Here is a 56498-nt window from a genome sequence, read left to right on the forward strand (position 1 = left end):
GGAAATCTTCGGCCCGGTGGTGGGCGTGACCACCTTCAAGGACGAAGCCGAAGCCCTGGCCATCGCCAACGACACCGAGTTCGGCCTGGGCGCCGGCGTGTGGACGCGCGACATCAACCGCGCCTACCGCATGGGCCGCGGCATCAAGGCCGGGCGCGTGTGGACCAACTGCTACCACCTGTACCCGGCGCACGCTGCCTTCGGCGGCTATAAAAAGTCCGGGGTCGGGCGCGAAACCCACAAGATGATGCTCGACCACTATCAGCAGACCAAAAACCTGCTGATCAGTTACGACATCAATCCGCTGGGCTTCTTCTGAAACTGCCAATTTGCCAATTGAACGCAGCCAACTAAAACGACGCCCCGCCGCCTGCGGCGGGGCGTGAAGGAGTCCCAACATGTCCAAAGAGACAATCGCCACACCCTCGCAAGGCGGTGTGGAAACCGAAGCGGTCAGCGCCGACTACTTCGCCAACCGGCAACTGAAACAAGGCGCCGCTGGCTGGATCCTGTTGATCGGCCTGGGCGTGGCGTACGTGATTTCCGGCGACTATGCCGGCTGGAACTTCGGCCTGGCCCAGGGTGGCTGGGGCGGCATGTTCATCGCCACGCTGCTGATGGCGACCATGTACCTGTGCATGTGCTTCTCGCTGGCCGAACTGTCGTCGATGATCCCCACCGCCGGCGGCGGCTACGGTTTCACCCGCACCGCCTTCGGGCCCTGGGGCGGCTTCCTGACCGGCACGGCGATCCTCATCGAATACGCCATCGCGCCGGCAGCCATCGCCTGCTTTATCGGTGCCTACTGCGAGTCGCTGTTCGGCGTCGGCGGCTGGATCATCTACCTGGTGTTCTACGTGGTGTTCATCGGCATCCACATCCTCGGTGCCGGGGAGGCGCTGAAGCTGATGTTCGCCATCACCGCCGTCGCCGCCATCGCCCTGGGCGTGTACATCGTCGCCATGGCGCCGCACTTCCAGGTCGCCAACCTGTTCGATATTCCCGCCACCGACGCCAATGGCGCCAGCAGCTTCCTGCCCTTCGGCTACCTGGGCATCTGGGCTGCCCTGCCCTATGGCATCTGGTTCTTCCTGGCAGTGGAAGGCGTACCGCTGGCTGCCGAGGAAACCAAGGATCCCAAGCGCGACCTGCCACGCGGCCTGATCGGCGCGGTGCTGGTACTGCTGGTGTTCGCCGGGCTGATTCTGCTGGTCGGCCCAGGCGCCGCCGGTGCCCAGTCGCTGGTGGCCTCGGGTAACCCGCTGGTCGAATCGCTGGTCAAGGTCTACGGCGGCTCTACCTGGATGAGCCAGTTCGTCAACCTGGTCGGCCTGGCCGGTCTGATCGCCAGTTTCTTCTCGATCATCTACGCCTACTCGCGGCAGATCTTCGCTCTGTCGCGCGCCGGCTACCTGCCACGTAGCCTGTCGCTGACCAACCGCAACAAGGCGCCGGTCATGGCCCTGATCGTCCCGGGCATCATCGGCTTCGGCCTGTCGCTGACCGGCCAGGGTGACCTGCTGATTCTGGTCGCGGTATTCGGCGCCACGCTGTCCTACGTATTGATGATGGCGGCGCACATCACCCTGCGCAGCCGTCGTCCCGACATGCCGCGCCCCTATCGCACTCCCGGTGGCGTACTGACCTCGTCGGTGGCTCTGGTGCTGGCAGCGGTAGCGCTGGTGGCCTGCTTCCTGGTCGACCTGCGGGTCGTGATCGGCGCGGCAGTCATCTACGCTCTGTTCATTGCCTACTTCGCGCTGTACAGCCGTCACCACCTGGTGTCGGGCACGCCGGAGGAAGAGTTCGCGGCGATTCAGGCTGCCGAGCAGTCACTGCGTTAACCCCTTGCAGCGGTCGCTGAAATGCGGCCGCGACAGGAGACATGATTCATGGCTGGATTCACTCACACCATCGCCCACATGACCTGGCGCTTCGACAGCCTGCGCGAGCTGATGGCCAAGGCCAGCCCGGCCCGTTCCGGTGATTATCTGGCCGAGGTCGCCGCGCAGAGCGACGCCGAGCGCGCCGCGGCGCAGATGGCCCTGGCCGACGTGCCGCTCAAACACTTCTTGCAGGAAGCGGTGATTCCCTATGAACAGGACGAAGTCACCCGGCTGATCGTCGACACCCATGATGCCGACGCCTTCGCCCCGGTCAGTCACCTGACGGTGGGCGGGCTGCGCGACTGGCTGCTCAGCGATACCGCCGACGAAACCAGCCTGACCGCCCTGGCACCGGGGCTGACCCCGGAAATGGCCGCGGCCGTATCGAAGATCATGCGCGTGCAGGATCTGGTGCTGGTTGCCCAGAAGACCCGCGTGGTCACCCAATTCCGCAACACCATGGGCCTGCGCGGGCGGATGTCCACGCGCCTGCAGCCCAACCACCCGACCGACGATCCGGCGGGCATCGCCGCCAGCATCCTCGACGGCCTGCTCTACGGTAACGGCGATGCGATGATCGGCATCAACCCGGCCACCGACAGCGCCAGCTCGATCCGCGCCCTGGTGGACATGCTCGACGCGATCATCCAGCGCTACGAGATCCCCACCCAATCCTGCGTGCTGACCCACGTCACCAGCTCCATCGCCGCCATCGAGCGCGGTGCTCCGCTGGACCTGGTGTTCCAGTCCATCGCCGGCACCGAGGCGGCCAACGCCAGCTTCGGCGTGACCCTCAAGGTGCTGCAGGAAGGCTACGAAGCCGGCCTGAGCCTCAAGCGTGGCACCCTGGGCAACAACCTGATGTACTTCGAGACTGGCCAGGGCAGCGCGCTGTCGGCCAACGCCAACCATGGCGTCGACCAGCAGACCTGCGAAACCCGCGCCTACGCCGTGGCCCGGCACTTCAACCCGTTTCTGGTCAACACCGTGGTCGGCTTCATCGGCCCGGAATACCTGTACAACGGCAAGCAGATCATCCGCGCCGGCCTGGAAGATCACTTCTGCGGCAAGCTGCTCGGCGTGCCCATGGGCTGCGACATCTGTTACACCAACCACGCCGAAGCCGACCAGGACGACATGGACACCCTGCTGACCCTGCTCGGCACGGCGGGCATCAACTTCATCATGGGCATCCCCGGCTCCGACGACGTGATGCTCAACTACCAGACCACTTCGTTTCACGATGCCCTGTACGCGCGCAAGGTGCTCGGCCTGCATGCGGCGCCGGAGTTCGAAGCCTGGCTGGCGCGCATGGGCATCTTCCAGCAACAGGGCGGCCGCCTGCATATGGGTAACGAGCTGCCGCCGGCATTTCGCCAGGCCCTGGCGCAACTGGCTTGAGAGGTCGCCATGCCCGATAAATCCCCTGCTACGCCCAACCCCTGGCAGCATCTGCGTCAGCTGACCCCGGCGCGTATCGCCTTGGGCCGCGCCGGCACCAGCCTGCCTACCGCCGCGCAGCTGGATTTCCAGTTCGCCCACGCCCAGGCCCGCGATGCCGTGCACCTGCCCTTCGACCATGAAGGCCTGTGCGAAGAACTGCAGGGCCGAGGCCTGGACACTCTGCTGCTGCACAGCGCTGCGGCGGATCGGCACACCTACCTGCAGCGCCCGGACCTTGGCAGGCGCCTGGACGAAGAATCCGCCAACGCCCTGGACGACTACGCCAAGGAAAACGGCCGCGGCTACGACCTGGCCATCGTCATCGCCGATGGCCTGTCTTCCCTGGCCGTGCGCCGTCACAGCCTGCCATTTCTGGAAAAGCTGCTGGAGCAGATCACCGAGGAAGGCTGGAAACTGGCGCCCATCAGCCTGGTACAACAGGGCCGAGTCGCCGTCGCCGACGAGGTGGGCGAACGGCTGGGTGCCAAGATGACGGTGATCCTGATCGGCGAACGCCCAGGGCTCAGCTCACCGGACAGCCTGGGGCTGTACTTCACCTACGCACCGCGGGTCGGCCTCAATGACGCCTACCGCAACTGCATCTCCAACGTGCGGCTGGAGGGCCTGAGCTACGGCATGGCGACCTTCCGGTTGCTGTACCTGATGCGCGAAGCCTGCCGCCGCCAGCTGTCGGGCGTGGATCTGAAAGACGAGGCCGAAGTGCCGACCCTGGAAGACGCAGGGCCGGGGAATTTCCTGCTGCCGGATAAGCGTTAGACCATCGCGCAGCATCTGTGGGAACGGGCGGGGACGCCCGTTCCCACAACCGCGTAGGATGGGTGAACCCCATCGGCCATTGATGGGTTTCGCCTGCGCGGCCCGCCCCATCCTACGGCCTCGCGGCTAAAGCCGCTCCCACGGTTGGTGCCTTTGTGGGAGCGGCTTTAGCCGCGATCTTTATCGAGCTCAACGCGCTTCGATGCGGAACCCCAGACGAGGAAAGTGCACATGCACGACGCCGGCGCGGTCATCTTCACGACGCAGGATCAGTTCCTCGGCGCCAGCGAACAACAGCTCCCCCTCCACTGCCTCCACGCCATAGTCGACAGCCGAAATCGCCACGCGCTGTCCGGCCGTGAAACCGTTCGGATCGCTGAACGCCTCCTCGGGCAGCGCCGCAGGCGTGGCCGCGCGCGCCACCTCAATGGCCACCTCACCACTGATTTCTTCGGACTTGCCGTGCCCGAGCGCCAGCACGCGATCCAGCCAGGCTGCTACGCTCGGGTAGCCATCGACCAGCGGCGAAGTCACCGGGGTGGCGCGCAGGAACCACAGTGGATGCGCCATGGCGATATCGGCAAGGCTCGCCTCGCCAAACAGAAAATCGCCATCGCTGGTATCCAGCTGCGCCTGCAGGCGGGTCATGAAGCCCGGCCACTGGTGCTTGGCTTGCTCGGCCGACATACGCGAGGCCTGGCCACCCGAAAACAGTTTGCTGCGGTCGGCGATGAAGGTCTGCACGAACTCCGGCGGCGCCTTGGCAAAACGCAGGGCCATGGATTCAGGCTGGAACACCAGGCTCACCGCATGCTGGAACACCACCGAGTCGGCCCACTGGGCGAAGGCGGCGATGGCGAAGGCCTGCTTGCCAGGCAGCAACGCCGGCTGCGGCTGGTGCGCCTCAAGGCGGCGGGCGATCAGGGCGGTGTCGCAGTAGATATCGGCGCCGATCTGCAGCACCGGCGTCTTGCGGTAGCCGCCAGTGAGGGCGGTGAGGTCCGGCTTGGGCATCACCGGTGGAATCTGCACCGAGCGCCAGGCCAGGTTCTTGAAGCCCATCAGCAGACGCGCCTTCTCGGCGAAGGGCGACGCGGGATAATGGTGCAGGATGAGCTCAGACATGGAAGCCTCCGAAAGCGGATAAGGCTTGCAGCTTAACTCAGCTGGCCGCTGATGCTAGGGTCTGTTGCCGTTTCAGCGCGAGCCGCGTTGTCGCGAGAAATCTCGCCAGGCCGGGCGGCGATCCGCTAGGCGGAGGACGCAGGGAATGGACTAGCCGTCCGCGTTTTCCCTTGCCAAGTCCTCCAACGACGCATGGCGAGATTTCCCGCACAACCCGAAGGGCCGGGCCCCTTTTGTCGCGATGCGGCGTTTCTCGCCGACTCATTTAGCTAGCTAAACTTCGCGGCTCGTGCCTTGCCTCGCGACAAAAGGGGCTCCGGCGCGGCCGTGCGTGAAACGGCAACAGACCCTAGGCAGACCCCAGTGGGACTGATGGCAGCTCATCAAGCACATGCATCAGGCTGCCGGTGGCCACCAGGGCTTCCTTGGCGCCCTTGCCGAGGCGCTTGATCGCCCGTTCGCGGCGCAGGGCGTCGCCCTTGCCCGGGCAGCTTTCACTGTAGACCAGGGCTACCGCCGGGCTGGAGAAGAAGAACCGAGCACCCTTGCCGCTCTGGTGCTGGGCGAAGCGCCGCTGCGGATCATCGCTGATGCCGCAGTAAAGCGCGCCGTTGGCGGCGCGCACGAGGTAGACGAACCAGGGTTTAGCCGCTGTGACGCTCATCGCTGGCGATCAGGCGAACCACTCGCGGGCCGAACGCCACACGCACATGCCCACGAAGTAGGCCGAGGACAGCCCCCACAACACCAGCAGCCACACCGGCTGGGCCGGGAACTGCAGGATCAGGCCGGCGCAGGCGAACATCCAGACCATGGTCACGGCGATATTGATCGGCATGAACTGCTTGACCCGGAACGGGTGCAGGAACTTCATGCGGGTCAGGGTCAGGCCGGCCAGCACCATGATCACCGCAAAGGTGACCCAGGGCTCGAAGTCCAGCAGATAGAGGTAAACCACCACCACGTTCCAGGCGGCAGGGAAGCCGACGAAGTAGTTGTCCTTGCTCTTCATGTTGACGTTGCAGAAGCAGAACAACGAGGAAAGCAGAATCACGCCCACCGACAGCAGCAGCGTGTACTCGGGCAGCGGGATGAAGCGGTAGACGAAGATCGCCGGGATGAAAACGTAGGTGAGGTAGTCGATCACCAGGTCGAGGGTGGAACCATCGAAATGCGGCAGCACCACCTTCACGTCGTACTTGCGCGCCAGGGTGCCGTCCAGGCCGTCGACCAGCAGCGCCAACCCCAGCCACATCAGGCAGCTTTCCGCCCGCCCCTCGATCAGTGCAAGCAACGCCAGCATACCGAGGATGACTCCGCTCGCGGTTACCGCGTGCACGCTCCAGGCCTTGGCTTTACGGGGGGATAGGGACATAACACTCATGATCGAAATACTCTGGCGGACGGGCTTTCACACGATAAAGGGGGCCTTTACATGCACCCGGCCATTCATCGTTGAAGTTCTGACCGGAGAGCGTACCACTCCGTTCAGCCGCGCGCTTCTCCACCGTGCAGCCCGTCGGACGCACGGGCGGCCTGGAACTGCCGCAGACCGTTACGCGCTTGCTTGCGCACGGTGTTCTTGAGCAGCGGCGTCCAGCCGATCAGCATGCCCTGAAAGCCCAGCGCCTGAGCGGCCCAGCGCCACATGTCGAAGCGGTCGCGGTGCTCGACGATCAACCCATCGCGAATCACGAACGATGCGTCGATGCGATTGACCACGGTGCGCCCGGTCTGGGTGAACAGGTAGGTGGCCACCCATTTGGCGCTGCCACCGGTGGCATCGGCCTGCACGTCGGAAAAGGTCAGCGAGAATTTCTTGGCGCGGGAGGTCAGCATGCGCCACATGTCGCGGGCATCGTCGCCGTTCAACTCGCCAAAGGCAGGGTCGCTGAAACACACGTCCGGCGCGTAGCAACGCGCCATCTCTTCAGCGTCGAGACGCTGGAAAGCCTGGTAGAAACGGGTGATCAGTTGGGCATTTTCTGTAGACATGGCATGGCCTCCTGGCAATGGGCCGCAGTATCGCCTGAGCCGCGCGTGACCGCCATGGGCAAATCAGTCACGCAAATGCCATTTCGGCCGTTTCACCGAGCAAAAAAGCACGGTTGCGCTCGGCGCAGGCACGCAGGTAATCGGCCACCAGGGTGATGCGTTTGAGCTTGCGCAGGTCTTCGCGGTAATACAGCCAGAACTGGCGAATCACCTTCACCTCCCCCGGCAGCACCTCGACCAGCCGGGTATCCGGGCCTGCCAGGAAGCACGGCAGGATCGCCAGCGCCCGCCCCTGCAAGGTGGCCTGGTACTGGGCCACCACGCTGGTACTGCGCAGCGTGCTGCTGGCATTGGGCACGATGCCTTCCAGGTAGAGCAGCTCCGGGCTGAATGCCAGGTCATCGACGTAGGTGATGAACGAGTGCTGGCCCAGATCCTCCACCTGGCGGATCGGCGGGTGACGCTGCAGGTATTCGGGCGTCGCGTAGAGCTTCAGGGCGTAGTCGCACAACCGAGAGCAGACGTAAGGCCCGCGTTCAGGGCGCTCCAGGGTGATGGCGATGTCCGCCTCACGGCGCGACAGGCTGATGAAGTGCGGTACCGGCAACAGGTCGATGGCGATGTTCGGGTAGATGTCCTGAAAGCCGCCAAGCTGCGGCGCCACGAAATAGCTGCCGAAACCTTCGGTCGAGCCGATGCGCACATGGCCCGAGAGCGCCAGGCTGGCGCCCGACACCTGTTCGCAGGCCGTCTGCAGAGTGCTTTCCAAAGCCTCGGCATACCCCAGCAAGTGCTGCCCCTCCGTAGTCAGCACGAAGCCGCTGGCCCGCGAGCGCTCGAACAACAGGGTGCCGAGGGCCTTTTCCAGCGCGCCGATTCGCCGCGACACCGTGGTGTAGTCCACGCCCAGGCGACGGGCAGCGCTGCTGGCGGTTCGGGTTCGGGCGACTTCGAGAAAGAACTTGAGGTCGTCCCAGTTCATCTGGCCGGCCGACATCATGCTTTTTTGCATAACGAACCTGTCTTTTTAGGTACTGGAACAGAAAGTTTGCATACCTATACTCCAGACACGCAGCGCCTACCAGCTGCTCACAGTTCCAAGTTCCTACGACAAAAACAAAAGCAGGCAACTCATGAACGACTCACACGCTCAAGGGCCGGCTGCCGGCCGCAAGCACTACCGTATCGCTGGCCTGGCCAGCATGGCGGGTACCACCATCGAGTGGTACGACTTCTTCCTCTACGGCACCGCCGCAGCGCTGGTCTTCAACAAGCTGTTCTTCCCCACCCTCGACCCGATCACTGGCGTACTGGCGGCCTTCGCCACCTATGCCGTCGGTTTCATCGGTCGGCCCCTGGGCGGCATTCTGTTCGGCCACTTCGGTGACCGCATCGGCCGCAAGTCGATGCTCATGCTCACCCTGATGATGATGGGCATCCCGACCATCGCCATTGGCCTCTTGCCCACTTACGAGCAGATCGGCTACTGGGCCGCGGCGCTACTGGTGGTCATGCGCTTTCTGCAGGGCATGGCCGTGGGTGGCGAATGGGGCGGCGCGGTGCTGATGGCCGTCGAGCATGCGCCGGAAGGCAAGAAGGGCTTCTACGGCAGCCTACCGCAGACCGGCGTGGGCGCGGGCCTGGTGCTGTCCACCCTGGCCATGGGCGCGGTCGCCACGCTGCCCGAGGAGCAGATGCTCGCCTGGGGCTGGCGCCTGCCGTTCCTGGCCAGCGTGGTGCTGCTGGCGGTGGGCTGGCTGATTCGCGTCAAGGTCGCCGAGTCGCCGGACTTCGAAAAGCTCAAACAGCAGAACCGCCGCGTACGTCTGCCGCTGATGGAGGTGCTGCGCAACCACCCGCGCGCCACCCTGACCATCATCGGCGCGCGCACGGCCGAGAACGCCTGGTTCTACATGGCAGTCACCTTCGCCCTCGCCTACGCCGCCAACCAGTTGCAGATTCCAAGGGCCGACGTGCTGCACGCCATCACCGCCGGCGCCGCGCTTTCACTGGCGACCATGCCGTTCTGCGGCTGGCTGTCCGATCGCGTTGGCCAGAAGCGCCTGTACTTCACCGGGCTCTTGTTGCTGTGCGCCTTCGTCTACCCGTTCTTCGCCATGCTCGGTACCCGTGAGCCGGTGCTGGTGTGGTGGGCGATGGTGCTGGCGGTGGGCGTGGTGTTCCCGATCCTCTACGCGCCGGAATCCCTGCTGTTCGCTCGCCAGTTCCCGGCGGAAATCCGTTACAGCGGCATCTCGCTGTCGGTTCAGTTGGCCGGGGTGCTCGGCGGCGGCTTCGCACCGATGATCGCCACCAGCCTGCTGGCCGCTGCCGATGGCAGCCCGCGCTACGTGATCGCCTACCTGATCGGCATGGGCCTGGTCGCGCTGGGCTGTACCGCACTGATGCGCAGCGACCCGCCCCGCCAGCCTAGCGCCAGCGCCGCAATGGACAGTTCACGGTCCGCAACCCTGCGCGCCCGTTGACTCCTGCCAGTCGATTCACAAAGGACCGAACCATGACCGCTACAGTGAAACTGCTCATCAACGGCGAATTCGTCGAGTCACGCACCCAGCAATGGCGCGACGTCGTCAACCCGGCCACCCAGGAAGTGCTGGCTCGGGTGCCCCTGGCCACCGCCGAGGAGATCGACGCCGCGGTGGCCAGCGCCAGCCAGGCCTTCAAGACCTGGCGCAAGACGCCGGTCGGCGCCCGCGCGCGGATCTTCCTCAAGTACCAACAGTTGATCCGCGAAAACATGAAAGAGCTGGCGGCCATTCTCACCGCCGAACAGGGCAAGACCCTCGCCGACGCCGAAGGCGACGTGTTCCGCGGCCTGGAGGTGGTCGAGCACGCCGCCGGCATCGGCAACCTGCAACTCGGCGAGCTGGCCAACAACGTGGCCGGTGGCGTCGATACCTACACCCTGCTGCAGCCGTTGGGCGTGTGCGCCGGCATCACCCCGTTCAACTTTCCGGCAATGATTCCGCTGTGGATGTTCCCGATGGCCATCGCCACCGGTAACACCTTCGTGCTCAAGCCCTCCGAGCAGGACCCGATGGTGACCATGCGCCTGTGCGAACTGGCTCTGGAAGCCGGCGTGCCGCCGGGCGTACTCAACGTGGTGCACGGCGCCGAGGACGTGGTGAACGCCATCTGCGATCACCCGGACATCAAGGCGGTGTCCTTCGTCGGCTCGACCCGCGTCGGCACCCACGTCTACAACCGCGCCAGCCAAGCCGGCAAGCGCGTGCAGTGCATGATGGGCGCCAAGAACCACGCCATCGTGCTGCCCGATGCGCACAAGGACCAAACCCTCAACAACCTCGCCGGCGCCGCGTTCGGCGCCGCCGGGCAACGCTGCATGGCCCTGTCGGTGGTGATTCTGGTCGGTGAAGCGCAGGGCTGGTTGCCGGACCTGGTGGCCAAGGCCGAAACACTCAAGGTCGGCAGCGGTGTGGAAAACGGCACCGATGTCGGCCCGCTGATCTCCTGCACCGCGCTGGACCGGGTCAGCAGCCTGATCGAACGCGGCGCCAGCGAAGGCGCGCGCCTGGTGCTCGATGGCCGCAACCCGGCGGTGACGGGCTTCGAGCGCGGCAACTTCGTCGGCCCGACCGTCTTCGACGCGGTGACCCCGCAGATGAGCATCTACCGCGAGGAAATCTTCGGCCCGGTGCTGTGCGTGATGCACGCCGCGACCCTGGATGAGGCCATCGCGCTGATCAACGCCAACCCCAATGGCAACGGCACGGCGATCTTCACCCGCTCCGGCGCCGCCGCCCGGCACTTCCAGGAGGAGATCGACGTTGGCCAGGTGGGCATCAACGTGCCGATTCCGGTACCGGTGCCGATGTTCTCGTTCACCGGTTCGCGGGCTTCCAAGCTCGGCGACCTCGGCCCGTACGGCAAGCAGGTGGTGCAGTTCTACACCCAGACCAAGACCGTGACCCAGCGCTGGTTCGACGAGAGCGACGTCGGCGGCGCGGTGAACACCACCATCACCCTGAAGTGAGGCGACGACCATGAATATCGGATTCATCGGCCTGGGCAACATGGGCGCGCCCATGGCCCACAACCTGCTCAAGGCAGGCCACGCGCTGCGCGTCTTCGACCTGTCCACCGGCGCCGTCGCGGCCCTGGTGGACGCAGGTGCCAAGGGTGCCGACAGCGCCTGCGGCGTGCTGCAGGATGCCGAGATCGTCATCACCATGTTGCCGGCCTCGGCTCATGTGAAAGCGGTCTACCTCGGCGATGACGGCCTGCTGGCCAAGGTGAAGCCCGGGGTGCTGCTGATCGACTCCTCGACCATCGACCCGCTGTCTGCACGGGAGGTCGCCAAAGCGGCGGTCGCCCACGGCAATCCGATGCTCGATGCGCCGGTGTCTGGCGGCACCGGTGGCGCGGCTGCCGGCACCCTGACCTTCATGGTCGGCGGCGCCGAGGCAGACTTCGCCAAGGCCCAGCCGATTCTCGCAGCCATGGGCCGCAACATCGTGCATTGCGGCGGCAGCGGTAACGGTCAGGTGGCGAAGGTGGCCAACAACATGCTGCTCGGCATTTCCATGATCGGCGTCGCCGAAGCCATGGCGCTGGGGGTGTCACTGGGCATCGACGCCAAAGTACTGGCGAACATCATCAACACCTCCAGCGGGCGCTGCTGGAGCTCGGACACCAACAACCCCTACCCCGGCGTGCTCGACAACGTGCCGGCCTCGCGCGGCTACAGCGGCGGGTTCGGTACCGACCTGATGCTCAAGGACCTGGGCCTGGCCACCGAGGCAGCGCGGCAGATCAAACAACCAGTGATACTCGGCGCCCTCGCTCAACAGCTCTATCAACGCTTCAGTTGCGACGGGCACGGCGGGCTGGATTTCTCGGCGATCATCACCAGCTATCTGAAGCCCCGGGACAAATCGTGAGGCTCAGGGGCCAATGAGCAAAATCTGCTTCTCACCCATAAAAAAAAGCCGGGGCTGATGCCCCGGCGTTTTTTCATCGGCGTTTTCGGTCATTGAGCAGACGGATGCCCGCGCCCTGCCCGCCCGTCCTCAGTGCAGAATCTGCCCCAGGAACAGCTTGGTACGCTCGTTCTGCGGGTTGTCGAAGAAGGCGTTCGGCTCGGCCTGTTCGACGATCTCACCCTTGTCCATGAAGATCACGCGGTCGGCCACCGTGCGCGCGAAGCCCATTTCGTGGGTCACGCAGAGCATGGTCATACCGTCTTCGGCCAGGCCGATCATGGTATCGAGTACTTCCTTGACCATTTCCGGGTCGAGTGCCGAGGTCGGCTCGTCGAACAGCATGATCTTGGGCTTCATGCACAGGGCCCGGGCGATGGCCACACGCTGCTGCTGGCCACCGGACAACTGCCCCGGGTACTTGTGCGCCTGCTCTGGAATGCGTACGCGCTCCAGGTAGTGCATGGCGATTTCCTCGGCCTTGCGCTTGGGCATCTTGCGTACCCACATCGGCGCCAGGATGCAGTTCTGCAGCACGGTCAGGTGCGGGAACAGGTTGAAGTGCTGGAACACCATGCCCACTTCGCGGCGCACGGTCTCGATGTCCTTGAGGTCACGGGTCAGCTCGGTGCCATCGACCACGATGCGACCGGCTTGGTGTTCTTCCAGGCGGTTGATGCAGCGGATGGTGGTCGACTTGCCCGAACCCGACGGGCCGCACAGCACGATACGCTCGCCCTGACGCACGTCCAGGTTGATGTCCTTGAGAACGTGGAACTGGCCGTACCACTTGTTCACGCCCTGTAGCTGAATGATCGGCTCGGCGCTGGGTTGCTTGTTTGCTTCGCTCATCTAAGTGACTCCTAACGCTTGTGGCCAGTGTCGAGCTTCCTCTCCAGATGCATGGAGTAGCGCGACATACCGAAACAGAAAATCCAGAAAATCAGGGCAGCGAACACGTAGCCCTCGGTCGCCATGCCCAGCCACGCCGGGTCGGCAGCCGCCTGCTTGACGCTGTTGAGCAGGTCGAACAGGCCGATGATGATCACCAGACTGGTGTCTTTGAACAGGGCGATGAAGGTATTGACGATGCCCGGGATCACCAGCTTGAGCGCTTGCGGCAGGATCACCAGCCCCATCATCCGCCAGTAGCCCAGGCCCATGGCGCCGGCCGCTTCGTATTGCCCCTTGGGAATCGCCTGCAGGCCACCGCGTACCACTTCGGCGATGTAGGCCGACTGGAACAGGATGACGCCGATCAGGGCACGCATCAGCTTGTCGAAGCTCATGCCTTCGGGCAGGAACAGCGGCAGCATCACCGAGGACATGAACAGTACGGTGATCAGCGGTACACCACGCCAGAACTCGATGAAGGTCACGCAGACCACCTTCACCGCCGGCAGGTTGGAGCGACGCCCCAGCGCCAGCAGGATGCCCAGCGGCAACGCACCGGCGATACCGACGGCAGCGATCACCAGGGTCAGCATCAGGCCGCCCCAACGGCTGGTCGACACGGTTTCCAGGCCGAACACGCCGCCGTGCAGCAGGCACCAGGCCACGACCGGGTAGATCACCAGGAACGCGATACCGTAGATGGCCTTGCGCGGGAACTTGGAGATGAACAGCGGCGCGGCACCAACGATGGCCAGCACGGCGGTCAGGTCCACGCGCCAGCGCAGCTCGCTGGGGTAGAAGCCGTACATGAACTGACTGAAACGCGACTGGATGAACACCCAGCAGGCGCCCTCCTTGGTGCAGTCCGCGCGAGTGCTGCCCACCCAGTTGGCATCGAAGATCGCCCACTTGAGCAGCGGCGGCACCATCAGCCAGATGAGGTAAATGGCGAACAGCGTCAGCAGCGTGTTGAGCCAGCTGGAGAACAGATTGCTGCGCATCCAGGCGACCACGCCAACGCTGGCGCTGGGTGGCGGCAGATCCGGTTTGAAAGTATGAGTGCTCATGCGCTAGGTCCTCACCGCTCGATCAGCGCGATGCGCTTGTTGTACCAGTTCATCAGCAGGGAAATGCTGATACTGATCGCCAGGTAGACGCTCATGGTGATGGCGATCACCTCGATGGCCTGCCCTGTCTGGTTGAGTACGGTACCGGCGAATAGCGAGACCATGTCCGGATAGCCGATACCGGCAGCCAAGGACGAGTTCTTCGCCAGATTCAGGTACTGGCTGGTCAGCGGCGGAATGATCACGCGCATGGCTTGCGGGATGATCACCTTGCGCAGCGTCGGGCCGGGGCGCAGACCCAGGGAGCGGGCGGCCTCGGTCTGGCCATGGCTGACCGAGTTGATCCCGGAGCGCACGTTCTCGGCGATGAACGCCGCGGTGTAGACGGTCAGTGCAACGGTCAGCGCCAGCAGTTCGGGGATCATCACCCAGCCGCCGACGAAGTTGAAGCCCTTGAGCTCGGGTACCGACCAGTGCAGCGGGCTGCCGAAGATCAGCGCGACCAGGGTGGGGATGACGATGGCCATGCCCAGGCCGACCCAGAACTTGTGGAACGGCTGACCGGTGGCTTCGAAGCGCTTGTTCGCCCAGCGGGTCATCATCACGATGGCGACGATGGTCACTAGAACACCGATCGCGAACGGCCAGAATGCACCGGTCGCCTCGGCAGCCGGCATATTCAGGCCGCGGTTGCTGAGGAAGAAGCTGTCGCCCAAGCTGATGCTGGCACGCGGGCCGGGCAGCGGCAGCAGCACGGCGAAGTACCAGAAGAGAATCTGCAGCAACGGTGGAATGTTGCGGAAGACTTCGATGTAGACGGTCGCCAGCTTGCTGATCATCCAGTTCGGCGACAGGCGCGCGACACCGATGACGAAGCCGAGGATAGTGGCCAGCACGATGCCGATGAAAGAAACCAGCAGGGTGTTGAGCAGGCCGATGACGAAGACGCGGGCATAGCTGTCCGCTTCGGTGTAGCTGATCAGGTGTTGGGCGATGCCGAAACCGGCACTGCGCTCGAGGAAGTCGAAGCCCGAGGTGATGCCCCGGTGTTGCAGGTTGGTCTGTGTATTGCTGAACAGGAACCAGCCCATTGCGACCACGGCCACAACGGTAATGATTTGGAATAGCCAGGCGCGCACACGTGGATCGCTAAGGGAAAACCCCTGCGGTGCGCCAATGTTTTTCTGCATGGGAATGCCCCAGGTATAACGGAACGAAAATCGCCCGGCAGTGCACTGCCGGGCGACAGGTCAATCAACGCACTGGAGGAGCGTAGTGCAGACCGCCTTTGTTCCACAGAGCGTTGAGGCCACGCTCGATCTTCAGCTCGCTGCCCTTGCCAATGTTGCGCTCGAACACTTCGCCGTAGTTACCGACCTGCTTGACGATCTGGACGACCCAGTCCTTCGGCAGCTTCAGATCTTTACCGTACTCGCCGTCGGCACCCAGCATACGGGCGACGTCAGGGTTCTTGGTTTCCTTGGCCAGAGCTTCGACGTTCTTGGAGTCGACGCCCAGCTCTTCGGCGTTGAGCATGGCGAACAGGGTCCACTTGACGATAGCCATCCAGTCTTCGTCGCCACGACGAACCAGCGGGCCCAGCGGCTCCTTGGAGATCACTTCCGGCAGGACAACCCAGTCATCCGGCGCGCCCAGCTTGATGCGCTGTGCGTACAGCTGCGACTGGTCGGAGGTCAGCACGTCGCAACGGCCGGCTTCCAGCGACTTGGCGCTCTCGTCGGAGGTGTCGAAGGTGATCGGGGTGTATTTCAGGCCGTTCGAGCGGAAGTAGTCGGAGACGTTCAGCTCGGTGGTGGTGCCCGCCTGGATACAGATGGTCGCACCATCGAGTTCCTTGGCGCTGGCAACGCCCAGCTTCTTGTTGACCAGGAAGCCGATGCCGTCGTAGTAGGTCACGCCGGTGAACACCAGGCCCATGCCGCCGTCGCGGGAGCTGGTCCAGGTGGTGTTGCGCGACAGTACGTCGACTTCACCGGACTGAATGGCAGTGAAACGCTCTTTGGCGGTCAGCGGGCTGTACTTGACCTTGGTCGCGTCGCCCAGCACTGCGGCGGCCACACCGCGGCAGATGTCGACGTCGATGCCCTGGTAGTTGCCCTTCTCATCCGGCACCGAGAAACCCGGCAAGCCGTCACTGACGCCACACTGTACAAAGCCTTTCTTCTTTACGGCGTCCAGGGTTGCACCGGCGTGAGCCATGCCAGCGGCGCCCAGAACGGCGGCGGCGGTCAACATCGCCAGGGTCGTTTTAACCATCTTCATTGAACATTCTCCGGTTGCTTTTGTTGTGTTGGAGTCTCAGCCCGATCGCCGTACCCTTTTGGGGCATGTCGTCACTATTGGCAGCAACAGTGTAGACCGGTGACCAGACCTCGGTACGTGCGCCGTGACCCATTCGAGAGCAGGTCATCGACATTCGTACCAGCCCGTTGGTGAACAGGCCCGAGACGGATCGCGAATTTGTATATCGACGGGCATGCAGCGCCCGGCGAACCTTTTGGAAACCCCATCAAATCGGCTTTCCCGTCTGCTCCGCGGCCCGGCGTGGTGTTACCACGCTGGCCCGACGACATCAGTCACGAGGTTTATAGCAAAGGCCATACCACACTCTGTTTTTACCCGTGAGTTAGAGCGGTCAAGGGGGCAAACTTGTAATCTTGCGACATCTAGTTCATGGATCAGTACAGTGACGGAAAACAGTCGCGCACCAAAGTAACGCATCAGCCCCAAATTGGAGCAACACATGGATACCACATTGCTACTGCAGCCCCCACTTCCCGCCGACTCGTGCGTGATCTGGCTGCACGGTCTGGGTGCAGACCGTTTCGATTTCCAGCCGGTCGCCGAGGCGCTGCAGCAATCATTGCGCAGCACCCGCTTCGTGTTGCCCCAGGCGCCCACTCGCCCGGTGACCATCAACGGCGGCTGGGAAATGCCCAGCTGGTACGACATTCTGGCCATGAGCCCAGCCCGCGCCATCGACCGTGCACAACTCGAACAGTCGGCCCAGCAGGTCATCGACCTAATCGAGGCGCAGCGCGATGACGGCATCGACCCGGCGCGCATCTTCCTGGCCGGTTTTTCTCAGGGCGGCGCCGTGGTGCTGCACGCCGCGTTCCTGCGCTGGCAAGGCCCGTTGGGCGGCGTGCTGGCGCTGTCGACCTACGCACCGAGCTTTGCGGACGAGCTACAGTTGAGCGATGCCCAGCGCGCGGTTCCGGTCTACTGCCTGCATGGCAATCAGGATGGTGTGGTGCTGCCGAGCATGGGCCGCACCGCCCACGACTGGCTGCAAAGCCGTGGTGTCGCCGTGGCCTGGCAGGAGTACCCGATGGCTCACGAAGTGTTACCGCAAGAAATCGCCGATATCGGCGCCTGGCTCGCAAGCCGTCTGTAATGCGGCTTTCGGCGGCGCGCCTGTGACGGCCTTCACAGTCCCCGCGCCGCCGGTCGTCGGCATGACGCAAGACGATTGTCAGCCTGCCTGACGGCGGATACTGTCACGGCAATGAGGCTCGTTCGTCGATCACGAACGCGGTCATCGATCCATGGGAGCGTTGGCGATGCCGATCGTTGAGCGTTTTCAAGCAAGGATGCACATGCCATGAAGGCGGCCCACTGGCAAACCGACCTGCAGCAGCTTCGCCAGCTGCGCCTGTTCGACAACGTCGCGCTCGGAAGCCTCAACCGATTGCTCGACGCCTTTCGCCCCTGCGAACTGGAGGCAGCCGAAGTGCTGCTCTCGCCGTTCGATCGTAATCAGTACCTTTATATAGTCGTCACCGGCAGCCTCAAGGTGTACCTGGGCTCGCTCGACAACCAGCCGGTCACCACCCTGGGGCCGGGCGATTGCGCCGGCGAGATCAGTTTCCTCGACAACGAGCACCCCAGCGCCTACGTGGTGGCCACCGAGCCCAGCAGCGTGCTGCGCCTGCACCGCGACGCGGTCACTTCACTGTTCCAGCAATCCCCGCAGATGATGCACAACCTGCTAAAGGTGCTCTGTGATCGGGTGCGCCAGGGCAACCGGCAGTTGATCAACAGCGAGCAGAACGCCAACGTCGACAAGCTCACCGGCGCCTTCAACCGCCGCTGGCTGGAGCACGTATTCGAGCGTGAACGTGCGCGCTGCCTGATCGACAAGCAGCCGCTGTGCCTGCTGATGCTCGATGTCGACCACTTCAAGGACTACAACGACCAGCACGGTCACCTCGCCGGTGACTACGCGCTGTGCCTGGTCGCCCACACCCTGCGTCGTCAGCTCAGGGCACGGGACAGCCTGGTGCGCTTTGGCGGCGAGGAATTCGTGGTGCTGTTGCCCGAACTGGCACTGCAGCAGGCCGCCGATGTGGCCGAGCGTCTGCGCGAGAGCCTGGAAGGGATCGGCTCCTTCTATTCGCCGCTGGGCGCCCAGCCGGGCGTGACCATTTCCCTGGGCCTGGCGCAGATGGCCGCCCGTGATGGCCTGGCCGGCTTGATCGCCCGGGCCGACAAGGCTCTGTACAAGGCCAAGAACAGCGGCCGTAACCGACTCTGTCATTGAATTGCCGTGAGCACGTGACAAGCTGACGGCCACTTTTCTTGGAAAGCCACCATGCGCAAGCGCCTGCTAATCGTCCCGATTGTTCTGGGCCTTGCCGCCGCGGTGTTCTTCACCCTGCCCAGCGTGCTCGACCGGCGCATGAACAGCGTCGAATCCCCCGCCCCCTATCCGGCAGGCCAGGCCGCCACGCGCTTGCACGACACGCTGTTCATCGCCGACCTGCACGATGACGCCCTGCTCTGGGAACGCCACCTGCTCAAGCGCTACAGCTACGGCCACTCGGACCTGCCGCGCATGCTCGACGGCCGCGTCGGTTTGCAGGTGTTATCCACCGTCACCAAATCGCCCCGCGGGCTGAACTACGAAAGCAACAGCGCCAACAGCGACACCATCACCCTGCTCGCCATGGCCCAGCGCTGGCCACGGGCGACCTGGACCAGCCTGCTCGAGCGCGCGCTGTATCAGGCCGAGAAGCTGCGCAACGCCGCAGCCGGCAGTGGAGGTCAGATGGTGCTGATCACGACCCGAGCCGACCTGAGCACCTTTCTCGAGGCCTGGAATCAGGATCCGCGTCGCGTCGCCACGATATTGGCCACCGAAGGCCTGCACCCGCTTGAAGGTAAGCTGGAGAACCTCGACCGCCTCTACGACGCCGGTTTCCGCATGGCCGGCCTGACCCACTTCTTCGATAACGAAATCGGCGGCTCGGCCCACGGCCTGAACAAGGGTGGCCTGACGTCCCTGGGCCGCGAGGTCGTCGCGCGCCTGGAAGAGAAATCCATGCTCATCGACCTGGCCCACGCCTCGCGCCCGCTCATGGACGACGTGCTGGCCATGGCCACGCGCCCAGTGCTGGTGTCCCACGGCGGCGTCGAGGGCACCTGCCCCGGCACCCGCAACCTCAGCGACCGGCATATTCGCGCCATCGCCGCGACCGGTGGGGTGATCGGCGTCGGCTACTGGGACACGGCGGTGTGCGCCACTTCGGTGGCGGCCATCGTCAAGGCGATTCGCTACACGGCCGACCTGGTGGGCATCGAGCACGTGGCCCTGGGGTCGGACTTCAACGGCACCATTCATGCGCCCTTCGACGTCACCGGCCTGGCCCAGCTGACCGAAGGCCTGCTCGGCGCCGGTTTCAGCCATGCCGACATCGCGGCGATCATGGGCGGTAACGTCCAGCGCCTGCTGCTCGCCAGCCTGCCAGGGAACTGATCGACAGGCGCGCATGACGCCGGTGGCAGAGTACTTCGCCCTGCCCGCGTCTTGCTTTACACTGGCTGGCGTTCATTCCTTAATCAATCGACGAGATGACCGTGCTCAAAGCACTCAAAAAAATATTCGGCAAAGCCGAAAATGAGCCACACAGCTCAGTCTCCCCGACCCTCGAAGCCACTTCGCCTCCCGCCGCAGCTCCCCGCGAGGAGCGCCAGCCGCGCCCGCCGAAAGAAGCCGCCAGCGCCGAACAGAAGCCCCAGAGCAAACCCGCCAAGCCGCGCCGCGAACGTGCGCCCAAGCCGGTCGACACCTGGAAGCTCGAGGATTTCAAGGTCGAACCCGCCCCTGGCAAGACGCGCTTCCACGACTTCAAGCTGTCGCCGGAACTGATGCACGCCATTCACGACCTGGGCTTTCCGTACTGCACGCCGATCCAGGCCGGCGTACTGGGCTACACGCTCAAGGGCCAGGACGCCATCGGCCGCGCCCAGACCGGCACCGGCAAGACCGCCGCCTTCCTGATCTCGATCATCACCCAATTGCAGCAGACGCCGCCGCCCAAGGATCGCTACATGGGCGAGCCGCGCGCGCTGATCATCGCGCCGACCCGCGAACTCGTGGTGCAGATCGCCAACGACGCCAAGGAACTGACCAAGTACAGCGGCCTCAACGTGATGAGCTTCGTCGGCGGCATGGACTTCGACAAGCAGCTCAAGCAGCTGGAATCACGCTTCTGCGACATTCTGGTAGCCACCCCGGGCCGTCTGCTGGACTTCAATCAGCGCGGTGAAGTGCACTTGGACATGGTCGAGGTGATGGTGCTCGACGAAGCCGACCGTATGCTCGACATGGGCTTCATCCCCCAGGTTCGTCAGATCATCCGCCAGACTCCGATGAAGGGCGAACGCCAGACCCTGCTGTTCTCCGCCACCTTCACCGAAGACGTGATGAACCTGGCCAAGCAGTGGACCACCGACCCGGCCATCGTCGAGATCGAGCCGGAGAACGTCGCCAGCGACACCGTCGAACAGCACGTCTACGCCGTCGCCTCGGCGGACAAGTACAAGCTGCTCTACAACCTGGTGACCCAGAACGACTGGACTCGCGTGATGGTGTTCGCCAACCGCAAGGACGAAGTGCGCCGTATCGAAGAACGCCTGACCCGGGACGGCATCAGTGCGGTGCAGATGTCCGGCGACATTCCCCAGCACAAGCGCATTCGTGCCCTGGAAGGTTTCCGCGAAGGCAAGATCCGCGTCATGGTCGCCACCGACGTGGCCGGCCGCGGCATCCATGTCGATGGCATCAGCCACGTGATCAACTTCACCCTGCCGGAAGACCCGGACGACTACGTGCACCGCATTGGCCGTACCGGCCGCGCCGGCACCAGCGGCACCTCGATCAGCTTTGCCGGCGAGGACGATGCCTTCGCCCTGCCACCGATCGAAGAGCTGATCGGCCGCAAGATCCAGTGCGAGATGCCACCGGACGAACTGCTCAAGGCCGTACCGCGCAAGCATTGATCGACTACGCCCAGGCGCAACGCCTGGGCACGCCCTGCGACTTCAAGCAGCGGCACCAAGACAGGACGTCCACGCCCATGAAGCTGACCATAGATTCCAGTGAACTCAGCCGCGCCGTGCAGGCCGGCGTACTGCAGCCTGGCCAGGATCGGGCCCTGCTGGCCTTTCTGCAGCAAACGCCCACTGAGCGGCCCAGCTTCCAGCTCTCCCATATTGCCTATTACTTCGGCGCCCTGCTGATCATGGGCGCCATGGGCTGGCTGCTCACCGAAGCCTGGATGAACATCGGCGACCTGGCGCTGCTGGTGATCAGCACGGCTTACCTGCTGCTGTTCCTGCTCTGCGGGCGCAGCCTGTGGCGCCGCGGCCAGCCGATTCCCGGCGGCCTGCTCGGCGCTGTGGCGGTGAGCCTGACGCCGCTGGTGGTGTTCGCCGCACAAAGACTGCTGGGCCTGTGGCCCCTGGATGACGCGCAGGCGGACTACGTCGACTACTACCGCTATGTGCAGGGTGGCTGGCTGGTCATGGAGGTGGCGACGGTGCTGGTCGGCCTGCTGGTGCTGCGCCTGCTGCCCTTCCCGTTCATCGTCATGCCGATTGCCGTGGCGCTGTGGTTCATGTCCATGGACCTCAGCGAGCTGCTGCATGGCGAGTACTTCAGCTGGGAACAGCGCCGCGAGGTGTCGCTGTGGTTCGGCCTGGTAATTCTGCTCGCCAGCCTGCTGGTGGACGGCCGCAGCAGGCGCGATTACGCCTTCTGGGGTTACCTGGCCGGGTTGACGGCGTTCTGGGGCGGCCTGAGCCTGATGGACAGCGGCAGCGAACTGGGCAAGGCGCTGTACTGCCTGATCAACCTGGGCCTGATCGGTCTGTCGATATTGCTGCGCCGCCCGCTGTTCATGGTCTTCGGCGCCCTGGGCGTGGCCGGCTATCTGGGCTACCTGGCCCACGACGTGTTCGAGGATTCGCTGCTGTTCCCGGTGGTGGTCAGCCTGATCGGCCTTGGCGTAATGGGCCTCGGCCTGCTCTACCAGAAGCGCCGCGACGCGATGAGCGACGCCCTGCGCCGGCAACTACCAGCGAGTCTCCTGGCATTTCTGCCGGCACTGCGTCGCTAGGGTCTGTTCCCGTTTCAGCGCGAGCCGCGTTGCCGCGAGAAATGGCCTCCGGTTAGGCGCAGGACGCAGGGAATGGACTAGCCGTCCGCGTTTTCCCTTGCCAAGTCCTGCAACGACAGCGGAGGCCATTTCCCGCGCAACCTAGGCGGCCCCACCCGAAGGGCCGGGCCAGTTTTTGTGCGATGCGGCGTTACTCGATGGCTCATTTGGCCCGCCAAACTTCGCATCTGTGTGACCCACATGGATGTGGGAAATGCCGCAAGCCCGCCGGGAGCGGGCGCGGCCCTTGCCTCGCACAAAAACTGGCTCCGGCGCGGCCGTGCGTGAAACGGGAACAGACCCTAGGCCGTCAATTCGGTCGGTAGCGCGCCCAAAGCATCTCGAACTCGCGGCGGTACTCGGCGACCAGATGCGGATCGTCGGTCACCAACAGGTTCTCCTCGTTGCTGGTACTGGCGCTGCGCGTCCAGTTGAAGCTGCCGTTGAGCAGCAGGCGACCGTCGAATAAAGCGAACTTGTGGTGCATGTGAAACGGGCTGTTGTCGATGCGCAGCGGCACGCCGGCATCGATCAGTTGCTGGATGTCGCTACCGACGTCGAAGCGCTTTTCGCTGTCGCTGATGATGCGCACGGCCAGCCCGCGGCGGTGCACGGCGATCAGCTCGTCGCTGAGCTGGTCGTCGGAGATGGTGAATACGCAGACATCCACCGACTCCCGGGCGTTGCGGCACAGGTCGCGGATGCGCTGGCGGCAGCTTTCGCCGGGGCTGAAATGCGCACTGCTCTGGCCACGTATCGGTGAGCAGCGCACCTCCAACGTCTTGATCACCTGCTCCAGCCATTTCAGGGCCGACACGGCGTTGGCCGGGTCGGTGATCAGTTCGCGCACCAAGTCGAAGGCCCGGTTGCGCATGTAGCGCACCTGGTCGGGCGTCAGGTCGTTGCCCAGTTCGCGCAGCTCGTCGCGCTCCTCGTTGCTGAGCCTGAGGTCGACGAGGCTGTCACGCAGGTGTTGGTCGAGGCGATTGAAATCCATTTTTAACCTTGTCGAGGCCGTTTTCGAGTGCGACGTTTCTGGCCGCCGCGTTGCCATGAGGCGTACAGGCCGCCGCACAGTGCGCCAGCCAGGTGGTATTCGAACGAAACGCCCTGCTGGGGCAGCAGGCCGTAGAAAAACCCGCCGTACAGCACCAGAGCCAGGGCCGCCAGCAGCAGGTCGGCGAGGCTGCGGCGAAACCAGGCGCGGCCCAACAACAGCCCCCACAAACCGAACAGCCAGCCGCTGGAGCCGACATGGATGCCGGTGCGCCCGAACAGCCAGACCAGCACGCCACTGAAGACGATGATGAACAGGCTGGCGCGGATGAACTCGGCCCGCGACTCCAGCAGCGCCAAGGCGCCCAGCACCATGAAACCGCTGAGGTTGCCGAACAGGTGAAGCCAGCTGCCGTGCAACCAGGGCGCCAGGGCGATGCCCGGCAGCGCCTGCACCTCGCGCGGGATCAGCCCGAAACGGTTGAGGCTGTAGCCGTCCAGGCTGTTGATCAGTTGCAGCACGACCATCACTGCAGCGATACCGAACAGCAGCTTCAGGCGCGGCAACAGCCAGAGCGTCACGGCGCCTCGCCGCCCTGCCCCATCATCCGGGCGATCTCACGCAGTTGCTGGGCCATGTCGCCCATGCGCTTGTGAGTCCCCAGGTCGATGTCGATCTTCTTGTCCATGGCGTTGATCAGCGGCAGCACGCCGTCCTGCAGGCTATCGGCCAGGCGCTCGAGCAGCGCCTGGATGCCAGGCTGCGGCGCAGCCTGCACGGCCACCTCGACCCTGGGCGGCACTTCGCGCAGCCGTTCCAGGCCGGCCAGCAACTCCTGCCAGGGCACGGCGGCAGCCGCCGGCGCCGTCGGCTCGCTGCGGGCCAGGCCGCGTACACCCTCGACCAGGTCGTTGAGCTGCGCCACCACTCGGGCGCCGACGTCCGAGTCGCTACCGCCCATAGCCTTGTTGCGCATGAAGTCGCGCTTGATCTGCGTCCACCGCTCCAACTGCTCGGGCGTCTGGTTACCGCGCAGTTCGGCGAGCTTGAGCAGATTTTCCTCGGCACCGGTGGTGAGCAGCTGCGACTCGCCCTGGTAGTGGTCGGCGATCAATTGCAGCAACTCGGCGTCGTTCATCACCGCACTGATCTTCTCGGCCATCTTGTTCATGTTGCGGTAACTGCCCTGCAGCTTGAACGGCGGCTCGGTGCGGTACTGGTCAGCCTGGGCGGCGCTGACGATGTACTGCTGGTTGACCCGGCCGACCACGTCACGCACCTGCATCAGGCGCTGCAGGGTGGCGACGATCTCATTGATCTCGGCACCGCTGTAGCTGTGCGACAGCTCGTTGGCGGAGAACGGCTTGCCCTCGGCCTTGGCGACGAAGCGGTAGACGTCGGCCATGTCGCGGGTGGCCAGGGGCGCCAGCACCGGGTTGGAGGTCAGGCCGTTCTCGATGTAGGAGAGCGCGAAGGCTTCCTGCATGCCGCCCAGGGTGTCGCCCAGGTTGTAGATGTCGGCGCGGTTGGCGAGCATGTCGGGGATCTTGAACACGTCGCCGGACTCGGTGTACGGGTTGCCGCTCATCACCACGCAGAACTTCTTGCCACGCATGTCGTAGGTCTTGGTCTTGCCCTTCCACACGCCTTCGATGCGCCGCGTGCCGTCGCACAGGGAGATGAATTTCTGCAGGAATTCGGGGTGGGTGTGCTGGATGTCATCGACATAGAGCATCACGTTGTTACCCATTTCCAACGCCAGGTTGAGCTTTTCCAGCTCCTGGCGCGAGGTGGCGTCCGGCGCCTGGGCCGGGTCGATGGAGCGCACCTCGTGGCCGAGAGCCGGCCCGTTGATCTTCATGAAGATCAGCCCGAGGCGGTGGGCCACGTATTCCATCAGCGTGGTCTTGCCGTAGCCGGGCGGCGAGATGAGCATCAGCAGGCCCATCAGGTCGGTGCGCTTGTTCTCCCCGGCGGTGCCCATCTGCTTGGCCAGGTTGTCGCCGATGAAGCCCAGGTACACGTCGTTGATCAGCTTGTTACGCACGAACGAGGACAGCGGCCGCGGCTTGAACTCGCTCAGGCGCAGCGCCTTGCGCTCACGGTTGACCACCTCCTGGCGCAAGTTCTGATAACGCTGCAACTCGGGCTGGAAGGTCTCGCGATGATGGCGCAGGCGCTGGAAGAAGTCGTGCAGGGCGAAACTCAGGGTGCCGTCCTGGATGCGTGGGTGGTCGCCCAGCAGCCCCTCGACGCGCACTTGCAGATCGGCCTCGGTGACGCGCTGCGGCAGGTCGCTGTCGATCAAGCCAAGGGCCACGGCTTCCGCCACATAGGCCTGCAGATGCGTCTGGCCCTGCTGCGCGCAGTAGGCCTGCAGCCAGTTCTCGGCGAGCGCCCAGCGCTGATCCGGGCGCCCACGCAGGCGCTCCTGGGCCTGCACGTAGCCCTCCCACACATGGGCGGCCTGCAGGTGCTGGCGCAGGCCATCGAACAGGTCGCGGGCGTACTTGCTGACCACGAATTCGATGCGTGGGGCGGCCAGCTCCTCGACCAGGTATTCGGCCGCCTCGCGCTGCAGCGCGGCGTCGAACGGCATCGGGTGGCGGACGAGAAAACCGTGCAGCGCCTTGAGCACTTCCTCGCGTAGCTGGCGGATGCCGTCGTCGCGGCCGAACAGCTGGCGGATGTTGGCGCAGGTGCGCGCCCGCTCCGGCCAGTGGGCGGCCTCCACGTCTTCGCGCCAGCGGTTCCAGAAGAACAGTGCCAAGCCGCGGGCCCGTGGCGAATAGGTCAACAGGCCAGCCGCCTCGCGCAGCGCCAGCAGACGCAGCAGGATGGCCATGGCGTCCTGGTCGTGGATGCCCTTCTGGTAACCCTCCTTGTAACGCGGCGCGGCGAACTCGCGGATGCGCTTGAGCAACTCGTCGGGCTGGCTCATGTGCGCCTTGAGCTGATCCAGGCTCAGGCCATCGGTATGGCGCACCGCAGCGTCGAGCACCAGGCCGGCCAGGTACTCGCCGCGGTACAGCGCCGCCGATTCGGACTCCAGGCTGACCTGCCAGTAATCGCGCAGGCCATCGAGTTCGGCATCGTGCAACGGCTCGAGAAAGTCGGTGCCGGTCAGGTGCAGGAACAGCCCGTCGCCACGCGGCAGCAGGGTCAGGTCGAGCTCCTGGGTATTGACCGCGAAACGGTGGCGTGGCCCCAGCTTGATGACGTCGCCGCCGGCCTCGAACAGTTCGCTCTTGTCGCGCAGCGCGCGCACGGCCTGGTCGCGAGCGGCCTTGAGGCGCGCCTCGACGTCATCGGCCTTGACGCTGTCCTTGAGCTCACGCAGACGCTCGGCCAGTTCGCGCAGCTTGAGGATCAGCGGGTCGGCGGCAAAGAAGGCGTTGAGTTCCTGGGCCTCGGTGAACTTGGCGGTACGCCGGCCGAGGCTGTCGAGAATCCGCCGCGCAGCGTCGAGCAGGCCCTGGGCCTTGCGTTGACGCTCGTCGAGCAGGCTCTGCTTGTGCGCCTCGAAGGTTTCCAGCAGCTCCTCGCGCTTGGCGAGGATGTCACCGAGAAACTGTTCGTGATCGCCGAACTGGCTTTCCAGCTCCTCGAGCTGCACCAACAGGCGCGACAACTGTTCATCGCACTTCTCCGGGTCCTGGGCCAGCGCCAGGGCGTTGGTGATGCTCTGGCTGAACAGTTTGAACTGCGCACCGAACTGCGCCACGGTCTCGGCCGACCCCAGGCCCTTGCGGCGCTGCTCGGCGCGCGCCTTGGCCTGGTTGAGCTTGGCGTATACCTCGGAAATGGCATCGACGATGCGCGTGCGCTCGGTGGCGTCGTCGATCTGCAACGAGGCCATCAGCCCGGACAGCATGTCCAGGTTGCCGGCCATCTCGTTGAGGCCGGCCAGCGGCTCGGCAAGCTGGGCGACGCTCTCGGCTTTCTGCGCCTGCTCGTCGAACACCTGCAGGTCGTGGTGATAGGGCTGCAGTGCGGCGTCACCGGCCAGGAAGCGCGAGGTCGCCGCGGCGGTCTGGTCACGGGCTTCGAGCAGGGCGGTTTCCATGGCGTCGATACGCGCCACGTCGATGTAGCGGTAGTCACGAATGGTCAGCAGTTGGCCACGCTGGGCGGTGATCGCATTGAGCGCGTCGACGTATTGCTCGACCTTTTCCCAGGTATCCGAACGCACGCTTTCCAGCAGCGCCTTCTGGCGGCTTTCGGCGTCGGCCATGGCCGCGGCGGACTGCTGGCGAATGCTCTCGACTTTCTCGAACTCGTCGAGCACCAGCTCGCCGGTGGCGGCGATCTCGCGCAGCAGCGGCGCCAACTCGGCGCACTGCGGGTCGCTCAGCCAGTGATAGATATCGAACAGCCGGCGGGTGTTCTGGCACAGCAGGCTGTAGCGCGCCACCGACACTTCACGGCTGTCGATTTCGCGGCTGAGGTTGAACAGATCGGACACCCCGCGCACCAGTTCGGCATTGCCGATGCGCCCGAAGAAACCGCTGCGCGCCGGCTGGCGGGCGGCGAACTCCTCGCTCTCGAAGGGCGTCTGCCAGACCTGCATGGGGTGAATGCGCGTGGGCTCGTCACCCTCGGCGGAGAAGATCACCATGCGCCCATCTTCCAGGCGTGCGTAGCCGTGGCCGAAGATCGGGTTCTGCAACTGGCGGGTGACCATGTTGTAGGTCAGCAGCACCGCGCGGCCTTCACCGGGGTGGTAGAAGATGTATTGCACGTCCTCGCCGTTGGGCGAGCGCACCGAGCGCTTGAAGCGCATGCCGGCCATCGATTGCTCGAAGGTCTTGTGCTCGCCATTTTGCAGGTAATACCCGCCGGGAAAGATGATGCCGTGGTCTTCGGGCAGCTGCACGCAGGCCAGGCCGATGGCGTCGATGCGTTCGACCTTGCGGGTCAGGCGGTTGAACACCAGGTAGCGCCACTGCTCCTCGCGGTACGGCAGCACCTTGAGCAGGATCAGGCTGCCCAGGGCAGCGTATTCGATCTGTGCATCGTCCAGCGACTGGGTCTTGTCCATCACCTCTTCGCGGTAGATGCCCTGGCCGCTTTCGGTGTTGTTCTCGACCTTGATGGTCAGGTCGCCGCCGACCGTCTCGACGAATACCGTGTCGAGGATGTTCAGGTGCGGATGGCGGCCGTTGACCGTCATCTCGCGGGTGGTTTTCTGCCACTCGAAATCGAACGGCGCCGGCAGCGCGATATCGCGCTCGCCGCGGTTGTCGATATAGCGCACGTCCTTGCCGTCGAGCGACAGCGACCAGCGGAACACGCGGATGTCGGTGATCCGCTCGCCGATCTGGAAACTGGCCAGCAGCTTGCCGTCGCGAATCGCCAATTGCAGCAGCCGGGTGTTCTTGTAATAGGTGTACAGCTCGTTGAAGTCGTTGACGAAGCCGCTCTGGCTCAGGAAAGTGCCGTCCAGGGCGACCGCTTCGGCTTCATAACCCTCGCTGCCCTCTACCAGGCGATAGAGGGAGAACACGTCGGCGACCGCGGTTTCCTTCTTCAGGCCCATGAACACGTTGTAGCCGAACAGCAGCCAGTCGCCGACCTGCACGATATCGCGGGCGATGCAGTTGTTCTCGGTACGGATACGCACCCGCCCGATCACTTCCATCTGGCTGCTGCCGAACTCCTGCAGGCGCTGCTCGTTGAGCGCTTCGGTGCGCTGGCGCAGGCGCAGCCCCTGTTCCTGCAGGCGCTTGTGCAGCACCTCGTAGGCACCGCCTTCGGCCACGGCCTTGTCGAGAATGTCCTGCTGGGTGTTTTCGGCTTGGGCGTCCGACATCATGGTCTTCCTGAATCTGCGCGGTCTGCAAGCAAGGCCCCGTCATGGCCGGGGCTAAACGGATGAGGCGGTGCTCAGGCACCGATCTTGCGGGCGATCTCGGCGAGCTTTTCGCGCATCGCGGGGTCGAGCTCTTCGGGTTTGATGCGGGCGATGATGCGCGTCAGCACGCGGATCTCATCATCATCGATCACGCCGTCGCGCTCGGCGATGGCCAACAACGAGCCCAGTTCGGCGGCGTCCAGGCGGCCGTCATCGGCAAAGCACTGGATGCTGCGAAAGGTCATTTCCAGGTGATCTCTTGATTGCGACATGCCACTTTCCTTGTCATTGAGGCAGGCCTGGCCCGCACTGAATCGCATCACAGGCTCCAGCCAGTAACGGCTGGAGCCTGGCACCGCCGCTTACACCGCGTCGCTGTCGCTCACTACAGGCGGCTTGGCGTCGGCGGCGCGGCCCTGCAGCAAACGCGCGAGCACGTCCTGCACCACCGGGCTCTTGCCGACCACGCCTTCGATGGCCTTGCCCACCGACAGGGACTTGGCGAACGAGTTGAAGAAGTCGCCTTCGCCGCCGACGATCTCGATCTTCGCCTTGGCCAGCGCGGTGGCCAGTACCTCGGCCTGATCCTTGGCGATGTCCTTGTTGGCGGCGATGGCGGCCATGGCTTCCTCGAAGCTCTTCTCCAGCTGCATGCGGAACTCTTCGTGCTGGCGGGCGTTGTCGCTGAGCGCATCCAGGGCACCGAACTTCTTGCCCAGACCTTCGGCTTCGGCGTTCAGGCGCTCCAGCAATACCTGAGCTTCGGCCATGCCCAGATCCTGGGTCGCCTTGGCCTTGGCCACACCGAGCTGCTCCTCGCCGCGCGCCTGGGCGCCGAGCTTCTCTTCCAGCACCTTGGCGTCGGCCAGGCCGTCTTTTTCCTTGGCGGCGGCCTGCGCTTCGGTCACGCGCGCCTGAGCCAGACCTTTCTCCTGCTCGCCCTTGGCTTCGGCGATCAGACGCTCGGCCTGCACGCGGGCTTCGGCCAGGCCTTCCTTCTCCTTGGCCGCGGCGGTGACTTCACGCACCCGCGCATCGGCCAAGCCAGGCGCGGCGCGCTCGGCTTCGATGCCTTCGGCCAGTTTCTTCTTGGCCTCGGCACTCTTGGCTGCGGCTTCCAGTTCGGCCTGGGCAAGGTTGTTGATTTCCACGGCCTTATGCTTGGAGCGGGTTTCGTCGGCTTCAGCCTGCTTGACCTGGCGCACCAGCTCCTGCTCGGCTTCGGCCTGGGCATTGAGTACGGTGACCTGCTTGAGGCGCTCGGCTTCGGATACTTCGCGTACTTCCTTGATGCGCTCTTCTTCCTGGGCGACGGTCTTTTCCACCGCCACGCGCTCGCGCACCACGCTGGCGATGTTCTTGCGCTCTTCTTCCAGCGCCTTTTCCTTCTCGATGCGCTGCAGCTCGACCTCGCGCTCGCGGGCCACCACTTCCAGATCCTTGGCGCGGGTGACCTTCTCGACCTCGATGACCACGGCGCGCTGGCGATTCTGCTGGGCCACTTCCACTTCGCGCTGGTGGTTCTCGGCGCGGATGTCCAGCTCCTGCTGGGTCTGGATGCGCGCCTGCTCGGCCTTCAAGCGCTCTTCTTCGCGCACCTTTAGGGTTTCCGCTTCCTCACGGGCACGGATGGTTTCCACCTCGCGTTTCTGGCGCGCCTCGGCATCGGCCTGCTGACGCTCGAGGGCCAGGGTCGCCTCACGGGTTTCGACGTTCTTCTTCTTGATCGCCAGCTCTTCGTTGCGCTCAAGGTCATTGGTGATGACGTTCTGCGCAGCGGTCAACTCGGTGATCTTGCGGATGCCTTCGGCATCGAGAATGTTGCTCGGGTCCAGGGAGCTCTTGGCGGTCTGCTCCAGGTAGTCGATGGCCACGTCCTCGAGCACGTAGCCGTTGAGGTCGTTGCCGATCACCTCGACGATGCGGTCGCGAAACTCCTGACGGTTCTCGAACAGCTGGACGAAGTCGAACTGCTTGCCGACGGTCTTCAGGGCTTCGGAGAACTTGGCGTTGAACAACTCGTTGACCGCCGCACGATCGGAGGCACGCTCCACACCGATGGCCTTGGCCACCTTGAGCACGTCTTCCTGGGTCTCGTTGACGCGCAGGTAGAAGGCCACGGTGATGTCGGCGCGCATGTTGTCGCGGCAGATCAGCCCGTCCTTGGCGCGGCGGTCGACTTCCAGGGTGATCAGGGAGATCTTCATGAACTCCTTGAGGTGGATGACCGGGTACACCAGCGCACCGGTGAAATGCACCTTGGGCGTCGACGACATGTCGTTGACGATCAGCGCGGTGCCCTGGGGAACCTTGATGTAGAAGGCCTTGAACAGGGCCAGCAGGCCGATGATCAGCAGGGCGACCAGGCCGACCCCGACCAACACGGGGATCAGCGACGGGGGAAGGTTGTACATTGCACTCAATCTCCTTTGAGACAAACGGAACCGACGGTTCAGACGCCGCGGAACTCATCCTCGGTTATCACCCGGTAGGCGTGCTGCGCCTCCAGATACTCCAGTAAAACCACGCGGTCACCGCGCTTGAAACCCAGTTGCTCGTCAGCGCGCACGCGCAGGATCAACCCCGCCCCGCCATCCTCCAGCACGGCCTCGCCATGGCTGGCAGTCACCCGCCCGCTGCGTACCACCGCGGTCTGGCCGAGCACGCTCTTGCTGCTGGTCACTTCCAGCTTGAGAAACAGCGGGCGCAGCGGCGCGCAAAGCAGACGGGTGGGCGCCACGGCGAGCATCAGCGCCAGTACGGCGACCACGACGCCGAGCGGATAGCGCAGCCACTCCAGTGGCAACAGGCCGAGCAGCCAGAGGTCGGCGAAATAGCTGATGAACCAGGCGAAGAAGGACAGCAGCGTCAGTACCAGCGTCAGCGGTACGTCCCGCAGCTTGAGTTTGGACAGGAGCGCTGCCGCCGGGCCTTCCAGGGCGGAATCGGCCTCGACGTCGAGCACGTCGATCTCGATCAGGCCGAACGCGACGATGACCCAGTACACCACCGCCAGACACAGCAGGAAGCTGAAGATGACCGTCGGGAACGCCAATGAGACCTGCAGGAAGATTTCCATGGTTTCCTATCCCTGAAAACATGGCGGAGCCTGCTGGCCCCGCCATCGATGCCGCTACGAACCAGCCTGAGATCAGGGCTTGGCCTTGTCCTTGAGGCGTGCCAGCACGCTGTCGGCGCTGCTCTTGTCGGCGACGATACCGGCGGCGCGCAGCTTGGCGTCCAGCGACTCGTCAGGGTTGGAGGCCTCGGCCAGCTCGGCCGCCGCTTCCATCTTCGCCGCGCGCTCGGCCTGCTGCTGCTTGATGCGTTCCAGCGACTCGACCGCCGTGTGCAGCTTGGCCTGGGAGCCGCCGTAGCGCTGGGCCACGGCCATCTGCGCCTTCTGCACGCTTTCGGTGGCCTTGACGGTATCGACCTGCTGTTTCAGGCGTTTGATGTTGGCCTCCGCCTGGCTCACCGCCGTACGCAGCTGGGCCACGCTGGCGGCGTAGGCATCGGCCTGCTCGCGCTCGCTACCCAGTTCGATTTCCAGGTTGGCGATCTTGCCGGCCACTTCGGCGGCCAGGTCTTCCTTGCCGGTTTCCAGCGCCTTTACCGCGTACTGCTCGTACTCGGCGATCTTGGCGGCGGACTTGCCGGCGCGCTCGGCGGCCAGCTTCTGCTTGGCCATGATTTCGGCCAAGGCTTCCTTGGATTTGCGCAGCTCGACGTCAGCGTCGCGGATTTCCTGATCGAGAATGCGCAGGGCCTGGCCATCGACCAGCGCCTCACCCATTTCGTTGGCACCGCCGCGCAGCGCCGTCAGCAATTTGCTCCAGACGTTCATGGGCATGTCTCCTTATGCACTGGCCTTGAGGAAGTCTTCGTAAGCCTCGGTCGCCTTGATGACGTTGTCCGCCAGCGTTTCGATCTCGAGCACCACGTTGGGCAGGATCGACGAGGCGCTGAGCGCACCGAACATGGTGTAGCAGGCCTGACCGTCCGGCAGGGTTTCGAGCCCCACGCAGGACAGCGGGAACAGCTTGTGGCTGCGCAGCACTTCCTCGTTGAAGGCGGCGGTGTCGCGCACGTCGCTGGCCGGCCAGAGCAGCGCCTCGACCACGATCTGATCACCGAACACGGCGATGAACAGCGGCAGATCGCCGTATTCCTTCATGGTCACGTGCAGACTGGCGTCGGCACCCTGGATCAGCTCGACGGCCGCGCGGCCATCGGCAAACGGCTCTGTCGCCGACAGCGCGTCGAACAACGTTTGTGCAGTCCAAACCTGAGGCATGCTCACCCCCTCCTCCATTGAAGCCAGCTCCGGCTGGGGCTGGCGCAGTTTCCTTTCGACCGCCGAGAGCCTCTGGGCATGCTCGGGCAGAATCCAGACCTCCTTCTTCACCAGCCCCTGCTCACGCAGACGCTGACGGAAAAGACGCTGGTAGTGCGCAGATGATTTGTTTTCCATGAAACCCAGACTAGAGCATCACATGTGATAACTCAATACATCACATGTAATTTATCCGAACGGTGTGAACGAGCTCATTCGCAAGGCGCAGGAAGCCTCTCGGGCGGGAATTCAGCCGACCAACTCTAGCCCAGAAATCAACGCTCGTTCGCCAACTACGTCGCAGAGGAAGCGAATGGAAACCTGAAGGCGCTCCTGGCCGGGCGCAAGCCGCATTGATACGGGGCGGAACAGTTTTAGATAGACGCCATCAATGGGCCAGCCTTGGCAAACCGCAACGAGCCGGTATGATGCGGCACTTTTTAGGAAAGCCGCATGCCGTTTCGCAGCATCCTCGCCCTGCTGTGCTTCACCCTCTGCACCTCCCTCCAAGCCGCTCCACCCCAGAGCTTCAGCCAGGCCAAGAAGATCGGCTGGACGCTCTATGAACGCCAGTCGGTGGAGTTCTATTGCGGCTGCAGCTTCAAGGGCAACCGCGTCGACCTGAAAAGCTGCGGCTACACGCCACGCAAGAATGCCAACCGCGCGGCACGCATCGAGTGGGAACACATCGTCCCGGCCTGGCAGATCGGCCATCAGCGCCAGTGTTGGCAGCATGGCGGGCGCAAGAACTGCAGCAAGAACGACAGCGTATTCCGCCGCGCCGAGGCCGACCTGCACAACTTGGTGCCGGCGATTGGCGAGGTCAATGGCGACCGCAGCAACTACGACTTCGGCTGGCTGCCGCAGAAGCCGAGCCAGTATGGCGCCTGCCCGACGGTGGTCGACTTCAAGGCGCGCAAGGTGATGCCGCGCCAGCAGGTGCGCGGCATGATCGCCCGCACCTATCTGTACATGAGCGACCGCTACCAGCTACGCCTGTCGAAACAGAACCGCCAGCTATTCAACGCCTGGAACAAGACCTACCCCGCCGAACAGTGGGAGCGCCAACGCAACCAACTGGTCGGCTGCGTGATGGGCTGGGGCAACCCCTATGTCGGCCAGCTGGACAAGCGGCTTTGCCAGCAGGCGCCGGTGGCGGCGATCAATCGGCGGTAAATCCCGGTAACGCGCCCACTGGAGCCGATCAGCATGTCGTAGCCGGGCTTAGAGCGAAGCGAAACCCGGGTGCAATCCACGAAAGATTGCTCTGTGCAGAATACGATCCGGGTATTGCTCCGCTCCACCCCAGGCTACGACAACGCGCTGTGCAGCCAGCCTGAAAATACAAAAGGCCGGCACCTCTCGGTGACCGGCCTTTCGCCTTGCGGCACTGTCGCTTAAAGCGGCTTGCCGCGATTGCCGTGCGCGGCGACGAATTGCTGCACGGTCGGTAGGTCGTTAGCCAGTACGGTGCAGCGCTCTTCGCGCTCGAACAGATCGGCCAGGTGCGCCGGCAACGCTGGCGACTGATCCACGGCGGACTTCTCGATGGCCTCCGGGAACTTGACCGGATGGGCGGTGCCCAGCACCACCATCGGCACGGACAGGCTGCGACGGCACTCGCGGGCAGCACGCACACCGATGGCGGTGTGCGGGTCGAGCAGCTCACCGGTGGCGGCGTACACCTCGGCGATGGTCTGGCAGGTCTGCTCATCGCTCACGGCGAGGGAATCGAACAGCTTGCGCGCCTCGGTCCAGCGATCGTCTTCGACGGTGAAGCCGCCGGTCTGGCGGAATTCGGTCATCAGCGCGGCGATCGACGGGCCGTTGCGACCGTGCAGATCGAACAGCAGACGCTCGAAGTTCGACGAGACCATGATGTCCATCGACGGCGACAGGGTCGGATACAGCTCACCCTTGGCGTACTGATTGCCGCTCATGAAACGATGGAGGATGTCGTTGCGGTTGGTGGCGACGATCAGCTGGCTGACCGGCAAACCCATGTTGCGGGCGAGATAGCCGGCGAAGATGTCGCCGAAGTTGCCGGTCGGCACCGAGAAGGCCACCGAACGCGCCGGACCGCCGAGCTGCAGGGCCGCGTGGAAGTAGTAGACGATCTGGGCCATGATCCGCGCCCAGTTGATCGAGTTGACCGCCACCAGGCGCGTGCCCTTGAGGAAACCCTGGTCGGCGAAGCTGGCCTTGACCATCTCCTGGCAGTCGTCGAAGTTGCCTTCGATGGCGATGTTATGGATGTTGTCGCCGAGAATGGTGGTCATCTGCCGGCGCTGCACTTCGGACACCCGATTGTGCGGGTGCATGATGAAGATGTCGACGTTGTCGCAGGCCTTGCAGCCTTCGATGGCAGCCGAGCCGGTGTCACCACTGGTGGCGCCCATGATCACCACGCGCTCGTTGCGCTTGGCCAGCACGTAGTCGAGCAGGCGACCGAGCAGTTGCAGGGCGAAATCCTTGAACGCCAGGGTCGGGCCATGGAACAGCTCGAGCACCCACTCGTTGCCATTGAGCTGACGCAGCGGCGCCACGGCCGAGTGCTCGAACACGCCGTAGGTGTCTTCGAGGATCTTTTTGAAATCGGCATCCGGAATGCTGCCGGTCACGAACGGACGCATCACCCGGAAGGCCAGCTCGTGATACGGCAGGCCCGCCCAGGAGGCGATTTCTTCCTGGCTGAAGCGTGGCAGGTTTTCCGGCACGTACAGGCCGCCGTCAGTGGCCAGGCCGGCCAGCAGAACGTCTTCGAAATTCAGGGCCGGTGCCTGGCCGCGAGTGCTGATATAGCGCATGGTCTGCAAACCTTCGGTCTGGGGCGCCACGCCGCGAGCAGGTCGCGGCGCGCGACGAAATTAGCTGAGTTGTTCGACGCGGATGCGCACCACGTTGCCGACGACGTCGGCCAGCGCTTCCAGGGCAGAAATGGCGTCGTTCATGCGCTGCTCGGCAACGCGATGAGTAACCAGGATCATCGGCACCAGGCCGTCCTGCTCCTCGACTTCCTTCTGCATGATCGATTCGATGTTGATGCCGCGCTCCGACAGGATGCTTGCCACCTGGGCCAGCACGCCTGGGCGATCCTTGGCCTGGATGCGCAGGTAGTAGGCACTCTCGCAATCGGTGATCGGCAGGATCGGGTGGTCGGACAGCGAATCCGGCTGGAAGGCCAGGTGCGGCACGCGGTTGGTCGGGTCGGTGGTCAACGCACGCACCACGTCGACCAGGTCGGCCACCACCGCCGAAGCGGTCGCCTCCATGCCGGCACCGGCGCCGTAGAACAGGGTGCTGCCAGCGGCATCGCCATTGACCATCACCGCGTTCATCACGCCATTGACGTTGGCGATCAGGCGGTCGGCCGGGATCAGCGTCGGGTGTACGCGCAGCTCGATGCCGGCGTCGGTACGGCGCGCCACACCCAGGTGCTTGATGCGATAGCCCAGCGCCTCGGCGTAGTTCACGTCGGCCGTAGTCAACTTGGTGATGCCTTCGGTGTAGGCCTTGTCGAACTGCAGCGGGATGCCGAAGGCGATGGACGCCAGGATGGTCAGCTTGTGGGCCGCGTCGATGCCTTCGACGTCGAAGGTCGGATCGGCTTCGGCGTAACCCAGGGCCTGGGCCTCGGCCAGCACGTCTTCGAAGGTGCGACCCTTCTCGCGCATCTCGCTGAGGATGAAGTTGCCGGTGCCGTTGATGATACCTGCTAGCCAATTGATACGGTTGGCCGACAGGCCTTCGCGGATCGCCTTGATCACCGGGATGCCACCAGCCACCGCCGCCTCGAACGCGACGATCACGCCCTTCTCGCGGGCGCGAGCGAAGATTTCGTTGCCATGCACGGCGATCAGCGCCTTGTTGGCGGTGACCACATGCTTGCCGTTCTCAATGGCCTTGAGAACCAGCTCACGGGCAACGCTGTAGCCGCCGATGAGCTCCACGACGATATCGATCTCGGGGTTGCTGGCCACCGCGAAGACATCGTCGGTCATGGTAATGCCGGTCGACTGGTACTGGGGCTTGGGTGTGCGGGTGGCGATCTGCGCCACCTCGATACCACGCCCGGCACGACGCGCGATTTCCTCGGCGTTGCGCTTGAGCACATTCACGGTACCGCCACCGACGGTACCCAGCCCACAGATGCCTACTTTGACCGGATTCACACTAGACTCCCCAACTGCACTGCGTAAAACGGCCGACGCGGGCGCCAGCCGTGGAAAAAAGAGCCGCACATTACGAAGCGGCTGTCTGATAGTCAATCGAGCCGGATCACTTGGCTTCCAGGGCCAGTTTTGCCAGCTGCGCCGCCGGCTGATAACCGGGAATCATCTTGCCGTTTTCAAGAATGATCGCTGGCGTGCCGTTGACGCCGATCATCTGCCCCAGCTGGTACTGCTGGGCGACCGGGTTATCGCAGGTAGCCGCCGGGACCGACTCGCGCGATTTGGCCTTGTTCATGGCCGCCTGGCGATCCTTGGAGCACCACACGCTGGCCAGATCCTTGGCACCTTTGCTGCCAAGGCCCTGGCGCGGGAAAGCCAGGTAACGCACTTCGACGCCCAGCTTGTTCAGCTCGCCCACTTCACTGTGCAGCTTCTGGCAGTAGCCGCAATCGGTATCGGTGAACACAGTGATGTGCGCCTTCGGCTCTTTCGGCGCGAAGACCACCATGTCCTTGGCCGGAATGCCGTTGATCTGCTTGGCGATGGCCTTGCTTTCTTGCGCTTCGGTCAGATTGATGGCCTGGCCATCCTTGAACTGAAACAGGTAGCCCTGCATCACGAACTGCCCGTCGGCGCTGGCGTACAGCTGGCGACCGCCCTTGAGCTGCACCTGGTAAACACCGGGCATCGGGCTCTCGGCAATGGCCTCGATCGGCAGATCGGGCTGGATGGAAAGCAGGTTCTTGCGGATCGCCTGATCCGGGTCGGCGGCATGGCCGAGAGTGCTGACCAGGCCAAGAGCCATGGCCGCGACGATGCGGGTCACACGCATGAATACTCCTATCGAGCGACGGGGTGACAGGGAAAAGACAGAGACTACCATAACCAGGGCCCCAGGCTGCGGGCAGCAGACGCAAAGCGCGAACTGGCGACAGCCGATTCAGCCACGCGGATGGTGCTGGGCATGCAGGGCCTGCAAGCGGGCGCGAGCGATATGGGTGTAGATCTGCGTGGTGGACAGATCACTGTGGCCCAGCAGCATCTGTACTACGCGCAAATCCGCGCCGTGATTGAGCAAATGGGTGGCGAACGCATGGCGCAGGGTGTGCGGCGACAGCGACTTGCTGATGCCCGCCACCTGGGCCTGATGCTTGATGCGGTACCAGAAGGTTTGCCGGGTCATCTGCTCACCACGCAGACTAGGGAACAGCACGTCCGCGGGACGACCAGCCAGCAGCGCGGGCCGCGCCTCGCGACAATAGCGCTCGACCCAACCGATGGCTTCCTCGCCCATGGGCACCAGGCGCTCCTTGCTGCCCTTGCCGAACACCCGCAGCACGCCCTGGCGCAGATTGACCTGTTCGAGCGTCAGCCCGACCAGCTCGCTGACCCGCAACCCGCAGGCGTACAACACCTCGAGCATGGCGCGATCGCGCAGGCCAATGGGATCACCCAGATCCGGCGCAGCCAGCAATGCCTCGACATCCGCCTCGGACAACGACTTGGGCAGCGGCCGGCCAAGTTGCGGCATGTCGACCTGCAGCGTGGGATCGGCATCGATGATCCCTTCGCGCAACAGGAAGCGGTAGAAGCCGCGCATGCCGGAGATCAGCCGCGCCGTGGAGCGCGCCTTGTAGCCCTCATTCATGCGCCAGGCCAGGTGATCGAGCAACACCTCGCGCCCCACCGCCTGCAGTTCCACGTCACGGGCCTGCAGCCAGCCGTTGAGCAGCGCCAAATCGCTGCGATAGGCCGACTGGGTATGGGCGGACAGGCCCTTCTCCAGCCACAAAGCCTCGATGAAACGCTCGATCAATGGATGGTCGACAGCGGACATGGGGTCAGATCTGCACTACGCAAAGAATTCATTATCAACACAATCAAAAGCAGATACTGCACTGCTTTTGTGGCAGCGGGCGGGGACGCCTAGTTCGTGCCCGCGATTTCGCGCGCATGGGCTAGGCGCCCCCGCCCGCCTCCACAGGTGGCTTGCGAAACGGCTGCCAGCCCACCAAACGCCAGAAACGAAAAAAGCAGCCGAGGCTGCTTTTTTCGAGGGGGAAAGCTGGATTAAACCAGTTTTTCCTTGATGCGCGCTGCCTTGCCGGACAGGTCGCGGAGGTAGTACAGCTTGGCCTTGCGAACGTCGCCGCGACGCTTGACTGCCAGGCTGTCGACCAGCGGGCTGTAGGTCTGGAAAGTACGCTCAACGCCTACGCCGCTGGAGATCTTGCGCACGGTGAAGGCGCTGTTCAGACCACGGTTACGCTTGGCGATTACCACACCTTCGAACGCCTGCAGACGCTGACGGTCACCTTCCTTCACTTTCACCTGAACGACTACGGTGTCGCCCGGGGCAAAGGTCGGGATCTCTTTGCTCATCTGCTCAGCTTCGATTTGCTGAATGATTTTGTTGGTCATGCTGCGCTCCTAAGACGGGCCGTCAGGCCGGCCATCGATATTAGTTATCGTCCCGCTGGCGGATGTATTCCTCCAGCAGCTTCTTCTCTTCTCCAGAAAGCGAGCGGCTATCCAGAAGATCGACACGGCGTTCCCAGGTGCGTCCCAGGGACTGCTGCAAACGCCAGCGCCGGATGTGTTCGTGGTTGCCGCCAAGCAGCACCTCCGGAACACGCTTATCCGCATACACCTCCGGACGGGTGTAGTGCGGGCAGTCGAGCAAGCCATCCGTGAAGGAGTCTTCCTCGGCCGAATCTGCATGACCCAATGCACCAGGCAAAAGGCGCGTTACCGCATCGATCAGCACCATGGCTGGCAGCTCACCGCCAGACAGGACGTAGTCGCCGATCGACCATTCCTCGTCGACGTGCGTTTCGATGAAACGCTCGTCGACGCCTTCGTAGCGGCCGGCAATGAGGATCAAACGCTCCTCCTTCGCCAGCTCGCGTACCGCCGCCTGCGTCAGCGGGCGGCCCTGCGGCGACAGGTAGATCACCTTCGCCGCAACGTCGCTGGCCTGCCTGGCATCGGCCAGAGCATCTTCCAGCGGCTTGATCTTCATCACCATGCCGGGACCACCACCGAAGGGGCGGTCGTCAACCGTGTGATGACGATCCGTGGTGTAACTGCGTGGGTTCCAGCAGGTCAGCTGCAACAGCTCCTGCCTCACCGCACGACTGGTGATGCCGTAATCGCCGATGGCGGCGAACATCTCAGGGAAAAGCGTAATGACATCGACGCGCAGGCTCGCCATGGCGTCAGAAATCCGCATCCCAATCGACCCGCATCTCGCCAGCCTCGAGGCTGATCGACAACACGCACTGCTGCGTATAAGGCAACAGACGCTCACGATCATCGAGGCTGTCAGCGCAGGGCTTGACCACCATCACGTCATTGGCACCGGTCTCGAACAGATGATCGACCTTGCCGAGCAGTTGCCCTGCCTGATCGATAACCTTCAGACCTTCCAGCTGATACCAGTAGAACTCGCCGTCATCGAGCTCCGGCAGCTGGCTGCGAGGAACGCAGATCTCGAAGCCCGCGTAGGTACGCGCCACTTCACGATCATCGAGCCCTTTCAGCCTGGCGACCAGAACCTTGCCCTGCAAGCGTCCACCAGCCAGTTCAACCTGTTTCACCTCACCGTCGCGCCGTAGCGTCCAGCGAGGGTAATCGAGCACGTTATCCAGCGGATCGGTAAAGGAATACACCTTTATCTCACCCTTGACGCCATGCACCGAAACGATCTTGCCAAGAACCAGAAGATCCTCGGCGGGGGCCGGCGTCGTGCTCATAGAAGTGCTTAGGCAGCAGCCTTGGCAGCTTCTTTCAGCAGCTGAGCAACACGCTCAGACGGCTGGGCACCCTGGCTCAGCCAGTAAGTGGCGCGCTCTTGATTCACGGACAGCTTGACTTCAGCACCCGAGGCGATCGGGTTGAAGAAACCGATGCGCTCTACGAAGCGACCGTCGCGCGCATTGCGGCTGTTGGTCACGGTGAGGTGGTAGAAGGGGCGCTTTTTGGAGCCGCCACGAGCGAGACGAATAGTTACCATGTGAACATCGTTCCTGTAGTCGGTGCTAACTTGAGGCACACATCAAAAATGGGCCTAGGCCCGAAAGGCCGCATATTCTAAGGATTATGCGGCTGTTTGCAAATCTCTTTTTCCACAGGCCGCCAGGCGGCCTGCCAGAGCCATCAGAACTTCGGCATGCCGCCGCCCGGCATCATGTTGCCCATGCCGCGCATCATCTTGGCCATGCCACCTTTGGCACTGAATTTCTTCATCATCTTCTGCATCTGCTTGTGCTGTTTGATCAGCCGGCCGATGTCCTGCACCTGGGTGCCAGAACCCATGGCGATACGGCGCTTGCGCGAGCCGCTGATGATATCGGGGTCGCGGCGCTCGGCAGGCGTCATCGAGTTGATGATCGCCTCCATCTGCTTGAACTGCTTTTCCGCGGCGCCCTGGGCATTGCCCATCTGCGCGAGATTGACGCCCCCCATCTGCGGCAGCTTGTCCATCAGGCCGCCGAGGCCGCCCATGCTCTTCATCTGCACGAGCTGGTCGCGGAAGTCCTCGAGGTCGAAACCCTTGCCCTTCTTGAGCTTCTTGGTGAGCTTCTCGGCCTTCTCGCGATCGAGGGTCTGCTCGGCCTGCTCGATCAGGCTGAGCACGTCGCCCATGCCGAGAATGCGCGAGGCGATTCGCTCGGGGTGGAAGGGCTCGAGCGCTTCGCTCTTCTCGCCCATACCGATGAACTTGATCGGCTTGCCGGTGATGGCGCGCACCGACAGCGCGGCACCGCCACGGGCATCGCCGTCGACCTTGGTGAGCACCACGCCAGTGAGCGGCAGCGCATCGTTGAAGGCCTTGGCGGTGTTGGCGGCGTCCTGACCGGTCATGGCGTCGACCACGAACAGGGTTTCCACCGGCTTCACCGCAGCGTGCAGCGCCTGGATCTCGGCCATCATCTCGGCATCGACGGCCAGGCGACCGGCAGTATCGACCAGCACCACGTCGATGTACTTGAGCTTGGCTTCGCGGATCGCCGCTTCGGCGATGGCCACCGGTTTCTGGGTGATATCGGACGGGAAGAAGGTCACGCCGATGTCGCTCGCCAGGGTTTCCAGCTGCTTGATCGCCGCCGGACGGTAGACGTCCGCGGAGACCACCATCACGCTCTTCTTCTTGCGCTCCTTGAGCAGGCGCGCCAGCTTGCCCACGGTGGTGGTCTTACCGGCACCCTGCAGACCAGCCATCAACACCACCGCCGGCGGCGTGGTGCTCAGGTCGAGGTCTTCGTTGGCGGCGCCCATGAGGCTTTCCAGCTCCAGACGCACGATCTTCACGAACGCCTGGCCCGGGGTCAGGCTCTTGGACACCTCGGTGCCGACCGCGCGATCCTTGACGCGGGCGACGAAATCCTTGACCACGGGCAGCGCCACGTCGGCCTCGAGCAACGCCATGCGCACTTCGCGCAGGGTGTCCTTGATGTTGTCCTCGGTCAGCTTGGCCTTGCCAGTGACGCTGCGCAGAGTCTGCGAGAGGCGATCGGTTAAGTTTTCGAACATGCGCGTTCCTTTCGGGCCGTCTGGCCGGGATGGGCTGGCAGCAAACGGCGGATTATAACGAAGACCGCGACGCTTTCGAGGCTTCTTTGTCGGCGCCGCTGCGACCCAGGGTCTGTTGACGGTTCAACGCGAGCCGCGTTGCCGCGAGAAATCTCGCCAGGCTAGGCGGAGGACGCAGGGAATGGTCATTCCCTTGCCAAGTCCTCCAACGACGCATGGCGAGATTTCTCGCGCAACCCGCAGGGCCGGGCCCGTTTTTTCGCGATGCAGCGTTTCTCGCCGGCTCATTTAGCCAGCTAAACTTCGCGGCTCGTGCCTTGCCTCGCGAAAAAACGGGCGCCGGCGCGGCCGTGCGTGAACCGTCAACAGACCCTAGTGAGAGCGGATACCGCTTGCAGTCTTTTTGCGACAACGGTTGTGTGCCACACTCAGCGCCTTTGAGCCCGCGTATCCAGGATCTATGCACCCTCTGTTGCCCAGCCTCGCCGCCGCCATCCTCTATTTTGGCGCCGCCAGCTATCAAGGCCTGCATCTGGCCCGCCGCAGCACGCCCAGCCAACCGGTGTTGCTGCTGGCAGGCTTTATCGCCCTATTGTTCCACGGCGGCAGCCTGTTCATGCAGATGCGTGGCAGCACCGGGCTGAACCTGGACTTCTTCAACACCGCCAGCCTGATCGCTTTCACGGTAATCGCGCTGATCCTGCTGGCCTGCCAGCGCATGCCGGTGCACAACCTGCTGCTGTTTCTGTTTCCGCTCGGCGGGCTGACGGTGCTGTGCGCGCAGTTCATGCCCAGCGGCACCAGCCAGCCGATAGAGGAAGGCCCCGGCATTCTCGCCCATATCCTGTTGTCTATCGCCGCCTACGGCATGCTGACCATCGCCATGTTCCAGTCACTGCTGCTGCTGGTGCAGGATCACCAGCTCAAGCACAAGCATCCCTCCGGACTGATCCGCAACTTCCCGCCGCTGCAAACCATGGAAAGCCTGCTGTTCGGCTTCCTGTGGAGCGGCTGGGCGCTGCTGTCGCTGTCGCTGTTGTCCGGCGCAGTATTCATCGACAATCTGTTCACCCAGCACCTGGTGCACAAGACCATCCTGTCGTGCTTCGCCTGGGTGGTGTTCGCCGTGTTGCTGTGGGGCCGCCACCAACTCGGCTGGCGCGGTCACAAGGCGATCCGCTGGACGCTGGCCGGGTTCTGCCTGCTGATGCTGGCCTTCTTCGGCAGCAAGCTGGTTCGTGAATTCATCCTGCACATCTGAGCCGTGGACACGCCCTCACCGCTTTTCCAGCTGGCCCTGCTGCTGACCCTGCTGGGCTGCGCGACCTTCTTCATCTGCGCGCGCACCGTGCTGTTCGGCCTCAACCGCTATCGGCTGCGCTACCGGGCGCGTCAGGGCCATTGCGCCGCCGCTCGGCTGATCGCCCTGCTCGACCAGCCACAGCGGCTGTCGGCCACCCTGCGCATCGGCACCATCTGCAGCACCATGGCCGCCTCGGTGGCCGCCACCTTGCTGGCCTTGCGCCACGGCGCGCCCGGCAACCTGGCGCCATCGCCGTTCATCCTGACGCTGGCCGTGCTGATGCTGGCCCATCCGTTCGGTCGCCTGCTGGCCATCCTGCCGCCGCCGCTGTTCGCCTACCCGGCAAGCTATCCGCTGACCCTGGTCAGCCTGGCGCTGGCTCCGCTCACCCGACTGCTGATGACCATCGGTCAGGGGCTGCGCCGGCGCATTGGCAAAACGGACCAGAGTACCGAACCCGATGATGCGCCGAGCCTCACCGAGCTGCGCGACGCGCTGCAGGCCGACGACCTGCCGCTGCCCGCCGAGCGACGCGCGATGCTGCTGGGCGTGCTGGAGTTGGACAAGGTCAGCGTCGAGGACGTGATGATTCCGCGCCACGAGATCAACGGCATCGACCTGTCGGGCAGCACGCCGCTGCTCGAACAGGTACGCGCGGCCTCGCACACCCGCCTGCCGGTGTACCGCAACGGCCTCAACCAGACCGAAGGCATCCTGCACATGCGCCGCCTGGCCGGGCGCAGCGAGCTGGACGAAGCGGCGGTATTGCAAGCGTGCGACTCGGCGTACTTCGTGCCGCAAGGCACCACGCTGGCAAACCAGTTGGTGAGTTTCCAGCAGCACAAGTACCGCACGGCCGTGGTGATCGACGAGTATGGCGAGGCCATGGGCATCGTTACCTTGGAAGACATCCTCGAAGAGATCGTCGGCGACCTGAGCTCGGTGGAAACCGCCCATCCTCGTGAGTTTCACGCAATGGGCGACGGCACCTGGTCGATCCAGGGCAGCGCCTATCTGCGCGAGGTGAACCGGGCACTGGGCTGGCGGTTGCCGGTCGACGGACCGAAGACGGTCAACGGCCTGGTGACCGAAGTGCTGGAGAACATTCCGGACTGCGCAGTGTGTTTGCAGGTAGGCCGCTACCGGCTGGAGATCCTCCAGGCCAGCGGTAGCCGCGTGCTGGAAGTTCGGGCCTGGGAAGCGCAGCAGCACTGAAGCATGATCAGAGGCAAGATGCCGCTGGTGCCGAGAAGCTGTTCGCGGGCGCCCGTAACTGAGAGCTCACCTTTCACGGGTTGACGGGAAGAAGGCATGAGCAGCCACTCAAACCAACCTGTGGGAGCCCCGACCTCGGGGCGAAACGATTGCAGCCTGACTGCCTATTTCGGCGGTGCCTGAGCGAATCGCCGCGAGGTCGCGGCTACAGTGGATCGAATAACGGCCGCTACCGCCACATTGCGGCCGTTGCGCCAGTGAACAGGAATCGAAGCGTTACAGCTCGACCTTGACCGCCTGTGCCGACCGCAGCGCCTTGGCGCGGGCTGCTTCCAGCGACTCGTCGCGCGCCAGAGCAACGCCCATGCGGCGCTGACCGCTGACCTCCGGCTTGCCGAACAGGCGCAGGGCGGTATCCGGCTCGGTGAGCGCGGCGCCGAGGCTGCCGAAACTGACCTGCCTGGACTCGCCCTCGACCAGAATCACCGCCGAGGCGGACGGGCCGAATTGGCGGATCGCCGGGATCGGCAGGCCGAGAATGGCCCGTGCATGCAGGGCGAACTCGGACAGATCCTGAGAGATCAGGGTTACCAGGCCGGTGTCGTGCGGGCGCGGCGAGATTTCGCAGAACCACACCTGATCGCCCTTGACGAACAACTCGACGCCGAACAGACCACGACCACCGAGCGAGCCGGTAACGGCCAGGGCGATACGCTCGGCCTCGGCGCGAGCGGCCTCACTCATCGCCTGGGGCTGCCAGGACTCCTGATAGTCGCCCTTCTCCTGGCGATGACCGACCGGCGCGCAGAAGGTGGTGCCACCAACGTGGCGCACGGTCAGCAGGGTGATTTCGTAGTCGAAGTCGATGAAACCCTCGACGATCACCCGACCCTTGCCAGCACGGCCACCCGCCTGGGCGTAGTCCCAGGCTTTCTGCACGTCATCGGCGCTCTTGAGCACCGACTGGCCCTTGCCCGACGAACTCATGATCGGCTTGACCACGCACGGAAAGCCGATGGTGCCCACCGCCGCCTGGAACTCTTCGAAGGAGTCGGCGAACTTGTAGGGCGAGGTCGGCAGGCCGAGTTCTTCGGCGGCCAGGCGACGAATGCCTTCACGGTTCATGGTCAGCTGCGCGGCGCGAGCGCTGGGGATCACGGTGTAGCCTTCGTTTTCCAGCTCCACCAGCGTGGCGGTGGCGATCGCTTCGATCTCCGGCACGATGTAATGCGGTTTCTCCTGCTCGATCACGGCACGCAGCGCCGCGCCATCGAGCATGTTGATCACGTGGCTGCGATGCGCCACCTGCATGGCCGGTGCGTTGGCGTAGCGATCGACGGCGATCACTTCCACACCGAGGCGCTGCAGTTCGATGACCACTTCCTTGCCGAGCTCGCCCGAGCCACACAGCAACACACGGGTCGCGCTGGGCGACAGGGGGGTTCCGATACGGGGCATAACAGGATCCTTGGGTAGCAGGAGAATTCAGGCGGCGATTTTAATCACGCCCGGCCGCGATCGCGACCAAAATCGGCAGACCGGCCGACGCGCAGTGTTTTCGCCGTTATCCGCAGGCTGCTCGCGAGGCCATTATTGATCCCGCGAATTGCCCTGGATCAGCCTCGGCGCCCCGCCACTGGACTACGCTCAAGGTGTAGGCCAGCGCTGCATTGCAACCAAGGTAGCGGCGCAGCTCATGGCACGCGACACTTGCGAGGAGGCTTCGCCATGGACGCTTTCCACATCATGATCGTGCTGCTGATCAGCGGCTTTCTGCTGCTGGGCATCGGCTTCAACAACCGCGAACAGGAATGGGGCATCTGGCTGACCGGGCTGGGCGCGCTGTCGATGTTCGCCCCGCTGTTCTTCAAGGTATTCATCGAGTTCGGCTGAAACGCCTTTCAGCTGTCGGCCTGCCAGCGCCGAGCGGAGACCTGATCGCTGTCGCGCCCCTCGACCCAGCGCGGGCCGCTGGGGGTGTCTTCCTTCTTCCAGAACGGCGCGCGGGTTTTCAGGTAGTCCATGATGAACTCGCAGGCCTGAAAGGCCGCCTGGCGGTGGGCGCTGGCCACGCCAACAAAGACGATCGGCTCGCCCGGCTCCAGCCGCCCGACGCGGTGGATCACCTCGACGCCCAACAATGGCCAGCGCTCGCGGGCCTGGCTCTCGATGCCAGCCAAGGCCTTTTCGGTCATACCGGGGAAATGCTCGAGAAACATGCCGGCCACGTCCTGGCCGTCATTGAAATCACGCACGTAGCCGACGAAGCACACCACGGCGCCGACGCCGGTGTTGGCGGCATGCACGGCGTTGGTTTCCAAGCCGGGATCGAAAACGGCCTGCTGGACGCGAACTGCCATCTCAGCCTCCGGTGACCGTGGGGAAGAACGCCACTGCATCCCCGTCGACCAGCGCCTCACTCAACGCGCAGAGTTCTTCGTTGCGGGCGCACATCAGGCCGCGCTCGGCGAGCACCTCCCAGGCGCCGCCGCGGGCCAGCAGGTGCAGGCGCAATTCATCGAGGGTCGCGAAATCGCTCGGTAGCTCCTCGGCATCCAGCCCCAGGGTTTCGCGATAACGGGCGAAATACTGCACGCGGATCATCGCTCGCCCTCGCCTGCCAGGAAGTGGCCGCTCTTGCCACCGAGTTTTTCCAGCAGGCGCACCTGCTCGATGATCATGCCGCGATCCACCGCCTTGCACATGTCATAGATGGTCAGCGCCGCGACACTGGCGGCGGTCAGCGCTTCCATCTCCACGCCGGTCTGGCCGGTGAGTTTGCAGCGCGCGCGGATCAGTACGGCGTCGTCGCCATCGGCCCGCAGCTCGACCTTGACGCTGGTGAGCATCAGCGGATGACACAACGGAATCAGATCGGACGTCTTTTTCGCGGCCTGGATGCCGGCGATACGCGCCACGGCGAAGACATCGCCCTTGGGGTGCTCACCGTCGACGATCATCTGCAGCGTGGTGGGCAGCATGCGCACCCGGGCCTCGGCCACGGCTTCACGCACGGTCTGCGCCTTGTCACTGACGTCGACCATATTGGCGCGCCCCTGGGAGTCGAGATGGGTCAGCACGGGCAATCTCCAAGTAGAAAACCTGGCGATTGTAGGCCCCGCACCGGCCCCTGCAAACCATGGGCGCCGCAATGAATGCCCGGAGCCGCCAGGCGGCTCCGGGGCGAGGGGTTACATGTGGCTTTCGGCGTACTCGGCGAGGATCGAGCGCGGCACGCCCTGCAGGGTGATGTGCACACCGTGCTCGAAGCCCTTGAAGCGCTCGGTGAGGTAGGTCAGCCCCGAACTGGGCGCCGAAAGGTACGGCGTATCGATCTGCGCCAGGTTGCCCAGGCAGATCACCTTGGAGCCATTGCCGGCACGGGTGATGATGGTCTTCATCTGGTGCGGGGTAAGGTTCTGGCATTCGTCGATCAGGATCAGGCTCTGCTGGAAGCTGCGCCCGCGAATGTAGTTCAGGGATTTGAACTGCAGGGGCACCTTTTGCAGGATGTAGTCGACGCTGCCATGGGTGTTCTCGTCATCCATGTGCAGGGCTTCGAGGTTGTCGGTGATGGCGCCCAGCCAGGGCTCCATCTTCTCGGCCTCGGTACCGGGCAGAAAGCCGATTTCCTGGTCCAGGCCCTGTACCGAACGGGTGGCGATGATGCGCCGGTAGCGCTTGCTGACCATGGTTTGCTCGATGGCCGCCGCCAGCGCCAGAATGGTCTTGCCCGAGCCGGCGGCGCCGGTCAGGTTGACCAGATGAATGTCCGGGTCGAGCAGCGCGTAGAGCGCCAGCGCCTGGTGGATGTCCCTTGGTTTGAGCCCCCAGGCTTCCTGGTGCAGCAGCGGCTCCTGGTGCAGATCGAGAATCAGCAGTTCGTTGCCTTCGACCTCCTTGACCCAGCCGACGAAGCCCTGCTCATCGATGATGAATTCGTTGACGTTGACCGCCGGCAAGTCCTCGCTGAGCTGCACGCGGTGCCAGGTACGCCCATGGCCCTGGCGGGTATCGACCTTGGCGACGCGGTCCCAGAAGGCACCTTCGACGTCGTGGTAACCCTTGGAAAGCAGCGAGATGTCGTCGACCAACTGGTCAGTGTGATAATCCTCGGAATCCAGCCCGCAGCCACGCGCCTTCAGGCGCATGTTGATGTCCTTGGTCACCAGCACGACGGACATTCCCGGGCGTCGCGACTTCAGCTCCACAAGCTGGTTGATGATCTTGTTGTCGTTGAGGTCTTCCGGCAGCCAGGTGACCGGCGCCGCACTCTTGCTCATGAGAATCGACAGAAAACCGCAGGGGCCGCTCTTGTCCCGCTGGATCGGCACCCCGTGCTCGACCTCCTCGGGGGTAGCGCCATCGAGAATCTTGTCGATCAGGCGGATGGCTTGCCGACATTCGGCGGCGACGCCCTGCTTGCCGGTTTTCAGCTTGTCGAGTTCCTCCAGCACCGTCATCGGGATGGCAACGTGGTGTTCCTGGAAATTGAGCAGCGCATTGGGATCGTGAATCAGGACATTGGTGTCGAGGGCGTACAAGGTTGGGGCGGTGGGCTTGATGCGTCCGTGGTCATCCATACTCGTCACCTCTTGTCGGATCCAGCGACGGAATGCCAGGACGGCGCTCCGCCACACAGGACCACCGACTCCCGATCAGGAGCGCCGCAAACGGATGAGGGCCGAGGGCCGCCACCTGTCTGCAGGGTTCGGCGGTCTTTCAAGGCGTGGTCTGCACGGGCCGGCCATCATGCCCGGCTCGTCGCAAACCACAGTTCGTTGATACTCCAAAAAATGTGACAGGCAAATGATCTTTTCAGTTTTTTTATTTTTATTTGTCGGTTGGACGAATGACCTTGGCAGCAGCGCCCGCCGGGCACTAGAGTCATGAGTCCAGCCCCCTGCCGCGCAACACGCGGGCCCTGCCGAATCGGCTAGAATCGCCGCTCCGCCGAAGGAGACGACTCATGCTGATGGTGATTTCACCTGCCAAGACCCTGGACTACGAAAGCGCACCGGTGACCGCGCGCTTCACCCAGCCCGAATTTCTCGATCATTCCCAAGAGCTGGTCGCCCAGTTGCGCGACTTCACGCCTGCGCAGATCGCCGAGCTGATGCACTTGTCCGACAAACTGGCCGGGCTCAACGCCGCGCGCTTTGGCAGCTGGACGCCGGCCTTCGACACGCAGAACGCCAAGCAGGCGCTGCTGGCCTTCAAGGGCGACGTGTACACCGGGCTGGACGCGGAGAGCTTCACCGAGGCCGACTTCGATTTCGCCCAGCAGCACTTGCGCATGCTCTCCGGCCTGTATGGGCTGCTGCGCCCGCTGGATCTGATGATGCCCTATCGCCTGGAGATGGGTACCAAGCTGGCCAACGCCCGCGGCAAAGACCTCTACGCGTTCTGGGGCGAGCACATCAGCGAGTGGCTGAATCAGGCGCTGGTCGCCCAGGGCGACGACGTGCTGCTCAACCTGGCATCCAACGAATACTTCGGGGCGGTCAAGCGCAAGGTGCTGAAGGCGCGAATCATCGACACCGAATTCAAGGACCTGAAGAACGGCCAGTACAAGATCATCAGCTTCTACGCCAAGAAGGCCCGCGGCCTGATGGCCCGCCATGTGATCCGCGAGCGAGTGACGGACCCGCAACACCTCAAGGATTTCGACGACCAGGGCTACCGCTTCTCGGCAAAGGATTCGAACGCCGACAAGCTGGTGTTCCTGCGCGATCACGCGCCGGAGTGAGGACTCCGGCGCTTCATCATGAGCTGCTTCGTGGCGAGAAACGGACGTTGGCGAAACATCCACCAATCCCTGGGCGGGTGCCGAGCCCATCGGCCTTGTGTAGGATTGGCGGACACTCGACATTCAAGGTCCAGTCATGATTTTCGGCGCGATTCTGGTTCTCAGCTGGTTCATCCTGCTGATCCGCTACCCGGCCAAGGCCCTGCCCATTTCCTTGGCCGCACTGGCCGGGCTGGGCCTGGTGACGAGCTGGGTGCTGTGGCAGGAAAGCCGCGAGAACCGCGACCTGGCTCACCTGGAACTGCGCCTTACCCACGCCCCGCAGAGCTGCCCGGCCGATCGTCCGTTGAGCCTGCACCTGCACAACGGCAGCGAGGCTGCTCTTCAGGAGTTGCGCTGGCAGATCACCGCCTACCGGCCGGGCGACAGCGTCAATCTGGCGCAGCGCCTGTACGAACCACCTCGCTACAGCGGCCCCGGTGAATTGTTGCCCGGTGCCGACTGGCAAACCTGCCTGCCCCTGCCTACCCTGCGTAGCGGCTATCGCGCCAGCACCCTGGAATTCCGCGCCGAGCAGCTGCAAGGCACCTTCAGTCGCTAGGCGCTGTTTCACGATCCACACAACAACAATCACAAGGATTATCCATGAGCCACCCTACGGTTCTGATCACCGGCTGCTCCAGTGGCATCGGCCGGGCACTGGCCGACACCTTCGCGCAACAGGGTTATCAGGTCTGGGCAAGCGCCCGCAAAAGCGAAGACGTGGCACGCCTGAGCGAAGCCGGGTTCCATGCCGTGCAACTGGACGTGAATGACGCCAGCGCCGTCGAACAGCTGGCCGCCACACTCAAGGAACGCATCGGCGGGCTCGACGTGCTGATCAACAATGCCGGTTACGGCGCCATGGGCCCGCTGCTCGATGGCGGCGCCACGGCGATGCGCAAGCAGTTCGAGACCAACGTGTTCTCCCTGGTCAACGTGACCCGTGCGCTGTTCCCGCTGCTGCGCCAGAACAAGGGCCTGGTGATCAATATCGGCAGCGTATCAGCGGTGCTGGTGACACCCTTCGCGGGCGCCTACTGCGCCTCCAAGGCCGCGGTGCATGCCGTCAGCGACGCCCTGCGCCTGGAGCTCGCGCCATTTGGCGTCGGCGTGATGGAGGTGCAGCCGGGCGCCATCGAATCCAGCTTCGGCACCCACGCCAGCCGCCAGGCCGAGCAATTGATCGGCGAGCATTCGCCATGGTGGCCAATGCGTGACGGCATCCGCGCCCGCGCCATCGCCTCCCAGGACAACCCGACCCCAGCCAGCCACGTCGCACGCAACGTGTTCGCCGCCGTAGCCAGCCCCAAGCGCCCCCGGGTGCTGCGCCTGGGCAACGGCAGCCGGGCCTTGCCGCTGCTTTCGGCACTGTTGCCCGGCGCCCTGCTCGACCGCGTGCTGAGCCGCCGCTTCGGCCTGGATCGCCGCTTGTAGAACCTGGCGTCACGGGCGAGACTCCAAGCTTCATCGCCATCGTTGAGCCCTGTCGCCATGCCGCCTTCCCATCAGCCTGTCGCCATGCTGCGCTACGCCATCATCGGCGTGGTGGCGGCCGTGCTGCTCAACGTGCTGCTGCGCAGCTTCGTCAAACTCGGCGGTGTGCTGGCCACTCTGGTGATCGCTGCCAGCATCGCGGCACTGATGGCGTTGCTGTTCGCCTGGCAGCAACGCCGCCCGCCCACGCGTGGTGAGCGACGCCGCCTGGTGTGGCTGTACGGCGGCATGCTAGCGCTGCTGTACGCCGGGCTGCTGACCATGATGACTCTGCAGGACGAGCCCAGCCCCATGGGCATAGTGATCTTCATCCTGCATTACCTCGCCTATCCGCTACTCGCCCAATTGCTGTTCTCGGAGCGCATCTTCAAGCGCACGCCCTGATCAGCCGGCACTTGCCGGCCGATCGCTGCTCTACACTCGATGACAAAGAACGATTTGGAACCTCGATGAGAAGCAGCCGGCACATCAAGACCCAGGAGCGACGCATCATCAAAGTGCTGCTCGTGGCGCTGCTGAGCGTACAGGTGGTGATCTACCTGGTCAGTACACGCACCAACCGCAGCATCGTCGAGGAAACCATCAGCAGCAGCCTGCAGACCACCACCCAGGTGGTCGACGAGCTGCTCGAACTGCGCCAGCGGCAACTGGCCCAGGGCGCTGCTGTACTGGCTGCCGACTACGGCCTCAAGGAGGCCATCGCCACGGGCGAGCGCTCGACCATCGAATCCATGCTGGGCAATCATGGCAGGCGGCTGAAGGCCGACCTCGCACTGCTCAACACCCTCGACCGCCAGTTGATCGCCAGCGTGCCCAGGGAGCTGCAGCAAACCGATATCGCGCCGCTGCTCAAGGCGGCCGCCCAGTCCGCCAGGCCTGATGCCCAACCGGTGAGCCTGCTGCGCAGCCAGAGCGGTGTGCTCTACCAGCTCATCCACAGCGTGGTGAGCATGCCCACCCCCCAGGCCGAGCTGACTCTCGGTTTCGCCATCGATGATGAACTCGCCGAAGCCCTCAAGCAGGTCACCGACACCGACTTCGTGTTCCTGTCCCGGGGCCAGAATGGTGCCTGGCAGTTGCACGGCAATACCCTGAGCAGCAGTTTCGAACGCTTGCTGGGCAACCCGGCGGCATTGGTCGACGGTGCCGAATGGACGCTGCAGGATGAGCACGACGAATACCTGATGCGCTCGGTAGCGCTGAGCAACTTCAACGCCCAGGAGGCCAGCGAGGTACTACTGATCGCCGGCAAGTCGCTGAGCCAGAACATGGCCGCTTACGAGCGCATCGAGCGCTTCCAGCGCTACCTGCTGCTGGCCAGCCTGGGGCTCTCGGCACTGGTGGTGGTGCTGATCGGCCGGCACCTGTTGCGGCCTCTCAACACCCTGGCCCACCAGGATCCGCTGACCGAACTGCCGAACCGCCGGGTGTTCGACCACAGCGTCGCCAGCGCCCTGGCCAAAGGCCGCTCGGCATCCTTCGCACTGATGATGATCGACCTGGATCATTTCAAGCAGATCAACGATCGCTACGGTCACGCCGCCGGCGACGAGGTGCTCAAGGTCAGCGCCCGCCGCCTGCGCGGCCTGCTGCGCAGCATCGACATGCCGGCGCGCCTGGGCGGCGACGAGTTCGCCGCGCTCCTACCCGGGCTCGACAGGGCCGCGGCCATTCGCCTGGGGCAACGCATCGAGGACGAGCTGGGTGAACCTATCGCCTTCAATGGGCAGAGCTTGCAGGTAGGCATCAGCATCGGTATCGCCATCGCGCCGGAGGACGGCAGCACCGCCAGCGAGTTGCTGCGCATGGCCGACACCGAGATGTACGCCGACAAAGCGCAGCGCGAAAGCAATCCGGTCTGAAAGGTCGAACGTCCGCGTCAGGGTGCCGGTCGCTACTGAAGTCACTTCCAGTTTCAGGATGCCTTATGGAGTACCTCGACTGGCTGCAATGGCCAGCCATGCTGATCACCGTCATCGCCGCCTGGCTGGTCGCCTCCAAGCAGCGCCGCCGCCGCAACCTGGGCTTCTGGGTATTCATGGCCAGTAACCTGCTGTGGATCGCCTGGGGCCTCTACAGCCACGCCTATGCGCTGATCGTGCTGCAACTGTGCCTGGGGGCGATGAACATTCGCGGCGCCCTCAAGACCGAGACGTCAGCCGAACGCGCCTGAGTGGCCGCAGTGCTGCCATTCCCGGGCGAGCTGTGAGACCATCGACGGCTTGCCATCGTTTTCCAACAGCCATGCCAGACCTCGCCCTGATGCCAGAGAGCCCGCCCGATGCCTGACATCCTGCACCTGCAGCAGGCCGACTGGCGCGGCGACTTCGACGAAGGCGCGCTGCGCCGCGGCCAGGACTACGCCACCCGCGGCCTGAGCCGTCTGCTGAGCCTCAAGGATCACAGCCTGCTCGCCAGTTGCCTGGGCAGTGGCGAGCGCCCCTACCAGCAGCGCATCACCCTGCACGCCTACGGCAAGGGCTGGGGCGTGACCGGCCATTGCAGCTGCCCGGTGGGTTTCAACTGCAAGCATGTGGTGGCCGCCCTGCTCACCCTCGAGGCGCGACAGCGTGCTGGCGATGACCTGGGCACCTTGATCGTTACCGAAAAGCCGGTGGACGAAACCGTGCTGGACGATGTGCAGCCGCAGCCGATCCTGACCCTGGGCAGCCACGTGCGCGTGCATTTCGATGCGCGCAAGGGGCGCATGCTGGAACAGACCCAGCACCGTGCCGCCCTGGCCTTCGACTATCAGGGCCACAGCGCGGTGGGTAAAACGGCCAAGGATCTGCTGGTGCGCCTGGGGCCCAATCGCCAGTTGCGCATCCCTCGCAACACGGCCCGGGAAGCCGAGCTACGGCGCCGCCTGGAAGCCGCTGGCCTGCGCATTGCCCTGAGGCAGAGCGAAGCCCTGGCCCAGCACCCTGGCGAGCATTTCGAACTGCAGGGCGATGCCGCCTGGCTGGGTTTCATGCAGCAGCAGGTTCCGGCGCTGCGCACCGAAGGCTGGCGCGTCGAGATCCAACCCGACTTCCAGTACAACCTGGCCGAGATCGACGACTGGTACGCCGATGTCGACGAGCTACCCGAACAGGGCTGGTTCGACCTGGAGCTGGGTATCGAGGTGGAAGGCCAGCGCATCAGCCTGCTGCCCGTGTTGCTGCAGGCCATCCGCCGCTCGCCCTGGCTGC

Annotated in this window: 54 protein-coding genes (1 of these 54 only partly in view); 23 read left to right on the forward strand and 31 right to left on the reverse strand. The window is 64.1% G+C overall.

The genetic code is table 11. The features are described from left to right. From BVH06_RS25500 to eutC, 4 genes are all read left to right on the forward strand, one after another. Positions 1-319: aldehyde dehydrogenase family protein (locus BVH06_RS25500; RefSeq protein WP_139315672.1), on the forward strand; the 319-nt coding region annotated here is incomplete at its 5' end. Positions 320-398: 79 nt separating this feature from the next. Continuing rightward, a complete protein-coding gene (gene eat, locus BVH06_RS17430) occupies positions 399-1844 on the forward strand; it encodes an ethanolamine permease (RefSeq protein ID WP_075934916.1) in 1446 nt (481 codons plus the stop codon). Between the two features lie 48 nt (positions 1845-1892). Continuing rightward, complete coding sequence (locus BVH06_RS17435; RefSeq protein ID WP_075934917.1) at positions 1893-3287, forward strand: ethanolamine ammonia-lyase subunit EutB; 1395 nt, start codon at positions 1893-1895, stop codon at positions 3285-3287. Between the two features lie 9 nt (positions 3288-3296). Next, positions 3297-4106 (forward strand): ethanolamine ammonia-lyase subunit EutC, encoded by an 810-nt coding sequence (gene eutC, locus BVH06_RS17440; RefSeq protein ID WP_075931689.1) that lies wholly within the window; start codon positions 3297-3299, stop codon positions 4104-4106. 189 nt (positions 4107-4295) lie between these two features. On the opposite strand, the gene BVH06_RS17445 is transcribed toward eutC, so the two are convergent. The 5 genes from BVH06_RS17445 to BVH06_RS17465 all read right to left on the reverse strand — a co-directional run bounded on the left by BVH06_RS17445 (position 4296) and on the right by BVH06_RS17465 (position 8238). Then, complete coding sequence (locus BVH06_RS17445) at positions 4296-5231, reverse strand: glutathione S-transferase family protein (RefSeq protein WP_075934918.1); 936 nt, start codon at positions 5229-5231, stop codon at positions 4296-4298. Between the two features lie 349 nt (positions 5232-5580). Next, positions 5581-5895: a GIY-YIG nuclease family protein gene (locus BVH06_RS17450; RefSeq protein WP_075934919.1), complete on the reverse strand. Its 315-nt coding sequence runs from the start codon at positions 5893-5895 to the stop codon at positions 5581-5583. Between the two features lie 9 nt (positions 5896-5904). Continuing rightward, positions 5905-6615, reverse strand: a complete 711-nt coding sequence (pcsA, locus tag BVH06_RS17455; RefSeq protein ID WP_075931692.1) for a phosphatidylcholine synthase — start codon at positions 6613-6615, stop codon at positions 5905-5907. 104 nt (positions 6616-6719) lie between these two features. Beyond that, positions 6720-7226: a nuclear transport factor 2 family protein gene (locus tag BVH06_RS17460; protein ID WP_075934920.1), complete on the reverse strand. Its 507-nt coding sequence runs from the start codon at positions 7224-7226 to the stop codon at positions 6720-6722. A gap of 67 nt (positions 7227-7293) precedes the next feature. Further along, entirely contained in the window at positions 7294-8238 is a 945-nt protein-coding gene (locus BVH06_RS17465) for a LysR family transcriptional regulator (RefSeq protein WP_075934921.1), read from the reverse strand. Positions 8239-8359: 121 nt separating this feature from the next. Between BVH06_RS17465 and BVH06_RS17470 the strand changes: the two genes are divergently transcribed. From BVH06_RS17470 to mmsB, 3 genes are read left to right on the forward strand one after another with little or no spacing between them, the layout of a single operon-like run. Continuing rightward, positions 8360-9712 carry an MFS transporter gene (locus BVH06_RS17470; RefSeq protein ID WP_075931695.1) on the forward strand — a complete coding sequence of 451 codons (1353 nt, stop codon included), beginning with the start codon at positions 8360-8362 and terminating at the stop codon, positions 9710-9712. A 32-nt stretch (positions 9713-9744) separates the two neighbouring features. Continuing rightward, the gene (locus BVH06_RS17475; RefSeq protein WP_075934922.1) at positions 9745-11241 is read left to right on the forward strand and encodes a CoA-acylating methylmalonate-semialdehyde dehydrogenase; all 1497 of its coding nucleotides are present in this window, start codon (positions 9745-9747) and stop codon (positions 11239-11241) included. Positions 11242-11251: 10 nt separating this feature from the next. Beyond that, positions 11252-12148 carry a 3-hydroxyisobutyrate dehydrogenase gene (gene mmsB / locus BVH06_RS17480; RefSeq protein ID WP_075931697.1) on the forward strand — a complete coding sequence of 299 codons (897 nt, stop codon included), beginning with the start codon at positions 11252-11254 and terminating at the stop codon, positions 12146-12148. 129 nt (positions 12149-12277) lie between these two features. On the opposite strand, the gene BVH06_RS17485 is transcribed toward mmsB, so the two are convergent. The 4 genes from BVH06_RS17485 to BVH06_RS17500 all read right to left on the reverse strand — a co-directional run bounded on the left by BVH06_RS17485 (position 12278) and on the right by BVH06_RS17500 (position 16431). Further along, entirely contained in the window at positions 12278-13039 is a 762-nt protein-coding gene (locus BVH06_RS17485; RefSeq protein ID WP_027905940.1) for an amino acid ABC transporter ATP-binding protein, read from the reverse strand. Positions 13040-13050: 11 nt separating this feature from the next. Continuing rightward, entirely contained in the window at positions 13051-14148 is a 1098-nt protein-coding gene (locus tag BVH06_RS17490) for an amino acid ABC transporter permease (RefSeq protein ID WP_075931698.1), read from the reverse strand. Between the two features lie 11 nt (positions 14149-14159). Continuing rightward, positions 14160-15338 (reverse strand): amino acid ABC transporter permease, encoded by a 1179-nt coding sequence (locus BVH06_RS17495; RefSeq protein WP_075931699.1) that lies wholly within the window; start codon positions 15336-15338, stop codon positions 14160-14162. A gap of 64 nt (positions 15339-15402) precedes the next feature. After that, positions 15403-16431, reverse strand: a complete 1029-nt coding sequence (locus tag BVH06_RS17500) for an amino acid ABC transporter substrate-binding protein (protein ID WP_070887530.1) — start codon at positions 16429-16431, stop codon at positions 15403-15405. 481 nt (positions 16432-16912) lie between these two features. Here BVH06_RS17500 and BVH06_RS17505 point away from each other — a divergent pair, with 481 nt between their 5' ends. The 5 genes from BVH06_RS17505 (at position 16913) to BVH06_RS17525 (ending at position 22571) form a co-directional block, all read left to right on the forward strand. Further along, entirely contained in the window at positions 16913-17566 is a 654-nt protein-coding gene (locus BVH06_RS17505; RefSeq protein ID WP_075934923.1) for an alpha/beta hydrolase, read from the forward strand. Between the two features lie 207 nt (positions 17567-17773). Further along, positions 17774-18712 carry a GGDEF domain-containing protein gene (locus tag BVH06_RS17510; RefSeq protein ID WP_075931701.1) on the forward strand — a complete coding sequence of 313 codons (939 nt, stop codon included), beginning with the start codon at positions 17774-17776 and terminating at the stop codon, positions 18710-18712. 51 nt (positions 18713-18763) lie between these two features. Then, positions 18764-19927 (forward strand): dipeptidase, encoded by a 1164-nt coding sequence (locus BVH06_RS17515; protein ID WP_075934924.1) that lies wholly within the window; start codon positions 18764-18766, stop codon positions 19925-19927. A 101-nt stretch (positions 19928-20028) separates the two neighbouring features. Beyond that, on the forward strand, positions 20029-21453 hold the full coding sequence (gene rhlB / locus BVH06_RS17520; RefSeq protein WP_075934983.1) for an ATP-dependent RNA helicase RhlB: 1425 nt from the start codon (positions 20029-20031) through the stop codon (positions 21451-21453). Between the two features lie 77 nt (positions 21454-21530). Beyond that, complete coding sequence (locus tag BVH06_RS17525) at positions 21531-22571, forward strand: DUF2157 domain-containing protein (RefSeq protein WP_075934925.1); 1041 nt, start codon at positions 21531-21533, stop codon at positions 22569-22571. Between the two features lie 349 nt (positions 22572-22920). Here the strand turns inward: BVH06_RS17525 and BVH06_RS17530 are convergent, their stop codons facing one another. The 8 genes from BVH06_RS17530 to BVH06_RS17565 form a co-directional block, all read right to left on the reverse strand. Further along, positions 22921-23607 (reverse strand): phospholipase D-like domain-containing protein, encoded by a 687-nt coding sequence (locus BVH06_RS17530; protein ID WP_075934926.1) that lies wholly within the window; start codon positions 23605-23607, stop codon positions 22921-22923. A gap of 2 nt (positions 23608-23609) precedes the next feature. After that, a complete protein-coding gene (locus BVH06_RS17535; RefSeq protein WP_013790166.1) occupies positions 23610-24188 on the reverse strand; it encodes a rhomboid family intramembrane serine protease in 579 nt (192 codons plus the stop codon). Next, positions 24185-29419 (reverse strand): DNA repair ATPase, encoded by a 5235-nt coding sequence (locus tag BVH06_RS17540; protein ID WP_075934927.1) that lies wholly within the window; start codon positions 29417-29419, stop codon positions 24185-24187. Before BVH06_RS17540 ends, BVH06_RS17535 begins: the two co-directional genes overlap by 4 nt. A gap of 74 nt (positions 29420-29493) precedes the next feature. Beyond that, positions 29494-29733 (reverse strand): hypothetical protein, encoded by a 240-nt coding sequence (locus BVH06_RS17545; RefSeq protein ID WP_075931858.1) that lies wholly within the window; start codon positions 29731-29733, stop codon positions 29494-29496. Positions 29734-29823: 90 nt separating this feature from the next. Next, the gene (locus BVH06_RS17550; protein ID WP_075931706.1) at positions 29824-31875 is read right to left on the reverse strand and encodes a flotillin family protein; all 2052 of its coding nucleotides are present in this window, start codon (positions 31873-31875) and stop codon (positions 29824-29826) included. Positions 31876-31913: 38 nt separating this feature from the next. Then, complete coding sequence (locus BVH06_RS17555; RefSeq protein ID WP_075931707.1) at positions 31914-32540, reverse strand: OB-fold-containig protein; 627 nt, start codon at positions 32538-32540, stop codon at positions 31914-31916. Positions 32541-32612: 72 nt separating this feature from the next. Continuing rightward, entirely contained in the window at positions 32613-33308 is a 696-nt protein-coding gene (locus BVH06_RS17560) for a PspA/IM30 family protein (RefSeq protein WP_075934928.1), read from the reverse strand. Between the two features lie 12 nt (positions 33309-33320). Next, positions 33321-33935 (reverse strand): YjfI family protein, encoded by a 615-nt coding sequence (locus BVH06_RS17565; RefSeq protein WP_013790160.1) that lies wholly within the window; start codon positions 33933-33935, stop codon positions 33321-33323. 315 nt (positions 33936-34250) lie between these two features. On the opposite strand from BVH06_RS17565, the gene BVH06_RS17570 reads away from it, so the two are divergent. Continuing rightward, a complete protein-coding gene (locus tag BVH06_RS17570) occupies positions 34251-34973 on the forward strand; it encodes an endonuclease (protein ID WP_075934929.1) in 723 nt (240 codons plus the stop codon). Positions 34974-35194: 221 nt separating this feature from the next. Here the strand turns inward: BVH06_RS17570 and thrC are convergent, their stop codons facing one another. From thrC to ffh, 9 genes are all read right to left on the reverse strand, one after another. Continuing rightward, positions 35195-36604: a threonine synthase gene (thrC, locus tag BVH06_RS17575; protein ID WP_075934930.1), complete on the reverse strand. Its 1410-nt coding sequence runs from the start codon at positions 36602-36604 to the stop codon at positions 35195-35197. A gap of 60 nt (positions 36605-36664) precedes the next feature. After that, positions 36665-37969: a homoserine dehydrogenase gene (locus BVH06_RS17580; RefSeq protein WP_075931711.1), complete on the reverse strand. Its 1305-nt coding sequence runs from the start codon at positions 37967-37969 to the stop codon at positions 36665-36667. Positions 37970-38075: 106 nt separating this feature from the next. Then, complete coding sequence (locus BVH06_RS17585; RefSeq protein WP_075931712.1) at positions 38076-38801, reverse strand: DsbC family protein; 726 nt, start codon at positions 38799-38801, stop codon at positions 38076-38078. Between the two features lie 108 nt (positions 38802-38909). Continuing rightward, positions 38910-39806 (reverse strand): site-specific tyrosine recombinase XerD, encoded by an 897-nt coding sequence (xerD, locus tag BVH06_RS17590; RefSeq protein WP_075934931.1) that lies wholly within the window; start codon positions 39804-39806, stop codon positions 38910-38912. A gap of 233 nt (positions 39807-40039) precedes the next feature. Continuing rightward, the gene (gene rplS, locus BVH06_RS17595) at positions 40040-40390 is read right to left on the reverse strand and encodes a 50S ribosomal protein L19 (RefSeq protein WP_075931714.1); all 351 of its coding nucleotides are present in this window, start codon (positions 40388-40390) and stop codon (positions 40040-40042) included. Positions 40391-40430: 40 nt separating this feature from the next. Continuing rightward, positions 40431-41183 carry a tRNA (guanosine(37)-N1)-methyltransferase TrmD gene (trmD, locus tag BVH06_RS17600; RefSeq protein WP_075934932.1) on the reverse strand — a complete coding sequence of 251 codons (753 nt, stop codon included), beginning with the start codon at positions 41181-41183 and terminating at the stop codon, positions 40431-40433. A 4-nt stretch (positions 41184-41187) separates the two neighbouring features. Beyond that, complete coding sequence (gene rimM, locus BVH06_RS17605; protein WP_075931716.1) at positions 41188-41724, reverse strand: ribosome maturation factor RimM; 537 nt, start codon at positions 41722-41724, stop codon at positions 41188-41190. An 8-nt stretch (positions 41725-41732) separates the two neighbouring features. Further along, the gene (gene rpsP, locus BVH06_RS17610) at positions 41733-41984 is read right to left on the reverse strand and encodes a 30S ribosomal protein S16 (RefSeq protein ID WP_009403592.1); all 252 of its coding nucleotides are present in this window, start codon (positions 41982-41984) and stop codon (positions 41733-41735) included. A 143-nt stretch (positions 41985-42127) separates the two neighbouring features. Next, positions 42128-43504 (reverse strand): signal recognition particle protein, encoded by a 1377-nt coding sequence (gene ffh, locus BVH06_RS17615; RefSeq protein WP_075931717.1) that lies wholly within the window; start codon positions 43502-43504, stop codon positions 42128-42130. Positions 43505-43964: 460 nt separating this feature from the next. On the opposite strand from ffh, the gene BVH06_RS17620 reads away from it, so the two are divergent. Continuing rightward, positions 43965-44765, forward strand: a complete 801-nt coding sequence (locus tag BVH06_RS17620; protein ID WP_075931718.1) for an inner membrane protein YpjD — start codon at positions 43965-43967, stop codon at positions 44763-44765. 3 nt (positions 44766-44768) lie between these two features. Further along, positions 44769-46022 carry a CNNM domain-containing protein gene (locus BVH06_RS17625; protein WP_075934933.1) on the forward strand — a complete coding sequence of 418 codons (1254 nt, stop codon included), beginning with the start codon at positions 44769-44771 and terminating at the stop codon, positions 46020-46022. A gap of 276 nt (positions 46023-46298) precedes the next feature. Here the strand turns inward: BVH06_RS17625 and purT are convergent, their stop codons facing one another. Continuing rightward, the gene (gene purT / locus BVH06_RS17630) at positions 46299-47480 is read right to left on the reverse strand and encodes a formate-dependent phosphoribosylglycinamide formyltransferase (RefSeq protein WP_075931720.1); all 1182 of its coding nucleotides are present in this window, start codon (positions 47478-47480) and stop codon (positions 46299-46301) included. A 270-nt stretch (positions 47481-47750) separates the two neighbouring features. Between purT and BVH06_RS25760 the strand changes: the two genes are divergently transcribed. Further along, a complete protein-coding gene (locus tag BVH06_RS25760) occupies positions 47751-47915 on the forward strand; it encodes a hypothetical protein (protein WP_013790147.1) in 165 nt (54 codons plus the stop codon). A gap of 8 nt (positions 47916-47923) precedes the next feature. Here BVH06_RS25760 and moaE read toward each other — a convergent pair whose 3' ends face one another. The 4 genes from moaE to BVH06_RS17650 form a co-directional block, all read right to left on the reverse strand. Further along, positions 47924-48382 carry a molybdopterin synthase catalytic subunit MoaE gene (gene moaE / locus BVH06_RS17635; protein WP_075934934.1) on the reverse strand — a complete coding sequence of 153 codons (459 nt, stop codon included), beginning with the start codon at positions 48380-48382 and terminating at the stop codon, positions 47924-47926. 1 nt (position 48383) lies between these two features. After that, positions 48384-48626 carry a MoaD/ThiS family protein gene (locus tag BVH06_RS17640; protein WP_075934935.1) on the reverse strand — a complete coding sequence of 81 codons (243 nt, stop codon included), beginning with the start codon at positions 48624-48626 and terminating at the stop codon, positions 48384-48386. After that, the gene (gene moaC, locus BVH06_RS17645; protein WP_075931723.1) at positions 48623-49102 is read right to left on the reverse strand and encodes a cyclic pyranopterin monophosphate synthase MoaC; all 480 of its coding nucleotides are present in this window, start codon (positions 49100-49102) and stop codon (positions 48623-48625) included. Before moaC ends, BVH06_RS17640 begins: the two co-directional genes overlap by 4 nt. 111 nt (positions 49103-49213) lie before the next feature. Further along, positions 49214-50605, reverse strand: a complete 1392-nt coding sequence (locus BVH06_RS17650; protein WP_027905963.1) for a PhoH family protein — start codon at positions 50603-50605, stop codon at positions 49214-49216. Positions 50606-50991: 386 nt separating this feature from the next. On the opposite strand from BVH06_RS17650, the gene yaaA reads away from it, so the two are divergent. From yaaA to BVH06_RS17685, 7 genes are all read left to right on the forward strand, one after another. Beyond that, positions 50992-51771: a peroxide stress protein YaaA gene (yaaA, locus tag BVH06_RS17655; RefSeq protein WP_075934936.1), complete on the forward strand. Its 780-nt coding sequence runs from the start codon at positions 50992-50994 to the stop codon at positions 51769-51771. Between the two features lie 136 nt (positions 51772-51907). Then, positions 51908-52372 carry a multidrug transporter gene (locus BVH06_RS17660; RefSeq protein WP_075934937.1) on the forward strand — a complete coding sequence of 155 codons (465 nt, stop codon included), beginning with the start codon at positions 51908-51910 and terminating at the stop codon, positions 52370-52372. A 44-nt stretch (positions 52373-52416) separates the two neighbouring features. Next, positions 52417-53247 (forward strand): SDR family oxidoreductase, encoded by an 831-nt coding sequence (locus BVH06_RS17665; protein ID WP_075934938.1) that lies wholly within the window; start codon positions 52417-52419, stop codon positions 53245-53247. A 57-nt stretch (positions 53248-53304) separates the two neighbouring features. Then, entirely contained in the window at positions 53305-53691 is a 387-nt protein-coding gene (locus tag BVH06_RS17670; protein ID WP_075931727.1) for an ABZJ_00895 family protein, read from the forward strand. A 65-nt stretch (positions 53692-53756) separates the two neighbouring features. Beyond that, entirely contained in the window at positions 53757-55169 is a 1413-nt protein-coding gene (locus BVH06_RS17675; RefSeq protein WP_075931728.1) for a diguanylate cyclase, read from the forward strand. 65 nt (positions 55170-55234) lie between these two features. Next, positions 55235-55480: a hypothetical protein gene (locus BVH06_RS17680; RefSeq protein WP_075931729.1), complete on the forward strand. Its 246-nt coding sequence runs from the start codon at positions 55235-55237 to the stop codon at positions 55478-55480. Positions 55481-55588: 108 nt separating this feature from the next. Further along, positions 55589-56498 carry the 5' end (the start) of a DEAD/DEAH box helicase gene (locus BVH06_RS17685; RefSeq protein WP_075934939.1) on the forward strand. The gene runs 1724 nt beyond the window's last position, so only the first 910 of its 2634 coding nucleotides appear in the window; the start codon lies at positions 55589-55591; the stop codon falls past the right edge of the window.

It is taken from the genome of Pseudomonas sp. PA27(2017), from assembly GCF_001945445.1.
Taxonomy (GTDB): Bacteria; Pseudomonadota; Gammaproteobacteria; order Pseudomonadales; family Pseudomonadaceae; genus Aquipseudomonas.

What these genes read in the sequence shown, in the direction of transcription:
- trmD (WP_075934932.1), bottom strand. Translation starts at nt 41,183, where the DNA reads ATGGCGAGCCTGCGCGTCGATGTCATTACGCTTTTCCCTGAGATGTTC.
- BVH06_RS17620 (WP_075931718.1), top strand. Translation starts at nt 43,965, where the DNA reads ATGCACCCTCTGTTGCCCAGCCTCGCCGCCGCCATCCTCTATTTTGGC.
- BVH06_RS17525 (WP_075934925.1), top strand. Translation starts at nt 21,531, where the DNA reads ATGAAGCTGACCATAGATTCCAGTGAACTCAGCCGCGCCGTGCAGGCC.
- thrC (WP_075934930.1), bottom strand. Translation starts at nt 36,604, where the DNA reads ATGCGCTATATCAGCACTCGCGGCCAGGCACCGGCCCTGAATTTCGAA.
- BVH06_RS17650 (WP_027905963.1), bottom strand. Translation starts at nt 50,605, where the DNA reads ATGGATGACCACGGACGCATCAAGCCCACCGCCCCAACCTTGTACGCC.
- BVH06_RS17500 (WP_070887530.1), bottom strand. Translation starts at nt 16,431, where the DNA reads ATGAAGATGGTTAAAACGACCCTGGCGATGTTGACCGCCGCCGCCGTT.
- BVH06_RS17510 (WP_075931701.1), top strand. Translation starts at nt 17,774, where the DNA reads ATGAAGGCGGCCCACTGGCAAACCGACCTGCAGCAGCTTCGCCAGCTG.
- BVH06_RS17560 (WP_075934928.1), bottom strand. Translation starts at nt 33,308, where the DNA reads ATGAACGTCTGGAGCAAATTGCTGACGGCGCTGCGCGGCGGTGCCAAC.
- rimM (WP_075931716.1), bottom strand. Translation starts at nt 41,724, where the DNA reads ATGAGCACGACGCCGGCCCCCGCCGAGGATCTTCTGGTTCTTGGCAAG.
- BVH06_RS17450 (WP_075934919.1), bottom strand. Translation starts at nt 5,895, where the DNA reads ATGAGCGTCACAGCGGCTAAACCCTGGTTCGTCTACCTCGTGCGCGCC.
- BVH06_RS25760 (WP_013790147.1), top strand. Translation starts at nt 47,751, where the DNA reads ATGGACGCTTTCCACATCATGATCGTGCTGCTGATCAGCGGCTTTCTG.
- BVH06_RS17490 (WP_075931698.1), bottom strand. Translation starts at nt 14,148, where the DNA reads ATGAGCACTCATACTTTCAAACCGGATCTGCCGCCACCCAGCGCCAGC.
- BVH06_RS17445 (WP_075934918.1), bottom strand. Translation starts at nt 5,231, where the DNA reads ATGTCTGAGCTCATCCTGCACCATTATCCCGCGTCGCCCTTCGCCGAG.
- mmsB (WP_075931697.1), top strand. Translation starts at nt 11,252, where the DNA reads ATGAATATCGGATTCATCGGCCTGGGCAACATGGGCGCGCCCATGGCC.
- xerD (WP_075934931.1), bottom strand. Translation starts at nt 39,806, where the DNA reads ATGTCCGCTGTCGACCATCCATTGATCGAGCGTTTCATCGAGGCTTTG.
- BVH06_RS17470 (WP_075931695.1), top strand. Translation starts at nt 8,360, where the DNA reads ATGAACGACTCACACGCTCAAGGGCCGGCTGCCGGCCGCAAGCACTAC.
- eat (WP_075934916.1), top strand. Translation starts at nt 399, where the DNA reads ATGTCCAAAGAGACAATCGCCACACCCTCGCAAGGCGGTGTGGAAACC.
- BVH06_RS17555 (WP_075931707.1), bottom strand. Translation starts at nt 32,540, where the DNA reads ATGGAAATCTTCCTGCAGGTCTCATTGGCGTTCCCGACGGTCATCTTC.
- BVH06_RS17665 (WP_075934938.1), top strand. Translation starts at nt 52,417, where the DNA reads ATGAGCCACCCTACGGTTCTGATCACCGGCTGCTCCAGTGGCATCGGC.
- BVH06_RS17570 (WP_075934929.1), top strand. Translation starts at nt 34,251, where the DNA reads ATGCCGTTTCGCAGCATCCTCGCCCTGCTGTGCTTCACCCTCTGCACC.
- BVH06_RS17505 (WP_075934923.1), top strand. Translation starts at nt 16,913, where the DNA reads ATGGATACCACATTGCTACTGCAGCCCCCACTTCCCGCCGACTCGTGC.
- yaaA (WP_075934936.1), top strand. Translation starts at nt 50,992, where the DNA reads ATGCTGATGGTGATTTCACCTGCCAAGACCCTGGACTACGAAAGCGCA.
- BVH06_RS17545 (WP_075931858.1), bottom strand. Translation starts at nt 29,733, where the DNA reads ATGTCGCAATCAAGAGATCACCTGGAAATGACCTTTCGCAGCATCCAG.
- BVH06_RS17460 (WP_075934920.1), bottom strand. Translation starts at nt 7,226, where the DNA reads ATGTCTACAGAAAATGCCCAACTGATCACCCGTTTCTACCAGGCTTTC.
- BVH06_RS17670 (WP_075931727.1), top strand. Translation starts at nt 53,305, where the DNA reads ATGCCGCCTTCCCATCAGCCTGTCGCCATGCTGCGCTACGCCATCATC.
- purT (WP_075931720.1), bottom strand. Translation starts at nt 47,480, where the DNA reads ATGCCCCGTATCGGAACCCCCCTGTCGCCCAGCGCGACCCGTGTGTTG.
- pcsA (WP_075931692.1), bottom strand. Translation starts at nt 6,615, where the DNA reads ATGAGTGTTATGTCCCTATCCCCCCGTAAAGCCAAGGCCTGGAGCGTG.
- BVH06_RS17540 (WP_075934927.1), bottom strand. Translation starts at nt 29,419, where the DNA reads ATGTCGGACGCCCAAGCCGAAAACACCCAGCAGGACATTCTCGACAAG.
- BVH06_RS17550 (WP_075931706.1), bottom strand. Translation starts at nt 31,875, where the DNA reads ATGTACAACCTTCCCCCGTCGCTGATCCCCGTGTTGGTCGGGGTCGGC.
- BVH06_RS17565 (WP_013790160.1), bottom strand. Translation starts at nt 33,935, where the DNA reads ATGGAAAACAAATCATCTGCGCACTACCAGCGTCTTTTCCGTCAGCGT.
- eutC (WP_075931689.1), top strand. Translation starts at nt 3,297, where the DNA reads ATGCCCGATAAATCCCCTGCTACGCCCAACCCCTGGCAGCATCTGCGT.
- BVH06_RS17675 (WP_075931728.1), top strand. Translation starts at nt 53,757, where the DNA reads ATGAGAAGCAGCCGGCACATCAAGACCCAGGAGCGACGCATCATCAAA.
- rplS (WP_075931714.1), bottom strand. Translation starts at nt 40,390, where the DNA reads ATGACCAACAAAATCATTCAGCAAATCGAAGCTGAGCAGATGAGCAAA.
- BVH06_RS17515 (WP_075934924.1), top strand. Translation starts at nt 18,764, where the DNA reads ATGCGCAAGCGCCTGCTAATCGTCCCGATTGTTCTGGGCCTTGCCGCC.
- BVH06_RS17660 (WP_075934937.1), top strand. Translation starts at nt 51,908, where the DNA reads ATGATTTTCGGCGCGATTCTGGTTCTCAGCTGGTTCATCCTGCTGATC.
- BVH06_RS17585 (WP_075931712.1), bottom strand. Translation starts at nt 38,801, where the DNA reads ATGCGTGTGACCCGCATCGTCGCGGCCATGGCTCTTGGCCTGGTCAGC.
- moaE (WP_075934934.1), bottom strand. Translation starts at nt 48,382, where the DNA reads ATGGCAGTTCGCGTCCAGCAGGCCGTTTTCGATCCCGGCTTGGAAACC.
- BVH06_RS17530 (WP_075934926.1), bottom strand. Translation starts at nt 23,607, where the DNA reads ATGGATTTCAATCGCCTCGACCAACACCTGCGTGACAGCCTCGTCGAC.
- BVH06_RS17465 (WP_075934921.1), bottom strand. Translation starts at nt 8,238, where the DNA reads ATGCAAAAAAGCATGATGTCGGCCGGCCAGATGAACTGGGACGACCTC.
- BVH06_RS17495 (WP_075931699.1), bottom strand. Translation starts at nt 15,338, where the DNA reads ATGCAGAAAAACATTGGCGCACCGCAGGGGTTTTCCCTTAGCGATCCA.
- BVH06_RS17485 (WP_027905940.1), bottom strand. Translation starts at nt 13,039, where the DNA reads ATGAGCGAAGCAAACAAGCAACCCAGCGCCGAGCCGATCATTCAGCTA.
- ffh (WP_075931717.1), bottom strand. Translation starts at nt 43,504, where the DNA reads ATGTTCGAAAACTTAACCGATCGCCTCTCGCAGACTCTGCGCAGCGTC.
- rpsP (WP_009403592.1), bottom strand. Translation starts at nt 41,984, where the DNA reads ATGGTAACTATTCGTCTCGCTCGTGGCGGCTCCAAAAAGCGCCCCTTC.
- BVH06_RS17680 (WP_075931729.1), top strand. Translation starts at nt 55,235, where the DNA reads ATGGAGTACCTCGACTGGCTGCAATGGCCAGCCATGCTGATCACCGTC.
- BVH06_RS17640 (WP_075934935.1), bottom strand. Translation starts at nt 48,626, where the DNA reads ATGATCCGCGTGCAGTATTTCGCCCGTTATCGCGAAACCCTGGGGCTG.
- BVH06_RS17475 (WP_075934922.1), top strand. Translation starts at nt 9,745, where the DNA reads ATGACCGCTACAGTGAAACTGCTCATCAACGGCGAATTCGTCGAGTCA.
- BVH06_RS17435 (WP_075934917.1), top strand. Translation starts at nt 1,893, where the DNA reads ATGGCTGGATTCACTCACACCATCGCCCACATGACCTGGCGCTTCGAC.